The organism is Tabrizicola fusiformis (genome assembly GCF_013328815.1).
In the GTDB taxonomy this organism is placed as follows: Bacteria; Pseudomonadota; Alphaproteobacteria; order Rhodobacterales; family Rhodobacteraceae; genus Fuscibacter.
Genome location: NZ_JABUHN010000006.1, coordinates 222,155 through 276,758 on the forward strand (window position 1 = coordinate 222,155; position 54,604 = coordinate 276,758).

57 protein-coding genes (2 of these 57 cut by a window edge) are annotated in these 54,604 nt (G+C 66.0%); 26 read left to right on the top strand and 31 right to left on the bottom strand.

Going from position 1 to position 54,604, the window contains the following annotated elements; all coding sequences use genetic code 11:
* Positions 1 to 450 carry the 3' portion of an Lrp/AsnC family transcriptional regulator gene (locus HS053_RS11625; protein ID WP_174211408.1) on the top strand. Its footprint begins 3 nt before the window's first position, so only the last 450 of its 453 coding nucleotides appear in the window; its start codon lies off the left edge, out of view; the stop codon is at positions 448 to 450.
* Positions 451 to 481: 31 nt separating this feature from the next.
* Here HS053_RS11625 and HS053_RS11630 read toward each other — a convergent pair whose 3' ends face one another.
* Positions 482 to 1,195, bottom strand: coding sequence for a DUF1223 domain-containing protein (locus tag HS053_RS11630; protein WP_174211494.1), 714 nt, complete (start codon positions 1,193 to 1,195; stop codon positions 482 to 484).
* Positions 1,196 to 1,433: 238 nt separating this feature from the next.
* On the opposite strand from HS053_RS11630, the gene acnA reads away from it, so the two are divergent.
* Positions 1,434 to 4,121, top strand: coding sequence for an aconitate hydratase AcnA (gene acnA / locus HS053_RS11635; protein WP_174211409.1), 2,688 nt, complete (start codon positions 1,434 to 1,436; stop codon positions 4,119 to 4,121).
* A 365-nt stretch (positions 4,122 to 4,486) separates the two neighbouring features.
* On the opposite strand, the gene HS053_RS11640 is transcribed toward acnA, so the two are convergent.
* The 5 genes from HS053_RS11640 to ccmA are packed head-to-tail and all read right to left on the bottom strand — an operon-like array spanning position 4,487 to position 7,229.
* Positions 4,487 to 5,023, bottom strand: coding sequence for a DsbE family thiol:disulfide interchange protein (locus HS053_RS11640; protein WP_174211410.1), 537 nt, complete (start codon positions 5,021 to 5,023; stop codon positions 4,487 to 4,489).
* Positions 5,016 to 5,177, bottom strand: a complete 162-nt coding sequence (ccmD, locus tag HS053_RS11645; protein WP_174211411.1) for a heme exporter protein CcmD — start codon at positions 5,175 to 5,177, stop codon at positions 5,016 to 5,018. Before ccmD ends, HS053_RS11640 begins: the two co-directional genes overlap by 8 nt.
* Positions 5,174 to 5,902 carry a heme ABC transporter permease gene (locus HS053_RS11650; protein WP_174211412.1) on the bottom strand — a complete coding sequence of 243 codons (729 nt, stop codon included), beginning with the start codon at positions 5,900 to 5,902 and terminating at the stop codon, positions 5,174 to 5,176. The genes ccmD and HS053_RS11650 overlap by 4 nt, the downstream gene beginning before the upstream one ends.
* A 41-nt stretch (positions 5,903 to 5,943) precedes the next feature.
* The gene (gene ccmB, locus HS053_RS11655) at positions 5,944 to 6,600 is read right to left on the bottom strand and encodes a heme exporter protein CcmB (protein ID WP_174211413.1); all 657 of its coding nucleotides are present in this window, start codon (positions 6,598 to 6,600) and stop codon (positions 5,944 to 5,946) included.
* Entirely contained in the window at positions 6,597 to 7,229 is a 633-nt protein-coding gene (ccmA, locus tag HS053_RS11660) for a heme ABC exporter ATP-binding protein CcmA (RefSeq protein WP_174211414.1), read from the bottom strand. Before ccmA ends, ccmB begins: the two co-directional genes overlap by 4 nt.
* A 144-nt stretch (positions 7,230 to 7,373) precedes the next feature.
* On the opposite strand from ccmA, the gene HS053_RS11665 reads away from it, so the two are divergent.
* Positions 7,374 to 8,360 (top strand): aldo/keto reductase, encoded by a 987-nt coding sequence (locus HS053_RS11665; RefSeq protein WP_174211415.1) that lies wholly within the window; start codon positions 7,374 to 7,376, stop codon positions 8,358 to 8,360.
* 49 nt (positions 8,361 to 8,409) lie between these two features.
* Here the strand turns inward: HS053_RS11665 and HS053_RS11670 are convergent, their stop codons facing one another.
* From HS053_RS11670 to yajC, 4 genes are read right to left on the bottom strand one after another with little or no spacing between them, the layout of a single operon-like run.
* The gene (locus tag HS053_RS11670) at positions 8,410 to 8,766 is read right to left on the bottom strand and encodes an Mth938-like domain-containing protein (RefSeq protein ID WP_174211416.1); all 357 of its coding nucleotides are present in this window, start codon (positions 8,764 to 8,766) and stop codon (positions 8,410 to 8,412) included.
* A 3-nt stretch (positions 8,767 to 8,769) separates the two neighbouring features.
* The gene (secF, locus tag HS053_RS22330) at positions 8,770 to 9,747 is read right to left on the bottom strand and encodes a protein translocase subunit SecF (protein ID WP_241699830.1); all 978 of its coding nucleotides are present in this window, start codon (positions 9,745 to 9,747) and stop codon (positions 8,770 to 8,772) included.
* Positions 9,748 to 9,759: 12 nt separating this feature from the next.
* The gene (secD, locus tag HS053_RS22335) at positions 9,760 to 11,424 is read right to left on the bottom strand and encodes a protein translocase subunit SecD (RefSeq protein WP_241699831.1); all 1,665 of its coding nucleotides are present in this window, start codon (positions 11,422 to 11,424) and stop codon (positions 9,760 to 9,762) included.
* A 16-nt stretch (positions 11,425 to 11,440) separates the two neighbouring features.
* Positions 11,441 to 11,776 (bottom strand): preprotein translocase subunit YajC, encoded by a 336-nt coding sequence (yajC, locus tag HS053_RS11680; RefSeq protein ID WP_174211417.1) that lies wholly within the window; start codon positions 11,774 to 11,776, stop codon positions 11,441 to 11,443.
* Positions 11,777 to 12,036: 260 nt separating this feature from the next.
* Between yajC and HS053_RS11685 the strand changes: the two genes are divergently transcribed.
* Both HS053_RS11685 and HS053_RS11690 read left to right on the top strand, forming a co-directional pair.
* Positions 12,037 to 13,041 (top strand): glycosyltransferase family 2 protein, encoded by a 1,005-nt coding sequence (locus tag HS053_RS11685; protein WP_174211418.1) that lies wholly within the window; start codon positions 12,037 to 12,039, stop codon positions 13,039 to 13,041.
* Positions 13,038 to 14,066: a glycosyltransferase family 2 protein gene (locus HS053_RS11690; RefSeq protein ID WP_174211419.1), complete on the top strand. Its 1,029-nt coding sequence runs from the start codon at positions 13,038 to 13,040 to the stop codon at positions 14,064 to 14,066. The genes HS053_RS11685 and HS053_RS11690 overlap by 4 nt, the downstream gene beginning before the upstream one ends.
* Before the next feature lie 3 nt (positions 14,067 to 14,069).
* On the opposite strand, the gene HS053_RS11695 is transcribed toward HS053_RS11690, so the two are convergent.
* On the bottom strand, positions 14,070 to 14,951 hold the full coding sequence (locus HS053_RS11695; RefSeq protein WP_174211420.1) for a LysR substrate-binding domain-containing protein: 882 nt from the start codon (positions 14,949 to 14,951) through the stop codon (positions 14,070 to 14,072).
* 202 nt (positions 14,952 to 15,153) lie between these two features.
* Here HS053_RS11695 and HS053_RS11700 point away from each other — a divergent pair, with 202 nt between their 5' ends.
* From HS053_RS11700 to HS053_RS11710, 3 genes are all read left to right on the top strand, one after another.
* Positions 15,154 to 15,654, top strand: coding sequence for a hypothetical protein (locus HS053_RS11700; RefSeq protein ID WP_174211421.1), 501 nt, complete (start codon positions 15,154 to 15,156; stop codon positions 15,652 to 15,654).
* Positions 15,655 to 15,773: 119 nt separating this feature from the next.
* Entirely contained in the window at positions 15,774 to 17,066 is a 1,293-nt protein-coding gene (serS, locus tag HS053_RS11705) for a serine--tRNA ligase (protein ID WP_174211422.1), read from the top strand.
* A gap of 78 nt (positions 17,067 to 17,144) precedes the next feature.
* Entirely contained in the window at positions 17,145 to 17,834 is a 690-nt protein-coding gene (locus tag HS053_RS11710; RefSeq protein WP_174211423.1) for a hypothetical protein, read from the top strand.
* A 9-nt stretch (positions 17,835 to 17,843) separates the two neighbouring features.
* Here HS053_RS11710 and der read toward each other — a convergent pair whose 3' ends face one another.
* From der to HS053_RS11725, 3 genes are all read right to left on the bottom strand, one after another.
* The gene (gene der / locus HS053_RS11715; RefSeq protein WP_174211424.1) at positions 17,844 to 19,313 is read right to left on the bottom strand and encodes a ribosome biogenesis GTPase Der; all 1,470 of its coding nucleotides are present in this window, start codon (positions 19,311 to 19,313) and stop codon (positions 17,844 to 17,846) included.
* A 71-nt stretch (positions 19,314 to 19,384) separates the two neighbouring features.
* Positions 19,385 to 20,764, bottom strand: a complete 1,380-nt coding sequence (locus HS053_RS11720; RefSeq protein ID WP_174211425.1) for an outer membrane protein assembly factor BamB family protein — start codon at positions 20,762 to 20,764, stop codon at positions 19,385 to 19,387.
* A gap of 8 nt (positions 20,765 to 20,772) precedes the next feature.
* Positions 20,773 to 21,444 (bottom strand): hypothetical protein, encoded by a 672-nt coding sequence (locus HS053_RS11725; protein ID WP_174211426.1) that lies wholly within the window; start codon positions 21,442 to 21,444, stop codon positions 20,773 to 20,775.
* Between the two features lie 213 nt (positions 21,445 to 21,657).
* Between HS053_RS11725 and HS053_RS11730 the strand changes: the two genes are divergently transcribed.
* Complete coding sequence (locus HS053_RS11730; RefSeq protein ID WP_174211427.1) at positions 21,658 to 22,605, top strand: hypothetical protein; 948 nt, start codon at positions 21,658 to 21,660, stop codon at positions 22,603 to 22,605.
* Between the two features lie 2 nt (positions 22,606 to 22,607).
* Here the strand turns inward: HS053_RS11730 and HS053_RS11735 are convergent, their stop codons facing one another.
* Positions 22,608 to 23,387 carry an SDR family oxidoreductase gene (locus tag HS053_RS11735; protein WP_174211428.1) on the bottom strand — a complete coding sequence of 260 codons (780 nt, stop codon included), beginning with the start codon at positions 23,385 to 23,387 and terminating at the stop codon, positions 22,608 to 22,610.
* 136 nt (positions 23,388 to 23,523) lie between these two features.
* Between HS053_RS11735 and HS053_RS11740 the strand changes: the two genes are divergently transcribed.
* The 6 genes from HS053_RS11740 (at position 23,524) to HS053_RS11765 (ending at position 31,572) form a co-directional block, all read left to right on the top strand.
* Complete coding sequence (locus tag HS053_RS11740; protein WP_174211429.1) at positions 23,524 to 24,540, top strand: Hint domain-containing protein; 1,017 nt, start codon at positions 23,524 to 23,526, stop codon at positions 24,538 to 24,540.
* A 130-nt stretch (positions 24,541 to 24,670) separates the two neighbouring features.
* Positions 24,671 to 26,269, top strand: coding sequence for a peptide chain release factor 3 (locus HS053_RS11745; RefSeq protein WP_174211430.1), 1,599 nt, complete (start codon positions 24,671 to 24,673; stop codon positions 26,267 to 26,269).
* 63 nt (positions 26,270 to 26,332) lie between these two features.
* On the top strand, positions 26,333 to 27,226 hold the full coding sequence (locus tag HS053_RS11750; protein ID WP_241699832.1) for a DMT family transporter: 894 nt from the start codon (positions 26,333 to 26,335) through the stop codon (positions 27,224 to 27,226).
* 3 nt (positions 27,227 to 27,229) lie between these two features.
* A complete protein-coding gene (locus tag HS053_RS11755) occupies positions 27,230 to 27,838 on the top strand; it encodes a hypothetical protein (protein WP_174211431.1) in 609 nt (202 codons plus the stop codon).
* Positions 27,839 to 28,059: 221 nt separating this feature from the next.
* The gene (gene amaB / locus HS053_RS11760; protein WP_206677601.1) at positions 28,060 to 29,565 is read left to right on the top strand and encodes an L-piperidine-6-carboxylate dehydrogenase; all 1,506 of its coding nucleotides are present in this window, start codon (positions 28,060 to 28,062) and stop codon (positions 29,563 to 29,565) included.
* Positions 29,566 to 29,973: 408 nt separating this feature from the next.
* Positions 29,974 to 31,572, top strand: a complete 1,599-nt coding sequence (locus tag HS053_RS11765; protein ID WP_174211433.1) for a DEAD/DEAH box helicase — start codon at positions 29,974 to 29,976, stop codon at positions 31,570 to 31,572.
* A gap of 80 nt (positions 31,573 to 31,652) precedes the next feature.
* Here HS053_RS11765 and HS053_RS11770 read toward each other — a convergent pair whose 3' ends face one another.
* The 5 genes from HS053_RS11770 to HS053_RS11790 form a co-directional block, all read right to left on the bottom strand.
* Positions 31,653 to 32,627 carry an ABC transporter substrate-binding protein gene (locus tag HS053_RS11770; protein ID WP_174211434.1) on the bottom strand — a complete coding sequence of 325 codons (975 nt, stop codon included), beginning with the start codon at positions 32,625 to 32,627 and terminating at the stop codon, positions 31,653 to 31,655.
* A gap of 37 nt (positions 32,628 to 32,664) precedes the next feature.
* Positions 32,665 to 33,510, bottom strand: a complete 846-nt coding sequence (locus tag HS053_RS11775) for an ABC transporter permease (protein ID WP_174211435.1) — start codon at positions 33,508 to 33,510, stop codon at positions 32,665 to 32,667.
* The gene (locus HS053_RS11780) at positions 33,507 to 34,373 is read right to left on the bottom strand and encodes an ABC transporter permease (RefSeq protein ID WP_174211436.1); all 867 of its coding nucleotides are present in this window, start codon (positions 34,371 to 34,373) and stop codon (positions 33,507 to 33,509) included. Before HS053_RS11780 ends, HS053_RS11775 begins: the two co-directional genes overlap by 4 nt.
* Before the next feature lie 93 nt (positions 34,374 to 34,466).
* Positions 34,467 to 35,264 carry an ABC transporter ATP-binding protein gene (locus HS053_RS11785; protein WP_174211437.1) on the bottom strand — a complete coding sequence of 266 codons (798 nt, stop codon included), beginning with the start codon at positions 35,262 to 35,264 and terminating at the stop codon, positions 34,467 to 34,469.
* A gap of 7 nt (positions 35,265 to 35,271) precedes the next feature.
* Entirely contained in the window at positions 35,272 to 35,970 is a 699-nt protein-coding gene (locus tag HS053_RS11790; protein WP_174211438.1) for an SDR family oxidoreductase, read from the bottom strand.
* 65 nt (positions 35,971 to 36,035) lie between these two features.
* Here HS053_RS11790 and HS053_RS11795 point away from each other — a divergent pair, with 65 nt between their 5' ends.
* The 3 genes from HS053_RS11795 (at position 36,036) to HS053_RS11805 (ending at position 37,106) form a co-directional block, all read left to right on the top strand.
* On the top strand, positions 36,036 to 36,440 hold the full coding sequence (locus HS053_RS11795; RefSeq protein ID WP_174211439.1) for a cupin domain-containing protein: 405 nt from the start codon (positions 36,036 to 36,038) through the stop codon (positions 36,438 to 36,440).
* 111 nt (positions 36,441 to 36,551) lie between these two features.
* Complete coding sequence (locus HS053_RS11800; RefSeq protein WP_174211440.1) at positions 36,552 to 36,782, top strand: hypothetical protein; 231 nt, start codon at positions 36,552 to 36,554, stop codon at positions 36,780 to 36,782.
* Between the two features lie 168 nt (positions 36,783 to 36,950).
* Complete coding sequence (locus HS053_RS11805) at positions 36,951 to 37,106, top strand: hypothetical protein (protein WP_174211441.1); 156 nt, start codon at positions 36,951 to 36,953, stop codon at positions 37,104 to 37,106.
* Between the two features lie 23 nt (positions 37,107 to 37,129).
* On the opposite strand, the gene hydA is transcribed toward HS053_RS11805, so the two are convergent.
* The 3 genes from hydA to HS053_RS11820 all read right to left on the bottom strand — a co-directional run bounded on the left by hydA (position 37,130) and on the right by HS053_RS11820 (position 41,118).
* A complete protein-coding gene (gene hydA, locus HS053_RS11810) occupies positions 37,130 to 38,584 on the bottom strand; it encodes a dihydropyrimidinase (RefSeq protein ID WP_174211442.1) in 1,455 nt (484 codons plus the stop codon).
* 124 nt (positions 38,585 to 38,708) lie between these two features.
* Positions 38,709 to 39,866 carry a glycosyltransferase family 61 protein gene (locus tag HS053_RS11815; RefSeq protein WP_174211443.1) on the bottom strand — a complete coding sequence of 386 codons (1,158 nt, stop codon included), beginning with the start codon at positions 39,864 to 39,866 and terminating at the stop codon, positions 38,709 to 38,711.
* A 1-nt stretch (position 39,867) separates the two neighbouring features.
* Positions 39,868 to 41,118: a Zn-dependent hydrolase gene (locus tag HS053_RS11820; protein ID WP_174211444.1), complete on the bottom strand. Its 1,251-nt coding sequence runs from the start codon at positions 41,116 to 41,118 to the stop codon at positions 39,868 to 39,870.
* A gap of 130 nt (positions 41,119 to 41,248) precedes the next feature.
* On the opposite strand from HS053_RS11820, the gene HS053_RS11825 reads away from it, so the two are divergent.
* The 4 genes from HS053_RS11825 (at position 41,249) to HS053_RS11840 (ending at position 44,206) form a co-directional block, all read left to right on the top strand.
* Positions 41,249 to 41,881 (top strand): TetR/AcrR family transcriptional regulator, encoded by a 633-nt coding sequence (locus HS053_RS11825; protein WP_174211445.1) that lies wholly within the window; start codon positions 41,249 to 41,251, stop codon positions 41,879 to 41,881.
* Complete coding sequence (locus HS053_RS11830) at positions 41,821 to 42,996, top strand: esterase/lipase family protein (protein ID WP_174211446.1); 1,176 nt, start codon at positions 41,821 to 41,823, stop codon at positions 42,994 to 42,996. Before HS053_RS11825 ends, HS053_RS11830 begins: the two co-directional genes overlap by 61 nt.
* Before the next feature lie 21 nt (positions 42,997 to 43,017).
* Entirely contained in the window at positions 43,018 to 43,476 is a 459-nt protein-coding gene (locus HS053_RS11835) for a heme-degrading domain-containing protein (RefSeq protein WP_174211447.1), read from the top strand.
* 124 nt (positions 43,477 to 43,600) lie between these two features.
* A complete protein-coding gene (locus HS053_RS11840; protein ID WP_174211448.1) occupies positions 43,601 to 44,206 on the top strand; it encodes a TetR family transcriptional regulator C-terminal domain-containing protein in 606 nt (201 codons plus the stop codon).
* Between the two features lie 6 nt (positions 44,207 to 44,212).
* Here the strand turns inward: HS053_RS11840 and HS053_RS11845 are convergent, their stop codons facing one another.
* The 6 genes from HS053_RS11845 to HS053_RS11870 form a co-directional block, all read right to left on the bottom strand.
* Positions 44,213 to 44,656 (bottom strand): hypothetical protein, encoded by a 444-nt coding sequence (locus HS053_RS11845; protein WP_174211449.1) that lies wholly within the window; start codon positions 44,654 to 44,656, stop codon positions 44,213 to 44,215.
* Positions 44,657 to 44,808: 152 nt separating this feature from the next.
* Complete coding sequence (locus HS053_RS11850; RefSeq protein WP_174211450.1) at positions 44,809 to 45,216, bottom strand: hypothetical protein; 408 nt, start codon at positions 45,214 to 45,216, stop codon at positions 44,809 to 44,811.
* 108 nt (positions 45,217 to 45,324) lie between these two features.
* Entirely contained in the window at positions 45,325 to 45,879 is a 555-nt protein-coding gene (locus HS053_RS11855; RefSeq protein ID WP_174211451.1) for a sarcosine oxidase subunit gamma, read from the bottom strand.
* Entirely contained in the window at positions 45,872 to 48,844 is a 2,973-nt protein-coding gene (locus HS053_RS11860) for a sarcosine oxidase subunit alpha family protein (RefSeq protein ID WP_174211452.1), read from the bottom strand. Before HS053_RS11860 ends, HS053_RS11855 begins: the two co-directional genes overlap by 8 nt.
* Entirely contained in the window at positions 48,841 to 49,164 is a 324-nt protein-coding gene (locus tag HS053_RS11865; RefSeq protein WP_174211453.1) for a sarcosine oxidase subunit delta, read from the bottom strand. The genes HS053_RS11860 and HS053_RS11865 overlap by 4 nt, the downstream gene beginning before the upstream one ends.
* A 90-nt stretch (positions 49,165 to 49,254) precedes the next feature.
* Positions 49,255 to 50,502, bottom strand: coding sequence for a sarcosine oxidase subunit beta family protein (locus HS053_RS11870; protein WP_174211454.1), 1,248 nt, complete (start codon positions 50,500 to 50,502; stop codon positions 49,255 to 49,257).
* Between HS053_RS11870 and ccmI the strand changes: the two genes are divergently transcribed.
* From ccmI to HS053_RS11885, 3 genes are read left to right on the top strand one after another with little or no spacing between them, the layout of a single operon-like run.
* Positions 50,501 to 51,913, top strand: a complete 1,413-nt coding sequence (gene ccmI / locus HS053_RS11875) for a c-type cytochrome biogenesis protein CcmI (protein WP_241699833.1) — start codon at positions 50,501 to 50,503, stop codon at positions 51,911 to 51,913. The two genes, HS053_RS11870 and ccmI, sit on opposite strands and share 2 nt — an antisense overlap.
* Positions 51,910 to 52,389: a Holliday junction resolvase RuvX gene (ruvX, locus tag HS053_RS11880; RefSeq protein WP_174211455.1), complete on the top strand. Its 480-nt coding sequence runs from the start codon at positions 51,910 to 51,912 to the stop codon at positions 52,387 to 52,389. Before ccmI ends, ruvX begins: the two co-directional genes overlap by 4 nt.
* Positions 52,386 to 52,622, top strand: coding sequence for a DUF1289 domain-containing protein (locus HS053_RS11885; RefSeq protein ID WP_174211456.1), 237 nt, complete (start codon positions 52,386 to 52,388; stop codon positions 52,620 to 52,622). The genes ruvX and HS053_RS11885 overlap by 4 nt, the downstream gene beginning before the upstream one ends.
* Before the next feature lie 18 nt (positions 52,623 to 52,640).
* On the opposite strand, the gene HS053_RS11890 is transcribed toward HS053_RS11885, so the two are convergent.
* Positions 52,641 to 53,390, bottom strand: coding sequence for a hypothetical protein (locus tag HS053_RS11890; protein ID WP_174211457.1), 750 nt, complete (start codon positions 53,388 to 53,390; stop codon positions 52,641 to 52,643).
* Positions 53,384 to 54,202 (bottom strand): sulfite exporter TauE/SafE family protein, encoded by an 819-nt coding sequence (locus HS053_RS11895; RefSeq protein ID WP_174211458.1) that lies wholly within the window; start codon positions 54,200 to 54,202, stop codon positions 53,384 to 53,386. Before HS053_RS11895 ends, HS053_RS11890 begins: the two co-directional genes overlap by 7 nt.
* Positions 54,203 to 54,351: 149 nt before the next feature.
* Here HS053_RS11895 and HS053_RS11900 point away from each other — a divergent pair, with 149 nt between their 5' ends.
* Positions 54,352 to 54,604: the beginning of a multidrug effflux MFS transporter gene (locus HS053_RS11900; RefSeq protein WP_174211459.1), read on the top strand. Its footprint extends 944 nt past the window's final position; only the first 253 of its 1,197 coding nucleotides appear in the window; the start codon lies at positions 54,352 to 54,354; its stop codon lies off the right edge, out of view.

Sequence of the window (54,604 nt, forward strand, 5' to 3'; positions counted from 1 at the left end):
GCGAAGATGGATGCAATCAACGAACGGATATTGCAAGAGCTGTCACGCGACGGCCGCCAGCCCAATCTGGAACTGGCCGATCGGGTGGGTCTCTCGCCCTCTGCCTGCCTGCGCCGGGTGCAGGAGCTGGAGCGTTCGGGCGTGATCAAGGGCTACCGCGCCGTGCTGGACCCGGTGGCGCTGGGGGTGGGCTTTGTCGCCTATGTCACGGTGGGGCTGAACAGCCACACCAAGGCGGCGCAAGAGGCGTTCGAGCGCGCCGTGGCCCGCGCGCCGCAGGTGCGTGAGTGTCACAATGTGACCGGCACCATCGAATATCTGTTGCGGGTGGAGGTGGCCGACCTTGCCGCCTACAAACACTGGCACACCGAGGTTCTGGGCGTGCTGCCGCAGGTGCAGGCGATCACAACCTTTGTGGTGATGGGCAGCCCCAAGGACGACCGCGCGTAGGACGCGCGTAGGATGGGCAATATTGCCCATCTTACCGAAGGCGGGCCGCCGCGATGATGTCGGAGGGGCCTTCGTTTTGGAGGATCACCACCACGGGCGCGCTGCCCGCGGCGGGCACGGTCAGGGCCAGCGGCTCTTGCCCGGCCCATTCGCCGACGATCTGCCAATCGGTCACGATGTTGGAATAGGTCACGATCTGGCCGGCATTCTCGCCGCCGGCAATCTCGACCGTCTGCTGCGGCAGGTAGCGCACCAGTTGCACCCGCACCGGCGCGGGCAGCGGCTGTGCCGCCTGCGCGTCGATCCGCACCAGATCGCCTTCGCGGGTCAGGGTCAGCGCCACCCCCCCCTGACGCCCGGCGCCGCGCTGCACCGCGCTGGCGACCGCGGCCCCTTCGTTGCCGACCAGACGTTCGCCCCCGGCGACGATGATCTGCGGCGTATAGATCATCTTTTCGCCCGCCGCATGGGCATAGGCTTTCTGCCGTGCCGTAAAACGGGCATTGCCGAAAGTATCCTGCCAGCCGATGTAATCCCAGTAATCGACATGCAGCGACAGGGCGATCACCCCCGGCTGACGCACCAGCTCTTCCATCAGCGCATCGGCAGGCGGGCAAGAGGAACAGCCCTGCGAAGTGTAAAGTTCCACCACCACGCCGGGCTCCGAAACGCCCTCGGCCCCGGCAAGCTGGGGCGCGGTCAGACAAAACCCAAGGCCGCAGGCGGCACTGACAATCTGTCGCATCATGGCTTGGTTCCGTTCCCCGTCAGGCCCCTTCCTTCTACAAAAGCCCGAAGCGGCGCGCCAATCAAGGTTTTGCGAGGCGCCAAGGCCGGGCTTCTGCACCGGAAAGATCGAAAAGAGGGGCTGGCATTTCGGCATACAATTGCATACAATGCCACCCGACCCCTACGATTCCCTTGCGTCGTGCCGCCCTCTTCGGCATCAACCCCGCAAGGACGCCAGCCATGAGGAGGCCCGCATGACCGTCACCGTTGGACACGACAGCCAGAAGACCCGCAAGAGCCTGACTGCAGGCGGCCAGACCGTCTCCTATTATTCGATCCCCGCCGCTGAAGCCGCCGGTCTGGGCGAGTTCGCCAAGCTTCCCGCCGCTCTGAAAGTGGTGCTGGAAAACATGCTGCGGTTCGAGGATGGCAAGACCGTTTCGGTCGATGACATCCGCGCCTTTTCCGACTGGGGCAAGCTGGGTGGCAAGAACCCGCGCGAAATCGCCTATCGCCCGGCCCGCGTGCTGATGCAGGACTTCACCGGCGTTCCGGCGGTGGTGGACTTGGCCGCGATGCGCGACGGCATCCTTGGCCTTGGCGGCGACGCGCAGAAGATCAACCCGCTGAACCCGGTCGATCTGGTCATCGACCACTCGGTGATGATCGACGAATTCGGCACCCCCCGCGCCTTTCAGGCCAACGTGGACCGCGAATATGAGCGGAACATGGAGCGTTATGTCTTCCTGAAATGGGGGCAAAAGGCGTTCAACAACTTCCGCGTGGTGCCGCCGGGCACCGGCATCTGCCATCAGGTGAACCTTGAATATCTGGCCCAGACCGTCTGGACCGACACCGATCAAGACGGCAACCTTGTGGCCTACCCCGATACGCTGGTCGGCACCGACAGCCACACCACCATGGTCAACGGCCTTGCCGTTCTGGGCTGGGGCGTGGGCGGGATCGAGGCGGAAGCCGCGATGCTGGGCCAGCCGGTTTCCATGCTGATCCCCGAAGTCGTCGGCTTCAAGCTGACCGGCGAGATGATGGAAGGCACCACGGCGACCGACCTTGTGCTGAAGGTCGTGCAGATGCTGCGCAAGCATGGCGTGGTGAACAAGTTCGTCGAATTCTACGGCGAGGGTCTTGACCGCCTGCCGCTGGCCGACCGGGCGACCATCGCCAACATGGCGCCGGAATACGGCGCCACCTGCGGCTTCTTCCCGATCGACAATGAAACCCTGCGCTACCTGCGCGGCACCGGCCGCGATGAGGGCCGCATCGCGCTGGTCGAAGCCTATGCCAAGGCCAACGGCATGTGGCGGGATGAAGCCTACGATCCGGTCTACACCTCGACCCTGCATCTGGATATGGGCAGCATCGTTCCGGCGATCTCCGGCCCGAAGCGCCCGCAGGACTATCTGCCGCTGACCGATGCCAAAACCTCGTTCGCCAAGGAAATGGAAGCCAGCTTCAAGCGTCCGATGGGCGTCGAAGTCGCGGTTGAGGGCGAAGATTACACCATGTCCTCGGGCAAGGTGGTGATTGCCTCGATCACCTCCTGCACCAACACTTCGAACCCCTATGTGCTGATCGGGGCTGGCCTTGTGGCGCGCAAGGCCCGCGCCCTGGGTCTGAACCGCAAGCCCTGGGTGAAAACCTCGCTCGCCCCCGGCTCGCAGGTCGTGTCGGAATACCTGAACGCTGCGGGCTTGCAGGAAGACCTTGACGCCGTCGGCTTCAACCTGGTCGGCTATGGCTGCACCACCTGCATCGGCAACTCGGGCCCGCTGCAACCCGAGATTTCCAAGGCGATCAACGAGGGCGATCTGGTCGCCACCGCCGTCCTCTCGGGCAACCGCAACTTCGAAGGCCGCATCTCGCCCGACGTCCGCGCCAACTACCTCGCCTCGCCGCCCTTGGTCGTGGCCTATGCGCTGGCCGGCGACATGAACATCGACCTGACCAAGGAACCGCTCGGCACCTCGAAAGACGGCAAGCCGGTGTTCCTGAAAGACATCTGGCCGACCAACAAGGAAATCGCCGATCTGGTGAACGAAGTCGTCACCCGCGAAGCCTTCCTGAAAAAATACGCCGATGTGTTCAAGGGCGATGCCAAATGGCAGGCGGTCGAAACCACCGACTCTGAGACCTATGACTGGCCGCCGACCTCGACCTATATCCAGAACCCGCCCTATTTCAAAGGCATGGCCAAAACGCCGGGCACCATCGCCGATATCTCGGGCGCCCGGGTTCTGGCGCTTCTGGGCGACATGATCACCACCGACCACATCTCGCCCGCAGGTTCGTTCAAGCCCACCACTCCGGCGGGCAAGTATCTGACCGAGCGTCAGGTTCCGGTCTCCGAGTTCAACTCCTATGGCGCCCGTCGCGGCAACCATGAGGTGATGATGCGTGGCACCTTCGCCAATATCCGTATCAAGAACGAGATGCTGGACGGTGTCGAAGGCGGCTACACCAAGGGGCCGGACGGGGTGCAGACCTCGATCTTCGACGCCTCGATGGCCTATCAGCAACAGGGCACCCCGCTGGTGATCTTCGGCGGCATCGAATACGGCGCCGGGTCTTCGCGCGACTGGGCCGCCAAGGGCACAGCACTTCTGGGCGTCAAGGCGGTCATCGCCGAGTCGTTCGAGCGTATCCACCGCTCCAACCTCGTCGGCATGGGCGTGATCCCGTTCGAGTTCACCAATGGCGACACCCGCAAGTCGCTGGGCCTCAAGGGCGATGAAGTGGTCAGCATCGCGGGCCTCGCCGGCGATCTGAAGCCGCTGTCGCTGGTGCCCTGCACCATCACCTACGGCGACGGCACGGTGAAGACGATCCAGATCAAGTGCCGGATCGATACCGAAATCGAGATCGAATACGTCGAACACGGCGGCGTCCTGCATTACGTCCTGCGCAACCTCGCCGCCTCCTGATCCGGCAAGACCGGCAAACAAGGCCCGGAGGGAAACCTCCGGGCCTTTGTGCTTTGTTAACCCGCCGCGCGCATCCTGCCTTCAGGACAAGAGGAGACAGAAATGCGCCCCACCGCCAGAACCGAAACCCGGACCAGCCCGCTCTGGGCCGATCTCACCGCCATGGCGCTGCTGTCGGCCCTTGCGCTGGTGATTGCGGTCTTCTGACCTTCATCTTGGCCCAAATATCCTCGGGCGGCGGCGCCTGCAGGGCGCCGGTGGGGGGCAGACAGCCCCCCTGCCCGGCCCGCCACGGGCACGCCGACAACCTCCCGCGCCAAATTCCTTGCAAGGAATTTGCAAGTTTCTTGCAAGAAACTTGCGCCCTACTGCGCCGCCAGCGCCTTTTCCAGCTCGGGGCGGAAGCGTTGCTGGTAATCATCGCCCACCATCGGCCCGATGAAGCGATAGGCCACCGTGCCATCGCCGTTCAGGATGAAGGTCTCGGGCGGGGCGGTGACGCCCCAATCCAGCCTTGTCTTGCCGCGTGGATCGAACACCACGCCGGCAAAGGGATTGCCCGCCTCCCCCAGAAAGGCCAGCGCATCGGCCTCACGGTCCATCATGTTGACGCCGACCACATGCAGCCCTTCTTCGGACAGCGCCTTGAGCGTCGGATGCTCGGCCCGGCAGGGCGGGCACCAGCTTGCCCAGAAATTGACGATGGTCACCTTGCCGCCTGCCAGATCGGCCGAAGTCACCCCCGGAATGCCGGGCAGAACTCCGGTTCCCAAAGGCGGCGCCGGCTGACCGATGAAGGTCGAGGGCAGTTGGCCCACATTCTCGCGCCCCATGCCCCACCAGAACATCGCCGCCAGCGCCAGAAACAACAGCGGCGGCAGCGCCATCAAAATCCTACCCATGGTTCTTGCCCTGCCGTGCCTCAACCTCGCGCAACTGCCGCTTCACCTGCGCCCCCCGCCACAGCGACCAGCCCACCACCAGCACCAGAAGCGCGATCGTGGCCGCATAGGACCACAGCACCACGCCCGCATATTTCCCCAGCTCCGGCATCATGCCAGCCTCTCCCGCGCCATCAGCGCCGCCAGCCGCCGCGCCCGGATTTCGGTCCGGGTGCGCAGCAGTACCAGCGCCACGAACAACAGCACAAACCCCGCAATGCACAGCAGAAGCGGGAACCAGTAGACATCCGAGATGTTCTCTTCCTTATCCAGCGACAGCGTCGCCCCCTGATGCAGCCCCTGATTCCAGAACAGCACCGCATAGCGCGACAGGAAGGCAAATACTGATCCGACGATGCACAGCACCGAAGTCAGGTCAGCCGCGGTATCCGGGTTCTCTACCGCCGCCCAAAGCGCGATATAGCCCAGATAGAACAGCGACAGGATCAGAAAGGCCGTCAGCCGCGGATCCCAGGCCCACCAGGTGCCCCACATCGGCTGCCCCCAGATCGCCCCGGTGATCAGGCCGATCACCGTAAAGACCAGCCCCACCGGCGCCGCCGCCTTGGCCGAGAGCGCCGACACATGATGCCGCCGCACCAGCCAGATCAGCGAGGTGACCAGCATCATCGCCCAGGCCGAGGTGGCCATCATCGCCGCCGGCACATGCAGATAAATGATCTTGACCGTCGCGCCGAACTTGTCGGCGACCGGCGTGAAGAAAAAGCCCCAGACCAGCCCCGCCATCAGGCACAGCGCCGCCACCCCGCTGACCCAGGGCAAAAGCAGGCCCGAGGTCTGCATGAAGCGCTTGGGGTTGGCATATTCCCAGATCGACATGGCTCGTCCCACGGTTACGGCTCTTCCTACCACATCGGGCGCTAACGGAGGTTGACGCGGATTGCCGCAGCCGCCGCAAAGGGCAACAGCGCCAGCGACCCGGCGGTGATCCCGGCCAAAAGCGCCAGCGGCGTGCCCACCGACAGCCCCGCCGCCCCCCGTTTGACCACCTCGGCGCCAAAGATCAAGGTCGGGATATAGAGCGGCAGCACCAGAAGGCTCATCAACAGCCCGCCCCGTTTCAGCCCCACGGTCAGCGCCGCCCCGAAAGCGCCGATCACCGACAGCGCCGGGGTTCCCAGCGCCAGCGCCAGCACCAGCCACAGATAGCCCGGCCCCGGCAGGTTCAAAAGCAGCCCCAGCACCGGCGAAACCGCCACCAGCGGCAGCCCGGTGACCAGCCAATGCGCCAGAGCCTTGACCGCCGCCACCCCCTCCAACGGAATGGGCGAGGTGGCCAAGAGGTCCAGCGAGCCATCCTCGAAATCCAGCGCAAAGATCCGGTCCAGCGACAACAGGCAGGAGAGGAGCGCCCCCACCCACAGGATGCCCGGCGCGATCTTGGCCAGCGTTGCGGCCTCCGGCCCCACGCCCAAAGGCACGATCACCGCCACCAGCAGGAAAAACGCCAACCCCAGGCCAAAGCCCCCCCCGGCCCGCACCGCCAGCCGCAAATCCCGGATCAAGAGGCCGATCATGCAAAGGCCTCGTCAAAGGCGCCGCGCCGTCCGCCATCCTCGGGCGGGCGGGCCTTGAAGGGGGTCAGGTCCAGCATCCGCGCCGTGGCAAGGCCAAGGTCGATATGGGTGGCGATCAGCGCCGCGCCGCCCGCCGCCAGATGCCGTGCCACCGCCTGCGCGAAAAGCGCCACCGAGGCCGCATCCAGCGAGACCGTCGGCTCGTCCATCACCCAGACCGGACGCCCGGTGACCAAGAGCCGCGCCAGCCCCAGCCGCCGCTTCTGCCCCGCCGAAAGATTGGCCGCCCGCCGGTCGGCCAGCGCGCGCAGGTTCATCCGGTCAAGCGCCTCCGCAACCCGGTCCTGACCGAACACCCCGGCCCAGAACCCCAGATTCTCGTCCACCGTCAGCACCGCCTTCACCCCGTCGGCATGGGCGGCATAGGCCACCGCCTCGGGCGCCGCCACGACCTGCCCCGCCAGCGGCGGCTGCAACCCCGCCACCGTGCGCAAAAGCGTGGTCTTGCCGATGCCATTCGGCCCCCGCAGCACCAACGCCTCGCCCGGGGCAAGGGCAAAGCCCACCCCTTCCAGCACCGGCAGATCGCCGCGCGCCACAGCAAGATCTTTTACGGACAACAGCGTCATGCCCCAGCCCTACCCGATGCCCGCCGCCACGAAAAGGGCCATCGCCGCCCGCACGGTCTTGCCCTTCTCATCCTCTCCCGCCAAATATCCCGCGGGAGGTCCGGAGGGTGCGAAACTCTCCGGGGCCGGTAACAGGAGCGACAGATGCAGACCAATCCCTTCGGCCGCACCGGCCAGACCGTGACCCGCCTCGGCTTTGGCGCCTGGGCCATCGGCGGCACCTGGGGCGAAGTGACGCTGGACGAAGCCAAGGCCGCGCTGCACGCCGCGCTGGATGCCGGGGTCACCTTCATCGACACGGCGGATGTCTATGGCGACGGCCGGTCCGAACGAATCATCCGCGAGGTTCTGGCCGAACGCGGCGGCGTCCGCCCCTTCGTCGCCACCAAGGCCGGGCGGCGGCTGAACCCGCATGTGGCCAGCGCCTATACCGGCGCCGCGATCGAGGCGTTCATCGACCGCTCGCTGACCAATCTGGGGGTTGAGCGGCTGGACCTTGTGCAACTGCACTGCCCGCCCACCCCGGTCTACGACGATCCGGCGATGTTTGCCGCGCTGGATGCGATCAAGGCCAAGGGCAAGATTGCCGATTACGGCGTCTCGGTCGAAACCGTGGAAGAGGCGCGGCGGGCCATTCGCTGGCCCGGCGTGGTCTCGGTGCAGATCATCTACAACCTCTTCCGCCAGCGCCCCGCCGAAGTGTTTTTCCGCGAGGCCGAGGCGGCCAATGTCGCCGTCATCGCCCGGGTGCCGCTGGCCTCGGGGCTCCTGACCGGCAAGATGGCCCGCGACACCGCCTTTGCCGCCGATGACCACCGCAGTTTCAACCGCAACGGCGAAGCCTTCGACAAGGGCGAGACCTTCTCGGGCGTGCCCTATGACCTCGCGCTGGAAGCGGTCGAGGCGCTGCGCCCGCTGGTGCCGCAGGGGCAGGCCATGGCGGCCTTCGCGCTGCGCTGGATTCTGATGGACCCGGCGGTCAGCGTGGTGATCCCCGGCGCCAAATCCCCGGCGCAGGCGCGGGCCAATGCCGAAGCGGCCAATCTGCCGCCGCTGTCGTCCGAGGTGATGCAGGCTGCGCGGGAAGTTTATGACCGGCTGATCCGGCCCGAGGTGCATCACCTCTGGTGATGCCAAAAAACCTTCGAAGGATTTTGCAAATTTCTTCGAAGAAATTGCGTCAGACCACCGGAAGCAGGGCCGCCGCAATCCGGCGGCCCTCGCCCAGCAGAACGTTATAGGTGCGGCAGGCGGCGGGCGAATTCATCGGCTCCACTCCGATCCCTTCGGCCTCCAGCGCCTCGCGGAAGGCGCGGGGCACCGGGGCAATCTCGGCGCCAAGGCCCAGCAGCAGCACGTCGATCCGCCCTGCCATTGCCAGAGGCGTCGCCAGATCCTCAAGCCCGCCCCATGGCCCGGCATCCCATGGCGTGATCAGGCAGGCACCGCGCAGCACATGGGTGCCCAGCCGGAAGAACCCCGGGCCATAGCCCTCGATCGGCTGGGCAGAGCCATAGCTGATCTCGGTCAGGCGCATGGCTCAGGCGTCGATATTGGCGAATTCGTGGCTTGCGGGCTTGCCGCCCTTCGGCTTGTCGCTGCGGTCAAGGCCAAGGAACAACACGATATTCTTGGCGACATAAAGCGTCGAATAGGTGCCGATGATCACCCCGAACAGCATCGCAAAGACGAAGCCGCGGATCACATCGCCGCCGAAGACGATCAGCGCGATCAGTGACAGCATGGTGGTGGTCGCGGTCATGATGGTGCGGCTGAGGGTTTCATTCGCCGTCAGGTTCATCATCTCGCGCAGCGGCATGGTCTTGTACTTCGCCAAATTCTCGCGCAGCCGGTCAAAGATCACCACGGTGTCGTTGACCGAATAGCCCAGAATGGTCAGCAGCGCCGCCACGATGGTCAGATCGAATTTCAGCCCGAAGATGGCAAAAACCCCGACCGTCACCACGACGTCGTGGATCAGCGCCGCGACCGTGCCCACCGCGAACTGCCACTCGAAACGGATCCAGACATAGACCCAGATTCCCGCCGCGCCGGCCGCCACCGCCAATAGGGCCGACCAGATCAGCTCGGACGAGACCTTGGGCCCCACCGATTCCACCGAAGGAAAGGTGATCGCCGGGTCAACCGCCTTGAGCGCTGCCTCGATCACGCCGATGGTTTCCGGCGTGACTGCTTCGGCGCCTTCCTGGGCCTGGATGCGGATCATCGCCACATGTTGGTCGGCGCGGAAGCTTGGGTCAAACACCTCGGTGATCGAGACATCGCCCAGCTCGAGCGTTGACATCGCATCGCGGTAGACGCCGATGTCCACTGCCTGCGTGCTTTCGGTGCGGATCGTGGTGCCGCCCTTGAAGTCGATGCCGAAGTTCAGCCCAAGAATGGCCACCGCCAGAAGCGAGACCACCACCGCCAGCGCCGAGACGCCGAAGGTGATGAACTGAAGTTTGAAGAAGTCGATGTTGGTCTTTTCCGGGACCAGCCGCAGACGCCATGCCATGACGGTTACTCCTCAGACCACGATGTCCTTGGGACGGCGCCAGGCCATCCAGGTTTCGACGATGAAGCGGGTCACATAGACCGCGGTGAACATCGAGGTGATGATGCCGATCAGCAGCGTCACCGCAAAGCCCCGCACCGGGCCCGAGCCGATGAAGAACATGATCAGGCCGGTGATAACCGCCGTCACGTTCGAGTCCATGATGGCGGAGAAGGCCCGCTCGAAGCCAAGCTCGATGGAGCGGCCGGGCGATTTGCCTTCGCGCAGTTCCTCGCGGATGCGTTCGTAGATCAGCACGTTGGCATCCACCGCCATCCCCATGGTCAGCACGATCCCCGCGATCCCCGGCAGGGTGAGCGTGGCGCCGATGGTAGACAGGATGGCAATCAGCAACATCAGGTTGATGGTCAGCGCGATCACCGCCATGGTGCCGAACCAGCCGTAAGAGGCAATCATATAGGCCACGACCAGAACCATGCCGACCAAGGCGGCGGTCTTGCCGGCGTCGATCGAATCCTGCCCCAGTTCGGGGCCGATGGTGCGTTCTTCAAGGAAGGTCATCTTGGCGGGCAGCGCGCCCGCCCGCAGCAGAACCGCAAGGTTGGTCGAGCTTTCCACGGTGAAATTGCCGGTGATCTGGCCAGAACCGCCGGGAATGTGGCTCTGGATCACCGGGGCGGAAATCACCTGATCATCCAGCACGATGGCAAAGGGCTTGCCGATGTTTTCGGCGGTATAATCGCCGAACTTGCGCGCGCCGGTGGGGTTGAAACGGAAGTTGACCGAAGGTTTGCCGTTCTGGTCAAAGGCGGGCTGCGCATCGGTCAGCTCTTCGCCCGTCACCACGGCGGTATCTTCGATGATGTAGTAAAGCCCCTTCTCCTCCATGTCCGAAACCAGCCGCTGACGCGCGCCGGGCTGGGCGGCGGCATCGGTGGTGGAGCGGATCACGGCGTTGAAGGTCAGCTTGGCGGTGGTGCCGATCAGATCCTTGAGTTCGGCAGCCGAACCGATGCCCGGCACCTGAATGAGGATGCGGTCGGCGCCCTGCCGCTGAATCGTCGGTTCGCGGGTGCCCACCTCATCCACGCGGCGGCGGATGATTTCCAGCGATTGCTGCATGGTGCGGGTATCGGTCGCGGCGCGTTCGGCTTCGGACAGTTGCACGACCAGTTCGTCGCCCTCTGCCAGCACCTCGATATCGGTGGAACCGACCCCGGTCAGCGAAACCACTGGCTGCGCCAGCGCCTTGACCTTGGCCAAGGCGGCGGCCATGCCCTCGGGCTTGGAGATTGCCACCCGCAGCACGCCGGGCACCGAAGGCTGACGGCGGACCGAACCAACCTCGTCACGCAGGTCGCGCAGCGCGTCGCGCACCTCGGGCCAGAGCGCGTCGATCCGCTGGGCATAGACATCGCCCACCTGAACTTCGGCCAGAAGATGCGCCCCGCCCCGCAGGTCAAGGCCAAGGTTCATCAGTGCCGAGGGCAGGATTTCGGGCCAGAGCGCCAGATCGGCGCTTTGTTCCTCGGTGGCCACCCCAGCCGCCGCAATTTCCTTGGCGGCGTCATTGTGACGCTCGACATCGGTGTAAAAGGCATTCGGCAGCGCGGCAAGGGCACCCCAGCCGCACAGGACCAGAATGACAAGGCGCTTCCAGAGCGGCATCTGCTGCATGGTGGTGTTCCGGGGATCAGGCCGCGACGGCCGGTTCGGTCTTGTTCAGAACCTGAGAGATGGTGTGCTTCATCACCTTGACGCGCACGCCGTCGGCGATTTCAACCTCGACCGTGCCGTCTTCGTTGACCTTGTTGACCTTGCCGATGATGCCGCCGGCGGTCAGAACCTGATCCCCGCGGCGCAGCGCCTCGACCATGGCCTTGAGATCCTTCATCTTCTTCTGCTGCGGGCGGATCAGAAGGAAATACATGATCGCAAAGATCAGAACCAGCGGCATGAACGAGGCAAAGGCCGATCCGGCACCGGAAGCGGCACCTGCGGTCTGGGCGAAGGCGGGAGTGATGAACATGGGCAACCTCTCTGCGAGGGGGCCCTCTGGCCCCTGAATCCGGCGCGGACACTATAGGCGCTGCGCCGGATAGGCAAGGCACGGCGGCCCGGCCACGGGATTGCCCCCTGTCCTTACCGGCCAGATCACGCGGTTGTGCGCGTCCGTCTGGCCGGCAGGCGTGACTCGATTGCCCCACTTTGCAGCGATTGTCGCCGCCGGGGATGCAATGCGGCACGGCCCACGTTAATGTTTCATCAACATTAACAAGGATACGCCGGATGCCCCTGCCCGATGTCGTGCCCGATGCCTGTCTGATGACGGCGGTCAAGGACGAAGGCCCCGACCTGCTGGAATGGCTGGCGTGGCACCGGATGATCGGCTTTGGCCGTATCGTGGTCTGGTCCAACGATTGCAGCGACGGCTCGGACCTGATGCTGGACCGGCTGGCGGCCATGGGCTGGCTGACGCATCACCGCCATACCCCACCGGCGGGCCTGTCGGCGCAAGACAACGTGGCCCGTCTGGCGCTGCAAGACCCGCAACGCGCCGGGGCCAGTTGGGCGATGTGGCTGGATGCCGACGAGTTTCTAGTGGTGCATCCGGGGCGCGGCGGTCTGGCCGATCTTCTGGCCAATATGGGCCGGGCGGTGGGCATGGCGGTGAACTGGCGTGTGTTCGGCTCTTCGGGGTTCCGCCAGACCCAGCCGGGGCAACTGGCGGTGGACCGTTTCCGCCGCAGCGCCCCGCTTGAGGATACCTTTTCGCGCACGGTGAAAACGCTCTATCGCAACGGGCCGCAGATCGCCGCCCTGGGCATTCACCGCCCGCTCTGGCAGCCGGGGTCAGAGCCGCGGGTGCTGGGCAGCCGGGGCCGGCCGCTCAACAGCCGGTTCCTGTTCTCGCCCAAGAAGAACGGCCGCCCGCGCGACATGCTGGGACAGGGGCAGCAAGGCTGGAACCTGGCACAGGTCAACCATTATGCCGTCAAGGCGCTGGACCGGCTGGCGCTAAAACGGGGGCGCGGCAACGGGTTGATACCCGGGGCAACGGCAGACCGCTTTGGCGCCGATTATCTGGGCTGGTTCGACCGCAACGAAGAGGAAGACCACAGCGCCGCCCGCCACCTGCCCGCGCTGCGCGATGTCATGGCCGAGGCGCTGGATGATCGCCCGCTTGCCGCCCTCTGGCAGGCCACCGCCGCCCGGCAGGCCGCCCGTCTGGCCGAAGTGGGGGCATGGGTCACCCATCTGGCCGATCTGCAAGAGCTGCGGCAGGCGGGATGAGCGCGCATTGCCTGCTGTCGGCCGTCAAGAACGAGGGGCCCGACCTGCTGGAATGGCTGGCTTGGCACCGGATGATCGGTTTCGACCGCATCGTGATCTTTTCCAACGATTGCAGCGACGGCTCGGACGGGCTGCTCGACGCGCTGGAGGGCATCGGCTGGCTGACGCATCACCGCCACAGCCCGCCGCCCGGCGTGGCGCCACAGACATGGGCCGGCAATCTGGCCTTCACCTGCCCCGCGGTCCGCAAGGCCGATTGGGTGATGTGGCTGGATGCCGACGAATTTCTGCTGGTCCACAGCCCGACAGCCCGCGTGCAGGATCTGACCGGGATTCTGACGGCGCAAGGGGCGGCGGGCATGGCGGCAAGCTGGCGCATCTTCGGCGACAGCGGCCATGACCTCAGCCCGCCGGGGCTGGTGACCGAGAGTTTCACCCGCGCCGCCGGCCTCGCCTATGCGCAGCACCGCACGGTCAAGACGTTGTTCCGCATGGATGAACGGATCGAAAGCCTTTACATCCACCGCCCAGTCTGGAAGCCCAACCAGAAGGCGCCGCCGGTCCTGCTGCTCAACGGCGGCGGTGCGCCGCTGCCGGCAAGCTTTACCCATGGCCGCGCCCGCAATGGCGAGCCGGAATATGAACTGCCCGAGGGGATGGCGGCGCATGATCTGGCGCAGGTCAACCATTATGCCACCAAGGCGCTGGACCGGGTGGCGCTGAAACGACAGCGCGGCGACGGGATGCGCGCTGATGGCGCCAATGCAAGGCTGGGTGAGGTCTATCTCAACCGCTATAACCGCAACGAACGCGAAGACAGCCGCATCCTGCGCCATCTGCCCGCCCTGCGCGCCGTGATGGACACGGCGCTGTCGCACCCGCCGGTTGCGGCCGCGATGGCCACCTGCCGCGCCCTTTTTGGTGCCCGGCTGGCCGCCATGGCGGACACCGCCCGCCATCTGGCCGCCGACCGGCAGGGGCTGGCGCGGCGGCAGGCACGGCAGGTGGCCCGCGCGGCGGAGTGACCTTCAGGGCGCCATTTCGGTTGCGATCAGGTCCAGAAAGGCCCGCAGCGCGGCGCTGGCATGTTTGCGGTGCGGATAGACCAGATGCATCGGCAATTCCGGCAGGGTAAAGGGCGCCAGCACCGGCACCAGCGCCCCCGAAGCCAGATCGTCCTCGATCAGGAACTCGGGCAGGAAGGCGATGCCAAAGCCGTCCACCGCCGTCGCATGGATGATGTCGCCATTGTTGGCGGCAAAGGCCGGCTCGATCTTCTGGTGGTGGATTTCCTTGCCGCAGGAAAAGGGCCAGGACTGACCCCGGCGCAGATTGGTGTAATGCAGGATGCGGTGGCCCGTCAGATCAGCCGGGGTTTGCGGCGTGCCCATCCGCGCCAGATAGTCGGGCGCCGCCACGATATGCACCCGCGAGCCGCGCAGCCGTCGGGCGTAAAGGCTGGAATCCTCCAGCACGCCGCCGACCACCGCCACATCGAACCCTTCCTCGACCAGATTGCGGTGGCCGTCGTCCAGCACCACTTCAAGCATGACTTCGGGATATTCCCGCATGAAGCGGGTCAGCGCCGGTTGCAGCACGCGGCGGGTATAGGTGACGGGCGCCGTCAGCTTCAGATGGCCCACCGGCCGGTCGCCCTGCTGGCGCACCGCCTGATGCGCCGCCTCCAGATCGCCCAGAATGCCCTTGAGCCGCTGGTAATAATCGCTGCCCGCCCCCGTGGCCGAAACCGAGCGGGTCGAGCGGGTCAGAAGCCGCACGCCCAACAGCGCCTCAAGATCCGAGATGCGCTTGCTGGTCAGACTTTTCGACAGGCCCAGCCGCCGTGCCGCCGCCGAAAAGCTGCCTTCCTCGACCACGGCCACGAAACTCTGCATGACAGATATGTCCACTGACGCACACTCCCGATGCCCATACGCGCGAATTGTGCGTTCATACGGATGAAGTCAAGACTTCCGTCGCAAGAAGTGGTTCGATCCCATCGAACGATCCGTTCGGCAAAACGCGGCTTATGTCCGGGGCTTGTCAGGTCCATTTCCCTCTCATCCGGCGCAGGAAACCCGCCGAGAGTTGAAACCGAAAAGGACAAGAACAATGAACCGCTTTACTTTTGCCGCTGCCGCTCTGGCCCTTGGCACCTCTGCTCTGGCCGCCCATGCCGCCAGCCCCGCCGCCGAACAACTGGCCGCCAAGCTGGGCCTGAACGCCGATGCCTACAGCGTGACCGAACTGAACATCATCGACCAGGCGCTGCGCGACGGCGACGCCAACACCGTCAACCTCTATGTCAAGGGCGGCAACCGCGCGGCCCTGGCCGACAGCGTGACCCCGGGCAGCGCCCAGCTTGCCGCCAATCTGGGGCTTGATCCGGCGAAATACAGCCTGACCGAACTGTCGATCATCGACAGCGCCCGCAAGGCGAAGAATGCCGATGTGGCCGCCTTCTACACTTCGGGCCGCAACCGCGACATCCGCGGCGGCGTCGGCGAAGCGAGCGAGGGCAAGGCGCAACTGGCGGCCTCGTTGCGGGTGAATGCAGCGGATTATTCGCTGGCCGAACTGACCAGCCTGTATCTGGCCAGCGTGACGCCGTAATCGCCGTCCTCCCTCACGGACAAACGGGCGCCCGCTTTCGGGCGCCCGTTTGCGTCTGGTCTTTTCCCGGGCGGGCAAATGCGGCATAACGCCCGCGAAACCGAAGACCGGAGGCAATGATGCACGATATCCGCACGATCCGCGACAACCCCGCCGCCTTTGAGGCGGCTCTCTCGCGCCGCGGTCTGTCGGGCGTCGCCGCCGAGGTGCTGGCGATCGACGAAAGCCGCCGTGCCCGGATTCTGGCTGCCGAAACCGCACAAGCCGCGCAGAATGCCGCCTCGAAAGAGGTGGGCGCCGCCAAGGCCAGCGGCAATGAGGCCGAGTTTGAACGCCTGCGCGCCCTTGTGGCCGAGAAGAAGGCCGAGGTTGCCCGGCTGACCGCCGAAGCGGGCGATGAGGATGCGCGCCTGCGTGACCTTCTGATGACCATTCCGAACCTGCCGCTGGATCAGGTGCCCGATGGCCGCGACGAAGACGACAATGTGGAGATCCGCCGCTGGGGCAGCCCGCGCAACTTCGACTTCACCCCACGCGAACATTTCGACATCGCGGGCGTGAAACCGGGGATGGATTTCGAAACCGCAGCCAAGCTTTCTGGCAGCCGTTTCGTGGTGCTGAAAGGTGCCGTGATCCGCGTTCACCGCGCGCTGGCGCAGTTCATGCTGGACACCCATATCGAAGAGCATGGCCTGACCGAAACCTGGACCCCGGTTCTGGTCAAGGAAGAGGCGATGTATGGCACCAACCAACTGCCGAAATTCGCCGAAGACAGCTATCAGACCACGAACGGCTGGTGGCTGATCCCGACTTCGGAGGTCACCCTGACCAATTCGGTCGCGGGCGACGTGCTTGAGGCGGCGGCCCTGCCGATCCGCATGACGGCACATACCCAGTGCTTCCGCTCCGAAGCGGGGTCGGCGGGCAAGGACACTTCGGGAATGCTGCGCCAGCACCAGTTCGAAAAGGTCGAAATGGTGACGATCTGCACCCCCGAAACCGCGCTGGAAGAACATGAGCGGATGACGGTCTGTGCCGAGGCCATCCTGCAAAAGCTGGGCATCCCTTACCGGACCATCGTGCTTTGCACCGGAGACATGGGCTTTGGCGCGCAGAAGACCCATGATCTTGAGGCATGGCTGCCCGGCCAGAATAAATACCGCGAGATTTCCAGCGTCTCGACCTGCGGCCAGTTTCAGGCCCGCCGGATGAACGCCCGGTTCCGCCCTGCGGGCGGCGGCAAGCCGGAGTTCGTGGCCACGCTGAACGGCTCGGGCCTTGCGGTGGGCCGCTGCCTGATCGCGGTGCTGGAGAACGGGCAACAGGCCGACGGCTCGGTTGATCTGCCTGCGGTGCTGCACCCCTATCTGGGCGGCAAGACCCGGATTTCGGCGGCAGGCGTTCTGGAGTGATCGCCCGGGCCGGGGGCAGCAGCCCCCGGCCCCCCGCCCGCGACTGATCCGGCAAGCGTCGGTGCGCGTAGAAGGGGCATGAAAACCGCATTCCTTCTGTTGCTGGCCACTCTGGCCTTTGCCGTGGCGCCCTATCTTTCGGCGCCCTTCACCGGCTTTGATCCCGCAGCCTTTCCGGTGCAGATCGACCGACCGGCGGTGCAGCCTACCGGCTATGCCTTTGCCATCTGGGGGCTGATCTATCTGGGCCTGATCGGCAATGCCGCCTTTGGCCTGATCGCCCGGGCCGATCACCCGGACTGGCAGCGCCCGCGCCTGCCCCTGATCGCGGCGCTGGTTCTGGGCAGCGGCTGGATCGCGCTGGCGCTGTTTCAGCCGCTCGTGGCGACGGGGGTGATCCTGTTGATGGCGGCGGCTGCGGTTCTGGCCTTGCTCCGCGCGCGGCCAGCGCAGGATTTCTGGCTGCTGTCGGCGCCTTTGGCGCTGTTTGCCGGCTGGCTGACGGCGGCAAGCGCGGTTTCGGTCGGCGTGATGCTGGCGGGCTATGGCCTGTTGTCCAACAGTGCCGCGGCGCTGACAATGATCGCAGTGGCCCTTGCCGTTACCGGATGGGTGCAAGGCCAGACCCCGCGCCAGCCGCTTTACAGCGCCGCCGTGATCTGGGCGCTGACCGGCATCGCCGTGGCCAACGGCGGCACCCTGCCCCTTGTCACCGGCGCCGCCCTTGCCGCAGCTTTGGTGCTGGCGGTTCTGGCGCTGCGGCGCTGACCGGCCCTGCTATTCGCCCGTGTTCTTTTCCTTGTGCTTGCGCAGGCGCGAAGGCGTGTGGAACTTGCGTTCCTTCCACGGATTCTCATTGCCCTGGCTGCGGAAGAACAACCGGATCGGCGTGCCCGGCATGTCGAAATGTTCGCGCAAGCCGTTGACCAGATAGCGTTTATAGCTTTCCGGCAATTCCTCGGGGCGCGAGCATTTGATGACAAATCCCGGCGGCCGCGTCTTGGCTTGGGTGATATAGCGCAGCTTGATGCGGTGGCCGCCCGGCGCCGGCGGCGGGTGCGCCTCGGTCATCGCGCCCAGCCACGAGTTCAGCCGCGCCGTCGCCACCCGGCGGTTCCACACGTCATGCGCCTTGCGGATCGCATCATGCAGCCGGTCAAGACCGCGGCCGGTCTTGGCTGATACGGTGATCAGCGGCGCCCCGCGCAACTGCGGCAAGAGACGTTCGAACATCTCTTTCAGCTCGGCCAGCTTTTCCTGCTTTTCGTCTTCCAGATCCCATTTGTTCACCGCGACGACGACCGCCCGCCCCTCGGTCTCGGCGAAATCGGCGATGCGCAGATCCTGCACCTCAAACGGAATTTCCACGTCCAAAAGGACCACCACCACCTCGGCAAAGCGCACGGCGCGCAAGCCATCGGCCACTGACAGCTTTTCCAGCTTTTCGGTGACCTTGGCCTTCTTGCGCATCCCCGCAGTGTCGAAAATCCGCACCGGCGTTCCCATCCAGTCCGACCGGACCGAGATGGCGTCGCGGGTGATGCCCGCCTCGGGGCCGGTCAGCAGGCGGTCCTCGCCGATGATCTTGTTGATCAGCGTCGATTTTCCGGCATTGGGCCGCCCGATTACCGCGATTTGTAGCGGTTTTTTTGCGGTGGGCTTGTGCGCCTCTTCATCGGCCTCAAGCTCGGCTTCTTCCTCGGTGATGTCGAGGTCGGTTTCCGGCGTGTTCTCGGCCTCACGCGCCGCGAACTCCCCTTCCAGCGGCTTCAGCTCGCGGTAAAGGTCGTCCATCCCCTCGCCATGTTCGGCGGAAATGCGGATCGGCTCGCCCAGCCCCAGCGAATAGGCTTCCAGCGCACCGCTGTCGCCCGCCTTGCCCTCGGCCTTGTTCACCGCAAGGAAGACCCGGGCATTCTTCTTGCGCAGGATGTCGGCAAAAACCTCATCCGCCGCCGTGACACCGGCACGGCCGTCGATCACGAACAGGCAGGCATCGGCCATTTCCACCGCACGCTCGGTCAGGCGGCGCATCCGGCCCTGAAGGCTGTCGTCGGTGACATCTTCCAAGCCCGCCGTGTCGATCACGGTAAAGCGCAGATCGAACAGCTTGGCATCGCCCTCGCGCAGGTCGCGCGTCACGCCGGGCTGGTCATCGACCAGCGCCAGCTTGCGGCCCACCAGCCGGTTGAACAGGGTGGATTTGCCCACATTGGGGCGCCCCACGATGGCAAGGGTAAAGCTCATCTTCTCGATCCGTCACTTGGGCCTGCCCCCGGGCGGGGGAAGGCAAGCGCCCCCCTTACAGCGGAACGGGTCTAGCGGAAAGCGTGAATCTGCCCGTTGCCGCCCATCACCAGCAGCATCCCCCCCGCCAGCGCCGGGGCCGAAGCCGCGCCACCCGGAATTTCCGCGCCGCCGATCAGGCTGCCATCCACTGGGCTGAACAGCCGCAACTGCCCGTCCGACGACACCACCGCCAGCCGCCCACCCGCCAGAACCGGGCCGTAATGCGCGGTGATCGCCTTGTGGTTCTTGACCTTTTCCTTGTCGTAATAGGGCATGTCGGTGGCCCAGATCACGTCGCCCGTGGCGGCATCCATCCGCACCAGCCGCGCCTCGTCATTCACGACAAAGACCGAGCCGCCCACCACCAGAGGCGGGTTCATCGCGCCTTCGGTGGCGGTCCAGATCCGCTTGCCATCGGCGACACCAATCGCCACCGTCCGCCCCGAGGCGGAGCCGACATAGGCCACGCCGCCTGCAATCACCGGATCGCCCGTCACGTCGCCGACGCCGGCATAGGCGCGCCCGTTGCGTTGCCCGGCCACGGCGCCCAGCCATTGCCGCGCGCCATCTTCACGCGCAACCGCCATCACCTGACCCGAGGCGAAGGGAAGGATCACCGCATCGCCCGTCACCGCAGGCGCCGCCGGGCTGATCACACCCGAGCCGGAGCGCACGCCCGTCACCTGCCAACGGATCTTGCCATTGGCAGCGTCCAGCGCCGTGCCGGTGCCGTCGCGCGCCACGACATAAACCGTGCCACCCTCAACCGAGGGGGCGCCCGCCACCGGCCCATCCAGCCGCTGGCGCCATTTCACCGCGCCCGTGCCGGCGTCAAAGGCGATCACCTCGCCATAGGCGGTGCTGGCAAAAACGCTGCCACCCGCCGCCGCCAGCCCGCCGCCGACCACGTCGCTGCCGCTATCAAACTCGGGCAGCAGCGAGGCTTCCCATTGCAGGGCGCCGCCAAGGCCAAGGGCGACCACCCGCTTGCCCGCATCCATCGCAAAGACCCGGCCACCCGCCACCACCGGCGCCGCCGTCACCCGGGCGCGCTTGGCATTGCCCGCGCCGACCGAAGCCGACCAGACCCGCACCGGCGCCGCCGACAGCGCGCCATGCAGGCCGGTATGGGCGGCATTGCCGCCACGCTGCGGCCAGTCGGCATTGGCCTGTTGCCCCGGAAGCGAGATCGGCGCCGAACCATAGCCCGCCTTCGGATCGGCGGCGACCGGCGCAGGTTGCCCCTCGACCGCGACAGAATCTTCCAGCGGTGCGCGCACCGGGAAGCGCTCGCCCTCAAGGATCACGTCCTTTTCGCAACCGGCCAGAGCCGTGCCCGCCAGCAGCGCCGCGATCCCAAGCCTTTTCGACCAGTTGCCCAACAGGTGGCTCCCTTCCCGATCCGTCATTCGGCCTTTCAGCCCTGATCCTGCCCCGGCGTCTTCACCTCGGGCGGCGTGCCGCCCAGCGCGGTGATCACCTGACCCGCGCGTGCGCGCAGAGCCGAAGGCGCCTCCTGATCCTGCATCAGCGCGGCAAGGGCCGCAATCGCCTCGTCCTTCTTGCCTTCTTCGATCATGAGATAGGCAAGCTGCTCTTCGGCCAGCACACGCAGGGCACGGCCCGGTGCCGCAATACCGGCAAGCAGGCTGCGCCGCTCGGCCAGCGCCATGTCGCTGCCCGCCGCCAGAACACGGCGCAGCGCGGCGATGTCGCGGTAAAGCTGCGGCTGCGTCGAATCGGCCAGAAGGCTGTCGAGCGCCGCCAGCGTGCCCGCCTTGTCCTCGGTCGGGTCCGAGGCCAGCATCAGCGCCTTGAGCGCCGCCTGCCCGCCATCGGCCGGAACCGCCTCGATCGCGGCGCGGCGTTCGGCGGGACCGCCAAGGTCAAGCGCATCCAGAAGGCTGTCGCCAAAGGCTTCGGCCCGCGCCTCGGCCCGCGATTTCTGCCATTCGTTCCACGCGGCACCGCCCACGACCAGCGCCACGGCCAGAATGCCGATCCAGCCATATTTGCGGAAAGCCGCGAAAAGCCGGTCGCGGCGCACCTCTTCGGTGACCTCGTCGATGAAGCTGTCGGTATTGCTCAAAGCCGGCTCTCCATGTTTGCCCCTGTCTTACACGCGCGGGGCGCGCCTTGCCAAGCCCCGCACCAAGCGGCACCCGCCCGCCGCACCTTTTGCCGCCCTTGCCGCGGGTCAGGCATGGCGGCACAAGCCCCGTTCGCGCCATGATTGCACCGCAATTATATGGAATTAGACCGATTGTCTGCTTTTGCGGAACAACGCGCCGGAATTTGCCTGATGGACTTCGCACTGGTCACCAATCTCTTGCTGTTTCTGGGCGCCATGGGCGTCACCTTTGCGCTGGACAGCGGTGGCAGCAGCGATGACGACGATGAAAGCCGCGCCGACAGTGGTGCTGCGGACCAGAACGCAACGCATTTGCTGTCTGATGGCAGTCACCATGACGACGAAGACAGCCTTGCCGCCGACCGTGACAACCTTGCCTGGTTCCTGACCTCGGGCGAAGTGGTGTTCGATCAACTGCCCTCGAACAGTTTCGCCATGCTGCCGCCCCCCGAAGCGCCCTCCGAAGCACAGGCAGCAACGCCGGAACCGGACCCGGCCGACAAGGTGCCGGACGAAGATGCGGCGGCGCCAGAGGCCGTTGCCCCCGAGGATGACCTTGCCGAAGCCCTGCATGATCCGGCCGAAGACCTGGCTGCGGAACCGGCAGAGCCCGCCCCCGCCGCGACCAGCATCGAACTGGCCTATCTGCCCGCACTCGACCCCGACACCGGAGAGCCTCTGGTGCCCGAGCTGACAGTGCATCCGACCGAAGACGGCACGGGGTCGGTGGTCTGGCTGGACGGGCTGGAAGTGGCGCGGTTCGATGACCTGCCCGACCTGACCCCGGAACAGATCAGCCTTCTGCCCGAAGACCCGTCTGCAGAGGACAGCCCGGCACCGCATGACGCGGAGACGGCGACCGACCCCGACGAGGCCGCGACTGACGACCCGGTGCTGATCGAAGCCTTCACCCCCGGCGCCGAGCAGATCGAGATTGCCTATCAGCCCGCCACCGATGCCACGGGCGCGCCGCTGCCGCCCGACATCCGCGTGGAGCATACCCTTGAGGATGACGAACAGGCCGCACTGGTGTTGCTTGACGGCTATGTCGTCGCCCGGGTGGTGGGCAGCGGGGCGGCGCAGTTGCGCCCCGCCGATATCGTCGCAACCCCGCTCTGACCTCAGATCGTGGCGAGCGTGGCGCCCCCGTCCAGCAGGATGTTCTGGCCCACGATGAACCCGGCGTGAACCGAGCAAAGAAAGGCGCAGGCCGCCCCGAACTCTGCCGCCGTGCCATAGCGGCGGGCGGGGATCGTCGCCATCCGCTCGGCCCGCGCCGCGTCCATCGTGATGCCCTTGGCCTTGACCACCCCGCTGTCCAGCGAGGTGGCGCGATCGGTGTCATGGATACCGGGAAGCAGGTTGTTGATCGTCACCCCCTGCGGCGCCACCTGCCGGGCGGTGCCCGCGACAAAGCCGGTCAGCCCGGTGCGCGCCGCATTCGACAGGCCAAGCTGCGCGATGGGCGCCTTGACCGACTGGCTGGTGATGTTGACCACCCGGCCCCAGCCCCGCGCCATCATTCCCGGCATCAGCGCCTGCATCAGCGCGATGGGCGTCAGCATGTTGGCATCCAGCGCCTTGATGAAATCCTCGCGGCTCCAGTCGCTCCAGAGGCCGGGCGGCGGTCCGCCGGCATTGGTCACCAGAATGTCGGCCCCCGCCGCCTCGGCCAGAACCGCCGCACGCCCGGCCTCGGTGGCGATATCGCCCGCCACCGTCACCACCCGCACGCCATGGGCCGCGCGGATCGCCGCTGCCGTCGCCTCCAGCGCTTCGGTGCCACGCGCATTCAGCACAAGGTCCACCCCTGCCGCCGCCAGCGCCTCGGCGCAGCCGCGCCCCAGACCTTTCGAGCCCGCCGTCACCAGCGCCCGCTTGCCCCTGATCCCCAGATCCATCATCCCGCTCCTGTCCTGTGCCGGGCCAGACTAACAGCCGCGCGGCAGCCTTCTCAAGCCGCCGCGGCACGGAAATTCCCCTTGAGGGACCACCGCCTTTTGCCTAACTGAGAGGCAGAGGATGCCAGGAAACCCGATGCCGCAGAACGCCCTTCCCGCAGACAGCCGCCCGGATCAGGCCTGTCAGGTGCTGGCGGCGGGTGATCTGTTCGTCAGCCTCGGCGTCAATCAGGGCGATGGCCTGGGCGGCCCCGATGAGGTCTGCCCCGGCGACCTTTACCAGATCGACCCCGGCCACCAACCGCTGCGCCTTGTGGTGCAGCAGGGCACGGGGGGGCAGCAGGTCGGCCCCGGCAGCGCCATCGGCACCCCCGGCCAGTCCATCGGACTTGAGGCCCGCTATGATCTGATGGGCGACAGCGGCGAACGGGTAGAGCTGTTGCTCCTGTCGCTCGGCACCGCGCGGGTGGTGCTGCCGCTGTCGCCGATGGCCGTCGGCACCGATTACACCTTGGTCAAGGTCGAGGCCGCGCCCGAGGCCGCCGGGCTGGCCGATCTCCTCTGCGTCTCGTTCCTGCGTGGCACGATGATCACGCTGGCCACCGGCGCCCAGCGCGCCATCGAGGATCTGCGCCCCGGCGACCGCGTGCTGACGCGCGACCATGGCGGCCAGCCGCTGCGCTGGGTCGGCAAGGCCACCCTCAAGGCCGTCGGCCCCTTTGCGCCGGTGGTGATTGCCAAAGGAACGCTGGGCAATGCCGGTGACCTGATCGTCAGCCAGCATCACCGCATGTTCCTCTATCAGCGCGAGCGGGTGGCGGGGCTGCCCACCTCGGAAATCCTCGTGCAGGCCCGCCATCTGGTGGATGGCGAGAACATCTTCATCCGCGAGGGCGGCTTTGCCGACTACTTCAGTCTGGTCTTCGACCGGCATGAAATCATCTATGCCGAAGGCGTCCCTGCCGAAAGCCTGATGGTCAACGAAACCACGGTGAACCGCCTGCCGCCCGAGTTTTCCGAAGAGGTCCGCGCCCGCTTTCCCGGCCTGTCGCAGAACCAGCATTTCGGCACCGAAGCCGGCCGCGCCTTTCTCGAAGCCCTCGGCCCCGATGCGCTGTTCCAGAAACCGCGGCGCAAACCCGAAAAGCCCTGACCTCATCCTCTCTCGGTAAATATCCTCGGGGGTGAATGCGCGGCACGCGCAGAGGGGGCAGACGGCCCCCTGCCCCTTCGGCCGCAACGCCCCCGTGGACGGCTGGCGCGTTTTGGGCTAATCGGCGGCCATGCTGGACAATCGCCCCACCCTTCCGCCCGAAATCGCCCGCCGCCGGACCTTTGCGATCATCTCGCACCCCGACGCCGGCAAGACCACGCTGACCGAAAAGTTCCTGCTGTTCGGCGGCGCCATCCAGATGGCCGGACAGGTCCGTGCCAAGGGTGAGGCGCGGCGCACCCGGTCAGACTTCATGAAGATCGAGGCGGACCGCGGGATTTCGGTCTCGGCCTCGGCCATGAGTTTTGACTTCCGCCATTACCGCTTCAATCTGGTGGACACCCCCGGCCACAGTGACTTTTCCGAAGACACCTACCGCACGCTGACGGCGGTGGATGCCGCGATCATGGTGATCGACGGGGCGAAAGGCGTGGAAAGCCAGACCCGCAAGCTGTTTGAGGTCTGCCGGTTGCGCGACCTGCCGATCCTGACCTTCTGCAACAAGATGGACCGCGAAAGCCGCGACACCTTCGACATCATCGACGAGATTCAGGAGAATCTGGCGATCGACGTCACCCCGGCAAGCTGGCCCATCGGCATGGGGCGCGAGTTCATCGGCGCCTATGATCTGTTGCACGACCGGCTGGAGATCATGGACCGCGCCGACCGCAACAAGGTGGCGGAATCGATCCAGATTTCGGGGCTGGACGATCCGAAACTGGCCGACCACGTTCCCGCCGACCTGCTGGCCAAGTTCCGCGAAGAGATTGAAATGGCGCGCGAGCTTTTGCCCGCCTTCAACCGCCAGTCGGTGCTGGAAGGCCATATGACGCCGATCTGGTTCGGCTCGGCCATCAATTCCTTTGGCGTCAAGGAGCTGATGGACGGCATGGGCGAATTCGGCCCCGAACCGCAGCCGCAGAAGGCCGCCGAGCGTCAGATTTCTGCCGAAGAGACGCCGGTGACCGGCTTTGTCTTCAAGGTGCAGGCCAATATGGATGCCAAGCACCGCGACCGCGTGGCCTTTGTCCGCCTTGCCTCGGGCCATTTTGAACGCGGCATGAAGCTGCTGCACGTCCGGTCCAAGAAACCCATGGCGATTGCCAACCCGGTGATGTTCCTCGCCGCCGACCGCGAACTGGCGGAAGAGGCTTGGGCGGGCGACATCATCGGCATTCCGAACCACGGGCAGTTGCGCATCGGTGACGCGCTGACCGAAGGGGAGGCGCTGCATTTCACCGGGATTCCGTCCTTTGCGCCGGAACTCCTGTCCGGCGTGCGGGCGCTGGACCCGATGAAGGCCAAGCATCTGGAAAAGGCGCTGATGCAATTCGCCGAAGAAGGCGCGGCCAAGGTGTTCAAGCCGATGATCGGTTCCGGCTTTATCGTCGGCGTCGTCGGCCAGTTGCAGTTTGAGGTTCTGGCCAGCCGGATCGAGCAGGAATATTCCCTGCCGGTGCGGTTCGAGCCGTCGAACTTTACCTCGGCCCGCTGGGTCAACGGACCCAAGGCCGAGATGGAAAAGTTCGTCAACGTCAACAAGGGCCACATCGCCATCGACAATGACGGCGACACGGTTTTCCTGACGCGGCTGAAATGGGACATCGACCGGATCGAACGCGACTACCCCGAGCTGCGGCTGACCGCGACCAAGGAGATGATGGTTTGAACCATCGACGGGATGGGCAGATTGCCCATCCTACATGACCCCGGATATCCCGTCAGGCCATCCATGCCCCTGCCCCTTCACGAACTTGCCGCCCTTGGCACGGCCACCTGCTGGGCGATGACCGGCATCCTTGCCACCGATGCGGTGCGGGTGCTGGGGGCGTTTCATTTCAACCTTTACCGGCAGGTGTTCGTAGCGCTGCTGCTTGGGCTGATCGTCTGGGCGGGCGGCAGCTTTGCCGGGCTGGACCCAGCGACGGTTCTGGTGCTCGCGGTCTCGGGCGTGGTCGGCATCCTTCTGGGCGATACGTTCAACTTTGCCGCCGTGGCGCGGCTTGGCCCGCGCCGGGCGGGCGCGGTTTTTGCCACCAACGCGCCGATGGCGGCCATTCTGGGTTGGGCCTTGCTGGGCGAAACCCTGTCGCTGCAGGCCGTGGCGGGCATCGCGCTGACCGCGCTTGGCGTGGCGGTGGCCATCCTTGGCCGCCCGCGCGCCGATGCCCACAGGTTCGAGCAGACGCGCGGCACGCTGGCCATTGGCCTGATGTTCGGTCTGGGCGCCGCGCTGGGTCAGGCGACGGGCAGCCTGATCGCGCGGCCGGTGATGGTGGCGGGGATCGACCCCTGGCTCGCCTCGCTGATCCGGGTCGGGGCTTCGGGGCTGGCGATGGGGCTTCTGGCGGCCACGCCGCTGGCGCCGCGCGCCGAAGGCACGGCCAGCCTGCGGGTGCTGGCGCTGACTGCGATAACCGCGGTGATCGGCCTGCTTCTGGGCATGACGCTGTTTCTTTACGCACTGGAAGGGTCAAAAACCGGGATCATCGCCACGCTTTCCGCCACCTCGCCGGTGATGATCCTGCCGCTTCTGTGGCTGCGCACCGGGCAACGGCCCACGCTGATCAGCCTGACCGGCGCGCTGCTGGCGGTGGCGGGGCTGGCCTTGATCTTCCTGAGGTAGCTCATGCCGCGGCAGAACCGGGTGCAGCCCGATGGCCAGATCATCGCCCACCCTGCGCGGGGCCTGTTCATGGGCAATCGCGGCATCCTGCATGACGATGCCGGGCAACTTGGCCGGGCGCGCTGGCGGCATCCGCATTGGATCACCTGCCTGACGGCGTTCAAAGGGCGCCAAAGGCCGCTGATGGCGCCGGGACGCTATACCGAGCTGTTCTTTCTGGATGAGGCAGTGGCCGCTGCCGCCGGGCACCGCCCCTGCGCCGAATGCCGCCGCGCCGATTGGCTGCGGTTCCGTGACCGCTGGGCAAGCCTGTTCGGCGCCGCAGATGCCGCCAGTATCGACCGCGCGCTGCACAAGGCCCGCCTGATGCCCGACCGCCAGCAACGCCGCCACATGGCCGCCGCCGAAACCCTGCCCGAAGGCGCCTTTGTGATCTGGCAAGACCGCCCGCATCTGGTGACGACCCGCGGCCTGCATCCGCACCGCCCGGCGGGCTATGGCCCGCCCCGGCCCCGTCCGCAGGGAATGCTGGAGGTGCTAACGCCGGCGCCGCTGGTGGCCGTGATGGCCGCAGGCTGGCGCCCCTTGCTGCATCCTTCGGCAGAGGCGTGATTTCCGGCCAGGACGGGGGAAAATTTTCACATCCTGCAGCTTGCCCTTGCGCAATGGCAGAAGATGGCGATTTGCCGGATGATGCCAGTCATTTCACCCACAGCTTGCAACACTTCGCCTGAAATTCGGCCCTTCTGACGGATCGGGCGGCAAATCCCCCCTCTTGCCGGGCGATCCCAGCCGGTCTTACTGCGGAAAACCCCCGCAAGATGAGGCCCCCGATGTCGCTGAAATCCGAAACCCTTGCGCTTCTGTCCCGGCTGGGCGTCACCTTGACCGAAGGTTCGATGCCCGCCCGCAGCCCGATCACCGGCGAGGTGCTGGCCAGCCTGCCCGAAGCGGGCCGGGCCGGGGCAGAGGCCGCCATCGCCGCCGCCGCCCGCGCCTTCCGCGACTGGCGCGTCGTGCCTGCGCCCAAGCGTGGCGAGCTGGTCCGCCTCTGGGCCGAAGAGCTGCGCAACCACAAGGCCGATCTGGGCCGTCTGGTGTCGATCGAGGTCGGCAAGGTCACCTCGGAAGGTCAGGGCGAAGTGCAGGAGATGATCGACATCTGCGATTTCGCCGTCGGCCTCTCGCGGCAGCTTTACGGCTATACCATCGCTTCGGAACGCCCCAGCCACCGGATGATGGAAACCTGGCATCCGATTGGCGTCGTGGGCGTGATTTCCGCCTTCAACTTCCCGGTGGCGGTCTGGTCGTGGAACACGGCGCTGGCGCTGGTCTGCGGCAATGCGGTGGTCTGGAAACCGTCGGAAAAGGCGCCGCTCTCGGCTCTTGCGGCGCAGGCGATGCTGGACCGGGCGATTGCCCGCTTCAACGCCGAAGGCGGCGCGGCCCCGGCCGGGCTGGCAACGCTGGTCGTCGGGGCCCGCGCGGCGGGCGAGGCGCTGGTGGACAGTCCGGCGGTGGCGCTGGTTTCCGCCACCGGCTCGACCCGGATGGGGCGCGAGGTGGGGCCCAAGGTGGCCGCCCGCTTTGGCCGCTCGCTGCTGGAACTTGGCGGCAACAATGCCGCCATCGTCACCCCCTCGGCCGATCTGGACCTGACGTTGCGCGGCGTGGCCTTTGCCGCGATGGGCACCGCCGGGCAGCGTTGCACCACGCTGCGCCGCCTTTTCCTGCATGAAAGCCTCTATGACGCCTTCCTGCCGCGGCTGAAGGCCGCCTATGCCAGTGTCACCGTCGGCAATCCGCTGGAGCAGGGCGTGCTGGTCGGCCCGCTGATTGACGCGGGCGCAGGTGCCGCGATGCAGGCCGCACTTGAGGCGGCCCGGGCGGCAGGCGGCACCGTGCATGGCGGTCAGCCGGTAGACGGCCCGGGCGGCAGCTATGCCCGCCCCGCGCTGGTCGAGATGCCAGAACAATGCGGCCCGGTGCTGCACGAATGCTTTGCGCCCATCCTTTATGTGATGAAATACAAGAACTTCGATGATGTTCTTGAGGCGCATAATGCCGTGCCGCAGGGTCTGTCTTCGTCGATCTTCACCAATGACCTGCGCGAAGCCGAAGCCTTTCTTTCGGCGCGCGGTTCCGATTGCGGCATTGCCAATGTGAACATCGGCCCCTCGGGCGCCGAGATCGGCGGCGCTTTCGGCGGGGAAAAGGAAACCGGCGGCGGCCGCGAAAGCGGCTCGGATGCGTGGAAAGCCTATATGCGGCGGGCCACCAACACCATCAACTATGGCACCACACTGCCGCTGGCGCAGGGCGTGACCTTCGATCTCTGAAAAGGGTTCTCGCGCAGAATGAAGGGCCGCCGTCCAAACCGGACGGCGGCCCTTTCGCCATGAAAAAGGCCGTCGTCTGGGGAAGACGACGGCCGGGTCTTGGGGCAAATGCGCCTGGGCCGAAGCCCTGCGGGGGATCTATGACAAAGGCAAATGGCTTGGGGCAATGTCTGCTTTCAATCACAGGCAACCACGAACCGTTCACTGTCATCACAGTACTCTTTTGCGCAAATCCGGCAAAGTCAGGAATTCCCGACCCCGGCCCTGCCCGATGCCCCTTGCTTGACCCCGCAGCACTTTTCCGTTATCCGCGCGACAGGGCGAGAACGCCCCATGACGCCGGGGCGCCCGGTAAGATCGCGTCCCACCCCTAATTTGCGGGCCGATCCCGCATCACCCAGGACGCTGATGACCAAATTCTCTGACCTTGCGCTGGACCCCCGCGTGCTTCAGGCCGTGGCGGAAGCCGGATATGAAACCCCCACCCCGATTCAGGCGCAGGCGATCCCGCCCGCCCTGCAGGGGCGCGACGTGCTGGGCATTGCTCAGACCGGCACCGGCAAAACCGCCAGCTTTACCCTGCCGATGATCACCCTTCTGGGACAGGGCCGCGCCCGCGCCCGGATGCCGCGCAGCCTTGTGCTCGCACCGACCCGCGAACTGGCGGCACAGGTGGCGGAAAACTTCGACGTTTACGCCAAGCACACCAAGCTGACCAAGGCGCTCTTGATCGGTGGCGTTTCCTTTGGCGAGCAGGACAAGCTGATCGACCGCGGCGTCGATGTGCTGATCGCCACGCCCGGCCGGCTGCTTGACCATTTCGAGCGCGGCAAGCTTCTGTTGACCGGCGTGCAGATCATGGTGGTCGATGAGGCCGACCGGATGCTGGACATGGGCTTCATCCCCGATATCGAGCGGATTTTCCAGATGACGCCGCCCGCGCGGCAGACCCTGTTCTTCAGCGCCACCATGGCGCCCGAGATCGAGCGGATCACCAAGACCTTCCTCAAATCGCCCGAAAAGATCGAAGTGGCGCGTCAGGCCACCGCCTCGACCACGATCGAGCAGAAGCTCTTCCAGTTCACGCCCAGCCGCAAGGACCGCTCTTTCACCGAAAAGCGCGCCGCGCTGCGGGCGCTGATCCGGGCCGAGGGCGAGGCTTGCACCAATGCCATCATCTTCTGCAACCGCAAGATGGATGTCGATGTGGTGGCCAAGTCGCTGAAATCGCACGGGCTGAATGCCGCGCCGATCCATGGCGACCTTGACCAGAGCGTGCGGACCAAGACGCTGGATTCGTTCCGCGACGGCTCACTGCACCTGCTGGTCGCTTCGGATGTGGCGGCCCGGGGCCTTGATATTCCCGCCGTCAGCCATGTCTTCAACTTCGACCTGCCGTCGCATCCCGAAGATTACGTCCACCGCATCGGCCGCACCGGCCGCGCCGGGCGTCTGGGCAAGGCTTATTCCATCGGCGTGCCGGCGGATGCCAAATATCTGGCGGCGATCGAAAGCCTGATCAAACTGGAAATCCCGCGCGGCGACTTGCCCGAAGGCGCGCTGGACGATGCCTCGGACCGCCCCGAGCGTCCACGCGAAGACCGCAGCTCCTCGTCGCGCAGCCGCAGCCGCGGCCGGAGCGACAGCCGCCCGCCGCGCGAAGAGGCACCGGTGGCCAAGCCTGTCGTCGAGGCTGCCGCCCCGACCGAGGCAGAGCCGGTGGAGACCGAACGCGCGCCCCGCCCCGCGCCGCAGCGCGAACGCTATGCCGAACGCAGCGCGGAGCGCAGCAGCGACCGCGCGGCAGAGCGTGCAACGGAGCGTGCCCCTGCGGACCGCCCCACGGGGGACCGCCGCAGCGACCGCCGCGACCAAAGCCGGGGCGGCCCGCGCGACGACGCCCGCGTTGTCGGCATGGGCGACCATGTGCCGGACTTCATCCTGCGCAGCTTCCGCCTGACCGCCACCCCGGTCGAGGATGAGGCCGAAGCCAGCGCCGAAAGCTGACCCCACCCACCGCGAAAGCAAAAGGCCGCACCCGAAGGTGCGGCCTTTGTCGTTTTCAGGCAATGCCTTGCGACGCGTTCTTATTGCAGGGCCTTGTCGGTGATGACATGGGTCCAGGCGCCTTCCGGGGCCTTGGTGATCACCGGGTCCGAACCGCCCGACATCAGCGCCGCAACGGTGCGGTCATAGTCGGCGGGGTCCAGCGCGCCATTCGAACCGGCGGTCAGCTTGGCAATCTCGCCCATCATCCGCTTCTGATGCGCTTCGGTCTGGGCGCCGGTGGCGTCATTCTCCAGCACGATCATCGCAGCTTCGTCCGAATTGGCTTCGGCGTATTTCCAGCCCTTCATCGAGGCCCGCACGAACCGCACCATCTTGTCTTCAAAGGCCGGGTCCGCCAGCTTGTCTTCCATCACATAAAGACCGTCTTCCAGCGTCGCCACGCCTTCGTCTTCATATTTGAAGACCACCAGATCCTCGGGCTTCACGCCGGCGTCGATCACCTGCCAGTATTCGTTATAGGTCATGGTCGAAACGCAGGCGGCCTGCTTTTGCAGCAGCGGGTCCACGTTGAAGCCCTGCTTCAGCACGGTGACATCGGTGCCGTCGGTCTTGAGACCCAGCTTGTTCATCCAGTTCAGGAACGGATATTCATTGCCGCCGAACCAGACGCCCAGCGTCTTGCCCTTGAAATCGGCCGGGGTCGCCACGCCGGATTCCTTGAGGCAGGTCAGCATCATGCCCGAGGATTTGAACGGCTGCGCGATGTTGACCAGCGCCAGACCCTTTTCGCGGGCGGCCAGCGCCGAGGGCATCCAGTCCACCACCACATCGGCGCCGCCCCCGGCGATCACCTGCGTCGGCGCCACATCGGGGCCGCCCGGCAGGATGGTGACGTTCAGGCCCTCTTCTTCATAAAAGCCTTTGGCCGCCGCCACATAGTAACCCGCGAACTGGGCTTGGGTGACCCATTTCAGTTGCAGCGTCACATCGTCCGCCGCCTGCGCGCTGCCTGCCATTGCCGCCAGAAGCGCGCCGGTAAGGAACTTCTTCATTTCAACCTCCAAGTTGTGGCCCGCTCTCGGGGCCTTGTTAATGCCGTTGCGACGGGTGCCAGAAGGTCACCCCCCGTTCGATCAGCGCGACCAGCCCGTAAAAGGCCGATCCCGCCAGCGCCGCCACCGCGATCTCGGCCCAGACCATGTCCAGACCCAGCCGCCCCACTTCGGCGGTGATGCGGAACCCCATGCCCACGATCGGGCTGCCGAAGAACTCTGCCACGATGGCGCCGATCAGCGCCAGAGTCGTTGCGATCTTCAGCCCATTGAAGACGAAGGGCATCGCGGCGGGCAGCCGCAATTTGAGCAGCGTCTGCAGATAGCTGGCGCTATAGGTCGCCATCAGGTCGCGCTGCATCCGGTCGGTGGCGGCCAGCCCCGCCACCGTGTTCACCAGCACCGGGAAGAACACCATGACGACGACGACCGCCGCCTTCGACTGCCAGTCAAACCCGAACCACATCACCAGAATCGGCGCGATGCCGACGATGGGCAGGGCAGCGACGAAATTGCCCACCGGCAAAAGCCCGCGTTGAAGGAACGGGCTGCGGTCGATCAGCACCGCCGTCAGGAAGGCCGCCGAACAGCCAAGGATATAGCCCGAGAGCGCGCCCTTGACGAAGGTCTGCCGGAAATCGGCCCAAAGCGTTGGCAGGCTCACCGCAATCCGCGCACCGATAGCCGAAGGCGGCGGCAGGATCACCCCCGGCACATTCAGCCCGCGCACCAACCCCTCCCAGACCACCAGCAGCGTGATGCCAAAGATCGCCGGAACCAGCAGCCGCCCGGCGCGGCTCTGCACAACGGGCGATTGCGACAGGCCGACATTCAATGCCCAAGCCCCGGCCCAGAACATCAAGGACAGGATCACCAGCGTCATCGCACCATCCCCATCCGCCGCAGCACCCGGCCCTCGATCACGCCGACCGCCATCACCAGCACCGCCGCCACCAGCGCCGCGGCAAAGAGCGCCGCCCAGATCTGCACCGTCTGACCGTAATAGCTGCCCGACAACAGCCGCGCACCCAAGCCTGCCACCGCCCCCGTCGGCAACTCGCCCACAATGGCCCCCACCAACGAGGCTGCAATCCCCACCTTGAGCGAGGTGAAAAGATAGGGCATCGAGGACGGCAGCCGCAGCTTCCAGAAGGTTTCCCGCTTGCTCGCGCCATAGGTGGCCAACAGGTCAAGCTGCATCTGGTCGGGGCTGCGCAGCCCCTTCACCATGCCCACCAGAACCGGGAAGAATGACAGAAAGGCCGAGATGATCGCCTTGGGGATCAGCCCTTGCACCCCGATGGAGTTGAGAACCACAATGATCATAGGCGCGATGGCCAGAATGGGAATCGTCTGGCTGGCAATCGCCCAGGGCATCACCGACAGGTCCATCGCCCGGTTGTGGATGATCCCCACCGCCAGCAGAATGCCCAAGCCTGTCCCCATGGCAAAGCCCAAGAGCGTCGCCGAAATCGTCACCCAGCCGTGGTAAACCAGACTGCGCTTGGAACTCACCGCCATGCCGAAGGTCGATTTGACCAGCTCCGTCACCACCTGATGCGGCGTGGGCAACACCGGCCGCTCCTGATCCATCGTCTCGCCCAGCAACTGGCCAAAACCCGGCGCTGGCGCCCCCGCCCGCTCGGCCTGATCATAGACCCAAGGCGCATTCAGCCGCACCGCCGCCGCATACCACAGCGCCACGATGATCAGAACGACCGTCACGACCGGAAGAATGCTCCTCATGCCCCTTCCCCCTTCATCTTGGCCGAAATATCCTCGCGGGGAGGCCGAAGGCCGTGGGGGGCAGACAGCCCCCCGGCGCGGCGGATCAGGGGCTCAGTCATCGGCATGGCCCGCCCGCAGCCCTTCGCGCACGCGGTGGGCGATTTCGATGAATTCGCGGCTGTCACGGATGTCCAGCGGGCGCTCCTTCGGCAAAGGGCTGTCGATGACATCGGTGATCCGGCCCGGGCGCGGGCTCATCACCACGATCTTGGTCGAAAGATACACCGCTTCGGGGATGGAATGGGTCACGAAGCCGATGGTCTTGCCGGTGCGCGCCCAAAGCTTCAGCACCTCTTCATTCAGCCGGTCGCGGACGATTTCATCCAGCGCGCCAAAGGGTTCGTCCATCAGAAGGATATCGGCGTCAAAGGCCAGCGCGCGGGCGATGCTCGCCCGTTGCTGCATCCCGCCCGACAATTGCCAGGGGAATTTCTTGCCAAAGCCCGCCAGTTCCACCAGATCCAGCACCCGCGCCACGCGCTCGTCCTGCTCGGCCCGGGAAAATCCCATAATCTCGAGCGGCAGCTTGATGTTGCCCGCGATGGTGCGCCACGGGTAAAGCCCCGCCGCCTGAAACACATAGCCATAGGCCCGCTTGCGCCGCGCCTCATCCGGGCTCATCCCGTTCACCGTCAGCGTGCCGCCGGTCGGATGCTCCAGTGCCGCAATGGACCGCAGGAAGGTGGTTTTGCCGCAGCCCGACGGCCCGATGAAGGAAACGAAATCGCCCTTGTTGATGGTCAGATTCACATCTTTCAGGGCGTGAACCGGGCCGTCGCTGGTCTGAAACACCAGATTGAGGCCCTTGGCCTCGATCACCGGCGCGGAAATGTTCAGGTTGTCTTTCATGCGCCCCTCAGATTGACCGTGTCACGCCGCCATCGACCCGCAGGTTCTGGCCGGTGATATATCCCGCCCCGTCCGAGGCCAGAAAGGCCACCGTCCGGCCAATCTCCTCCACCGTGCCATAGCGCCCCATCGGAACCGAGGCGGCGCGGGCGTCGGTCTTGGGCAGACTGTCGATCCAGCCGGGCAGAACGTTGTTCATGCGGATGTTTTCGGCAGCATAGCGGTCGGCAAAGATCTTGGTAAAGGCCGCCAGCCCCGAGCGCGCCATGGCCGAGGTCGGGAACATCTCCGACGGCTCAAAGGCCCATGCCGTGGAAATGTTGATGATCGCCCCGCCGCCCTGCGCCTGCATGATCGGCGTCAAAAGGCGAGTGGGCCGCACCACGTTCAGGAAATAGACCTCCAGCCCCTTGTGCCAGTCTTCATCGGTGATCTCCAGAATGGGCGCGCGCGGCCCGTGCCCGGCGCTGTTTACCAGAACGTCGATCCGGCCCCATTTCGCCATCGCGGCATCGACCAGCCGCTGAAGGTCGGGCACCGACTGGTTCGAGCCGGTCACCCCCACGCCGCCCAGTTCCGCCGCCAGCGCCTCGCCCTTGCCCGAGGACGACAGGATGCCCACGGCAAAGCCATCCGCCGCCAGCGCCCGCGCCGCGCCTGCACCCATGCCGCTGCCCCCGGCGGTGATCAGTGCCACTTTCGTCATATCGAATCTCCTGCCGCAGCGCGGCCATCTGCTATGCTCGGGCGATCCGCAATAAGGAGATGCCCATGCCCGACTGTATCAAACTGCGCCCCAGCTCTGCCCAGACCTATACCGGCAAGCAGGGCTTCTCCTATTTCGAAGGCATCGCCCGCGAGACGGCCGGTTCGCAGGCCATCTGCATGCATCTGCTGACCATCCCGCCCGGCGGCCGCGCCAAGGCGCACAAACACGCCACCCACGAAACCGCCATCTACATGACCGAAGGTGTGACGGTGATGTATTGGGGCGAGCGTCTGGAAAACCGGATTGAGGTTTCGGCGGGCGATCTCCTCTACATCCCCGCCGACACGCCTCATCTGCCCTTCAACCCCGGCCCCGGCTCGGCCTCTGCCGTCATCGCCCGCACCGATCCGCATGAACAGGAAAGCGTGGTGCTGCTGCCGGAGTTGGAGGGGTTGGTGCCCGAATAGCCGCCCGCTGTTATTTCGCGCTGTCACATCCCGGTCGCATGGCCGTCGCGTGACGGCCCCACACTCGGCCCTGCCCGCCAAGGGCAAACCCAACAGCCGAGGAGCCCCCCCATGACCGATCTCAAGACCCGCGCCGAAGACGCCATCGCCACCGTGAGCGAAGCCGCCGAGACCGCACTGGAAACCCTGCGCGATGTCGCCACCTCTGCGCTGGACCAGCTGACCGGCGAAACCGCCGAGGATGGGGCGGAAGAAGCCGAAGAGGCGCTCGACGAAGACGAAGATGAGTCGGCTGAAGACGAGACCGACGAAGACGGCGACACCGAACACAGCGCCGACTGAGGCCATCCCTCCCCCCCCGCCGCGCCCTGTTGTGGGCGCGGCACCTGTCCGTATCCGCGCCACCGTCCGGCGCCGGAAGCCGGGCGCAGTCCGCCCGCCGCTGTCATTCAGCCGTTGCAGGACCGGGCGAAGCTCCCGGTCGATTCCCCCCGTTGCAGGAGCGTGCCGATGCCCATGACCACCGCCTTTGCGCCCACCGCCGCCGACCTGTCCGAGTTCTATTTCGACCCGGTCGGCGCCGCCCATGCCGATGACGACAGCCGCCCGGCTCCGGTCGCTGCTGCCACGCCGCAACCCGCCGCCCAAGAGGCGGAACCGGCCTGACGCAGAAAGCGGGCGGCGGGTCATCACACACCCGTCGCCGGAATGCCAGACCGGACCACCGGGCGCGGCGCGGTCAGGTCTTTCCACGCCGTCAGCGCCCGGTTGACCGCCGGGCGCGCCTCGCGCCCCACGAACTGGCCCCAGCCTTCCTGTGCCGCCACCTTGCCCTCGGTCACCGCCACGCGGCCCCGGGTCAGAGTGAATCGCGGCAGGCCCTTCACCGCCTGCCCTTCAAAGACGTTGTAGTCGATGGCCGACTGCTGGCTGCCTGCCGAAATGGTTTTTTCCGCCGCCGGGTCCCAGACCACCAGATCGGCATCCGCCCCCACCAGAACCGCGCCCTTCTTGGGGTAAAGGTTCAGGATCTTGGCGATATTCGTCGAGGTGACCGCCACGAACTCATTCGGGGTCAGCCGCCCGGTGTTCACCCCATGGGTCCAGAGCATCGGCAGCCGGTCCTCCAGCCCGCCGGTGCCATTGGGGATCTGCGCGAAAGATTTCAGCCCGAAGCGTTTCTGCTCGGTGGTAAAGGCGCAATGGTCGGTCGCCACGCAAGAAAGCGACCCCGATTGCAGCCCGGCCCAGAGGCTGGCCTGATGCGCCTTGTTGCGGAAGGGCGGCGACATCACCCGGCGCGCGGCATGATCCCAGTCGGGGTGGAAATACTCGCTTTCATCCAGCGTCAGATGCTGGATCAGCGGCTCCCCCCAGACCCGCTTGCCCGCCTGACGCGCCCGGCGGATGGCCTCATGGGCATCCTCGCAAGAGGTATGGACCACATACAAAGGCACCCCGGCCATATCGGCGATCATGATGGCCCGGTTCGTCGCCTCCCCCTCCACCTGCGGCGGGCGGGAATAGGCATGGGCCTCGGGGCCCACGTTGCCCTCGGCAATCAGCTTGGCGGTCAGTTCGGCCACCACATCGCCGTTTTCGGCATGAACCATGGCCAGCCCGCCCAAGTCCCCCACCCGGCGGAACGACGAGAACAGCTCGTCATCATTCACCATCAACGCGCCCTTATAGGCCATGAAATGCTTGAAGCTGGTGATCCCGGCCTTGACCGAGGCTTCCATGTCATCAAAGACCTTCTGCCCCCACCAAGTCACCGCCATGTGGAAGCTGTAGTCGCAATGCGCCCGGCCCGATTTGTTGTGCCACATCTGCGCGGCATCCATCAGCCCCTGCCCCTGCCCCGGCAGCACGAAATCGACAACCATCGTCGTGCCGCCCGCCAGCGCAGCGCGGGTGCCGGATTCGAAATCATCGGCCGAATAGGTGCCCATGAAGGGCATTTCCAGATGGGTATGCGGATCAATCCCGCCCGGCATGATGTAGCAGCCGGCCGCATCCAGAACCCTGTCCCCCGCAAGGTTCGGCCCGATGGCGGTGATCACCCCACCCTCCACCAGAACATCCGCGACATAGCTCAGATCGGCAGTGACGACCGTGCCGCCCTTGATGACCGTGCTGCTCATGACTCCGCTCCCCTATTCATCTTGGCTCAAATATCCCGGGGGCGCCGATTGGTGCGCCATTGGTTCGAGAACCAATCGGCGCGGGGCTGGCCCCCGCTCCGCCACAGGCCGCAAGCGGGACGCGTCATGCCGCGTCCCTTTCCTCGTCGCCGTCATCCTCGGGCAGGTCTTCCACCGCCATCGGGCGCAGGCGTTGTTCAGTCTCTGCCGCCAGACGCGCCACGGCTTCGGCGCGGGCTTCGGGCGTCAGGTCGGGCCAGTCGGGGGTGTCTTCGGCAAGGAAGCCCCCGGCCACCAGCCCGGCGCGCAGCGCGGGGCGGGACGGCTCCAGATAGATGAAGTTCGCATTGCGGGTTTTCTTCGGCGCATGGACCGACACAATCTCGGTCAGCCGCAGCGGCGCCTTGCCCAGAAACCAGCGCAGAGAGTCGCAGATATGACCGAAGGTCGGGCTGCGGCGGCGCTGGATTACTGCGACATTGCAGCCCGTCGGCGCGGCAAAGGACAAGAGGTGCAATGGGCTGCCCTCGGTTGCCACCACATGGGTGGCGGCGCGGAACATTGCGACCTGACGGGCGAGTTTGAACTCTTCGGGCCGGATCACCTCATATCCGGCGGCGGCGAAGAGCGCCTCCAGCCCCTCTTCATCCAGCACGCGGCCCCGCCGCGCAGGCTGGCCGGTGCGGGTGATATAGAAGCGCCGCCCCGCGCCCTCGGGCGTCCCCTGTGCCAGACGGTCGCGCAGGAAGGCCCGCGCCTCGGGGCGGCCATTCAGCAACTCGCCCGAGCCAAGCCCCTGTTCGGCCAGCAAAAGCCGCTCGGCCCGCGCGGGCGCCTCAAGCACCAGAACCGGCGGCAGGCCCAGAAGTTCGGCCAGTTGCGCGAAGGCTTTCTGCACATGCCGCACCTTGTCGAAGGGCCGGGCGAAGAACACCACGCCCGCCACCTCTTGCCCTGCCAATTCCGTCTCGGCCAGCGCCCAAAGCCGCCCGGTCGCCTCACACAGCATATGGCCGAAATGGCCCGAGATCACGCCCCCGAAGAGCCACAGCCCCGCCAGCTCCTGCACCGGCGCCGCACCTTCGGGCGCGCAGGTCACGGGCACCGTGGCAGAGCCGCCAAAACACAGGCTGTCCTCGACAAACCCCGCATCCGCGAAGGCGCCGCAGGGCTGCGGGCGCTCCGGCCCCATGGGTGGCACCAGAACCGCGCCCTCGACAATCCGCCACCGCCCGGCAAGCGGCGTGGTGGGATCAAGCGGCAGGGCGCGGGGCTGCGACATGTCAGGCAACGACTTCGGCGGTTTCCAGCACGGCATGGAACAACACATCGGTTCCCGCCGCCGCCCATTCCGGGGTGATCTTTTCCGCCTCGTTATGGCTGAGGCCGTCCACACAGGGGCACATGATCATCACCGTCGGCGCCACCCGGTTGATCCAGCAGGCATCGTGCCCGGCGCCCGAGACGATATCCATATGCGACAGGCCCAGCCGCTCGGCACTGCCGCGCACGGTCTTCACCAGCGTGGGGTCAAAGGTCACCGGGTCGAAATGGCCGACCTCTTCAATGGCGCAGCCAAGGCCCAGTTCGCGCGCCACCGCATGGGCGGCGCGGATTACCTCGGCCTTCATGGCGTCCAGCTTGCCCTGTTCGGGGCTGCGGATGTCCACGGTAAACACCACCTTGCCCGGGATCACATTGCGCGAATTGGGGAAGACCTTGACCTGCCCCACCGCGCCCACCGCGTTGGGCTGATGCGCCATGGCGATCTGATGCACCCGTTCGGTGATGCGCGCCATGCCAAGCCCCGCGTTGACCCGCATGTTCATGGGCGTGGAGCCGGTATGGGCATCCTTGCCGGTCAGGGTAATCTCCAGCCACCACAGGCCCTGCCCATGGGTAACCACGCCGATATCCTTGCCCTCGGCCTCCAGAATCGGGCCCTGCTCGATATGCAGTTCGAACATGGCGTGCATCTTGCGGGCACCTGTCACCTCATCCCCGACCCAGCCGATGCGGGCCAGTTCGGCCCCGAACGCCAGCCCGTCAAGGTCGCGGCGGCCTTTGGCGTAATCCTCGGTATGGATACCGGCAAAGACGCCCGAGGCGAGCATGGCCGGCGCAAAGCGGGCGCCTTCCTCATTCGTCCAGTTGGTCACCACGATGGGATGGCGGGTCTTGATCCCGGCATCGTTCATCGCCCGCACCACTTCCAGCGCGCCGAGAACCCCCAGCACGCCGTCATATTTGCCGCCCGTCGGCTGGGTATCCAGATGGCTGCCCATATAGACCGGCAGCGCCGCCGGATCGGTGCCGGGCCGGGTGAAGAACATATTGCCCATGGTATCGACGCCCATGGTCATCCCCGCCGCCTCGCACCAGCCCTTGAACAGGTGGCGGCCCTCATTGTCGGCATCGGTCAGGGTCTGCCGGTTGCAGCCCCCGGCAATGCCCGGACCGATCAGCGCCATCTCTTCGAGACTGTCCCAAAGACGTGCGGAATTGATGCGGAGGTTTTCCCCGGGCGCGGCCATCGTCGTTCTCCCTGATGCCGGCGGGGTCTTGAAAGCCCCTTGCGGCGAATCTTTTCCTGACCGTATGGTCAAGTGAAGCGCACCACAACCTGACCATACGGTCAACACAAATCTTGCCCGGAAAGGACGCATGGCCGAACCCGCCCGCCCCCTTCGCCGCAACGAGATTCGTCAGCAGAATGAAACGCTCATTTTGCAGGCGGCCGAAACGGTCTTTGCCGAGGCGGGCTTTGGCGGCGCCACGATGCAGTTGATCGCCGATATGGCGGGACTGCCCAAGGCCAACCTGCATTACTATTTCGCCACCAAGGAAGACCTTTACCGCCGGGTGGTGCAGAACATCTTTGAAATCTGGCTGCATGCGGCGGATTGCTTTGACAATGCCGCCGGCCCGGTCGAGGCGATCGGCGCCTATGTCGAGGCCAAGATGGAAATTTCGCGCCGCCACCCCAACGGCTCCAAGGTCTGGGCGTCCGAGGTGATGCATGGCGCGCCGGTGATCCAGGACTATCTGGAAACCACGCTGCGCGACTGGACGGCGGGCCGCGCCGCGCTGATCCAGAACTGGATCGACGAAGGCAAAATGGCCCCGGTGGACCCGCAGCATCTGCTTTACATGCTCTGGGCCACGACACAGCATTACGCCGATTTCGGCCATCAGATCGAAACGCTGAACGGCGGCAGGCCGTTGAGCGATGCCGAATGGCGCGCGGCGACAGACAGCGTGAAGGCCATCCTGCTGCGCGGGATCGGCGCCGCCTGATGCAGGGCGAAGGCGCGCCCGGCCCGCAGGACGCGCCGGGCGCTCTGGTGCTGATGATCCATGGCACATGGGGCGGGGCGGCCCCCTTTCTCGACGCAGGCTCGGCTCTGGCGAAACAGGTGCAGGCCGCCATCGGCCCGGGCGGTGAGTTGCGCCGTTTCGGCTGGTCGGGGCAGAACCGGATGTCCGCGCGGATTGCCGCCGCCGAAGAGTTGCAGCGCGTCATTCTTGCCGAACCGGCGCGCGACATCACGCTGCTGGCGCACAGCCACGGCGGCTTTGTCGCACTGAAGGCGCTGGAAGATCCGGCGGCCGCCGCAAGGGTGGGCCGGGTGGTGCTGATGGCCGCGCCCTTCCTGCATTTTGAAGGCTCTCCGCAGCATCACCTGCTGGACGCTTTCGTGAATTTCCTTGCCGTTGCTGTGCTTTGCATGATTTTCTCGCATGGCATGGCACTTTGGCTGGATGTCAGCGCCTGGATCGACACGATCGGGGCCTTTGGCGCCCTTGTCGGGGCGGCCGCCAACCAGACCCTGCCGCTGGCCGCGGCCGAAGAGAATGCCAAGCGGCTGAATCTGGCGCCGGTGCCGGGGCCGCGGCTCTTGATCCTGCGGCATCCGGGGGATGAGGTGGGCGCGCTGTTCGGGGCGGCTTCGCTCTTGCGGCTGATCCTGTCGCTGATCGGCTCGCTGCCGCTGCGGCTGGCGCCGGCCCTGATGATCGGGGCCTATCTGGCGTTTCTGGCCGTGATGTTCCTGAACCTTGGCTATCTTGCGGTCGATTTCCGCTGGATGATCGGGCTGACCCTGTTGCTCTATCTCCTGTTCAAGGCGATTTCACTGGCCGATTGGGCGGCGCGGATGGTGTTCGGCATCGATCTGCCGCGGCTGACGCGCGGGCTTTCGGTTCATGCCGACAGCGTGCCCTTTTCGGGCACCTTCCGCTTTCAACTCTCCAGCCAGCAACGCAACACCGGCCTGCCGCCCCCCATGACCGAGGTCACGGTCGCCACGGCCAACCGCCTGTTGCGCCGCACCCGCTTTATCCATCAGACGATCTACGAAGACCCCGACATCCTTGCGGGCATCGTGGCCTTCCTGCAAGACAGGGACTGAGGCACAGGGAGGAAGACCGGAATGGATGAAATCAGCACCCTAAAGGCCGAGGCCGCCGAATTGGTGCTGCCCGCCTTTGACGAGGCGGCGGCGCTGGATCTGGGCGCGCGGCTGGTGGCGCTGGCCCGCGCCGGGGCCTTGCCGGTGGTGATCGACATTCGCACGCCCGACCGCACGCTGTTTCACGCTGCCCTGCCCGGCTCGGCCCCGCTGAACGACCTCTGGGCCCGGCGCAAAAGTGCGACGGCGCTCGTCTATCAGCAAAGCTCGCTGCTGGTCGGGCTGATGCTGCGCGCCAAGGGCGACACGCTGGCGCAGAACGGGCTGGACCCGGCGGATCATGCCGACCATGGCGGCGCGGTGCCGATCCGTGTTGCGGGCACCGGCGTTGTGGCGGTGGCGACCGTTTCGGGCCTGCCCTCGCGCGAGGATCACGCGCTGGTGGTGCAGGCGCTGCGCGCCATGCGGACGCAAGGCTGATCCGGGGCGCGCGCCCGAAAATTCTTCGCCGAAGAATTTTCTGCCGCCCGCACCTGCCCCTTGCCGTTTGCAACCTGCCCGGCTTTCGGCCAATCTGCCCCGCCAGAGGCAGCAAGACGGACCCATGACCAAACCCCGCACCCGCATTCAGGCCCGCAACTCGGCCACCATTCTTGACGCGGCGCTTGACGTGTTTTCGCAGCACGGCTTTCGCGGTGCCACGCTGGACCAGATCGCCGAGGTGGCGGGGCTGTCCAAGCCGAACCTGCTGTATTACTTCCCCTCGAAAGAGGCGGTGCATGGCGCGCTCTTGTCGCGGCTGCTGACGACCTGGCTCGACCCCTTGCGCGCGATGAACCCCGAAGGGGAGCCGGTGGCAGAAATCCTGGGCTATGTTCGGCGCAAACTGCAATTGTCGCGCGATTTCCCCCGCGAAAGCCGGCTATTCGCCAATGAGATCCTGCAAGGCGCGCCGCGGATCCTGCCCGCCATCGAGGGCGAGCTGAAGGCGCTGGTCGATGCCCGCAGCCTGCTTCTGACCCGCTGGATGGATGAGGGGCGCATTGCCCGCCTGCCGCCGCATCATCTGATCTTCTCGATCTGGGCCCTGACGCAGCATTATGCCGATTTCGATGTGCAGGTCCGTGCCGTCCTTGGCCCCGACCATGACCCTTTCGCCGAGGCGGAAGGGTTTTTGGAGGTGCTGTTCACGCGGCTGCTCGCGCCCTGAGGCCGCTCATTTGCCGGTGGAGCAGACGACATCGGCGCGGAATTCCCGCAGGTTGTTCATATATTGCCCCGCTGTCAGCGAAACCAGCGTGCCGCCGCCGCCTTCGCGCACCGTCAGGCGCTGCGTCAGCTCATTGGCGGTGGTGGGGCTGTAGGACAGTTTCGGATCGCGCGGCAGCGATTTGACGCGCCACAGGATCGTCAGCCGGATATCGTTGAAAGTCTCGATCTTGCCCTTGATCGGCCCGTTGGTGACCTTGGCCGTCAGATCGTCGCGTATTTCGGCAATGCCGCTGTCGGTATCCAGTTCAACCTTGATCCGGCTTGGCTGAAAATAGCTGTTCATCCGCGCGCCGACCTTGCAATCAAGCTGGATCACGGTGGCCTGCGCCGGTGTATCCCCCGCAATCGCCATCCACAGGCCGACAAGCCCGCCGAACCTTGCCATCATCACGCCCACCCCTTGCACTTGCCCCGAATCCCCCGTTTCCGAAGACTGGCAGGACGGCGCGCATTTTCAAGCCTGTGCTGCTCGCAAGGGGGCGGCGCGCATGACTTTTCAGGCGAAGTGCCACGCGGCGCGGCTCATACCCTGCCCGCCGGTCATTTGGCGATCTTGCATGTCCCGGTCGAGGTGTAGTGGTTGGTATATCCCAGCGCCTGCGCCGAAATCGTCGCCGCACCATCCGCCTTTTGCCGGGTCAGCCGGTATTTCACGGTGGCATTGGTTCCGACATGGGTGACCTTGAGCTTCCAGGCATAGCTGATCTTGGTCTTGCTGTCGGCGACCACCTCGGCCGTGAGGGGTCTGCGGCCGTTGTAATTGTTGATCAGCGGGTCAAGGACAAGCGCGGTGCTTTCGCCCTTCTTGTGTTCGATGAAAACATCCGAAGCGATGAACCCGCCATCCGCAGCCTTCACCGCAATCTTGCAGTGATGAACCTCGGCCAAGGCGGGCTGCGCCAAAAGGGCCGCACCAGACAGCGCGCCCAGAATCCATCCGTAGTTCATCGCAATCCCCCTGCCTGAGAACACCAGAACGGGGGGAGCCGGAAAACAGATCGACCCACCCGCCCCCGAGGGGGAGAGTGGGTCAGCTCTGTCGGCCCTGTCAACAGATCAGGCGTGCAACTCGCTGCCCGGCATGGCCGAATGGGTCAGGAGCCCCATCACATAGCCCGCGACCGAGCGGAAACAGACCAGCGTAAAGCCGCCGTCCTGCGCCCAGACCGCCGCCGCCACCTGTGCCGCACGCGACCGGCGGAGTTCGCCGGGTTCCAGCGTGGCAAAGTCCACCGGCATCAGCTTGGCCAGCACCTGCGTTGCCTTGTCGCCTTCCACCCGGAACACCGCCCGCGCGTCCGAGACATCCGCGGCAAGGTGGTGTGCCCCCGCCAGCGCCCCGGCAATCGCCGCCAGCGCCGCCGCCACCTGATCATAGGGCAGCACCAGCAGATATTCGTCCGGGCTCATCCAGCCCGCCGCGCGATCCCCGTTGATCACCACGCGGCGCGCGGCCGGAACAGCGCAGCCGGTGGCCGCACTGATGGCCGCGGCCAGCCCCGCCGCATCGGGCTTGGCCCGCAGCGTGATCATGCCAAGGGGGCCGATTTCGCGGATACTGGCAAAACCGTCATAGCTTGCGCCCGAAAGCGCCGAAATCGGATCAGCCATTCCCCTTCTCCCCTTCCTTGTCATAGAACACCGGATCACAGACCCGGGCCTGCACCGTGCCGCCGCCCATCTTGGTGAACTCGACCACCTCGCCGATCCGGTCCAGACCGCCGCGGATCAGGCCCATGGCAATGCCCTTGCCCAAAGTCGGGCTGTGATAGGTCGAGGTGACGCGGCCTTGGGTGTTGCGCTGGCCGTTGGGGTTGTGCCCCGCAGCCGGGATATAGGCGCCGTCGGGAATGACGGACCCGTCCAGCGTTTCAAACCCCGCCAGTTTCCAGCGGTCGGCCCGGGCGAGATAAACCCGCTCCTGCCCGCGCTTGCCCAGATAATCCGCCTTCTTCTTGGAAATCGCCCAGCCGAGGTTGAGGTCTTGCGGAATCACCGTGCCATCGGTTTCATCGCCGATCATGATGAAGCCCTTTTCGGCGCGCATGACGTGCATCGCCTCGGTGCCATAGGGCTGCACCCCGAACTCGGCCCCCGCCGCGATCAGCGCCTGCCAGAGGGCAAGGCCATGGCTGGCCGGAACCGCGATTTCATAGCTGAGTTCGCCCGAGAAGCTGATGCGATGCACCCGTGCCGGAAGCCCGCCCAGATGGCCCTCGACAAAGGCCATGAAAGGCAGCGCCTCTTTCGAGACATCCATGCCGCCCAGCTTTTCCAGCACTTTGCGGGCATTGGGGCCCGCCACGGCGATCTGGGCATATTGCTCGGTCACATTGGCGGTATAGACCTGCCAATCCCACCATTCGCATTGCAGCCAGTCCTCCATCCAGCCATGGATCCGGTCCGCCCCGCCCGAGGTGGTGTGGCAAAGCCAGCTATCCTCGGTCAGACGCACGACCACGCCGTCATCCGACAGGAAGCCCTGCTCGTTGCACATCAGGCCATAGCGGCACTTGCCCACCGGCAGGGTGGACATGACATTGGTGTAAAGCATGTCGAGGAAGCGGCCCGCATCCGGCCCCTTGACGATGATCTTGCCCAGGGTCGAGGCGTCCAGCATCCCCACCGCCTTGCGGGTGTTGAGGATTTCGCGGTGGACCGCCTGTTCATGGCTTTCGCCCGCCTTCGGGTAGCAATAGGGCCGCCGCCAGAGGCCGACCGGCTCCATATAGGCGCCCTGCGCTTCGTGCCAGGCGTGGATCGGGCTGCGGCGCAGCGGCTGGAATATCTCGTCGCGGGCTTCGCCAGCCAGCGCGCCGAGCGTGACGGGCGTATAGGGCGGGCGGAAAGTGGTGGTGCCGACCTGCGGAATACCTTCATTCAGCGACTGAGCAAGCACGGCAAGGCCGTTGATATTGCTGAGCTTCCCCTGATCCGTCGCCATGCCCAGCGTGGTATAGCGCTTGGTGTGTTCGACGCTCGTATACCCCTCGCGCGCCGCAAGCTGCACGTCCGAGACCTTCACGTCGTTCTGATAATCCAGCCACATCTTCATCTTGAGCGCCGGACCGGCGCCCTGCGGCATGATCCAGACCGGCTCCATCGCGGCCTCTTCCACCGCTTCGGCCTTAGCCTCGCCGCCCATCTGGGCCGCGACATCGGCCAGCGCCGCCGCCGCCGTCAGCGCGCCATTGGCGGCGCCGACCACGGTGACCATGGCCGAACCGTCATGGTTGGTCGGCGGGCGCTTGGGGTCGGGGCGGAAATGCGCCTGCGCCTCGTCCCAGATCAGTTTGCCGCCGCAATGGCTCCACAGATGCACCACCGGCGACCAGCCGCCCGACATGGCAACCGCGTCGCAACCGATTTCGTCCAGCACGGCCCCTTCACCGGCCTGCAGGCCGATGGCAACGCCAGTCACCCGTTTGCCGCCCTTGACCTTGACCACGGCCCGGCCCGCTTCAACCCGGATGCCCATGGCACGCGCCTTGGCGGGCAGCGCGCCCGTCACCGATGCGCGGGCGTCGATGATCGCCGGAACCTCAAGCCCCGCCTCTTTCAGCGCAATCGCCGTGCGGTAAGCGTCGTCATTGTTGGTGACAACCACCGTGCGGTCACCCGGCGAGACAGCAAAATTCACCGTATAGTCGCGCACGGCCCCGGCCAGCATCACGCCCGGCAGATCATTGCCCGCAAAGGACAGGGGCCGCTCCAAGGCGCCGGTGGCCGCAATGATCCGCCCGGTGCGGATGCGCCAGAGCCGGTGCTTCGGCCTCCCGTCGCCGGGGGTGTGGTCGGCCACCTTCTCATCCGCCAGCACATAGCCGTGGTCATAGACCCCGGCGGCCTTGCAGCGGTTGCGGATCGTGACATTCTGCATTTCGCCAAGGGCTTGCAGCGCGTCCTTCACCCAAGCCTCGGCAGGTTTTCCGTCGATCACATCGCCGTCCACCGGCGCGCGGCCGCCCCAATGGGCGGTCTGTTCCAGCAGGATCACCCGGGCACCCGAGCGCCCCGCAACCAGCGCGGCCTGCAAGCCCGCAATGCCGCCGCCCACGACCAGCAGATCGCAGAAGGCATAGGCTTGTTCGTAACGATCGGCATCACGGTCCTTCGGGGCTTTGCCCAGACCGGCGGATTGCCGGATGATCGGCTCGAACACATGTTTCCACGCGGCGCGCGGATGGATGAAGGTCTTGTAATAGAAGCCCGCAGGCAGGAAACGGGCGACATAGTTGTTCGCCACGCCCACATCGAATTCAAGGCTCGGCCAGTGGTTCTGGCTGGCGGCCTCAAGCCCGGCGAAAAGCTCGGTCGTAGTGGTCCGCTGGTTCGGCTCCAGACGGCTGCCGGAACCAAGGTTGACCAGCGCATTCGGCTCTTCCGCACCGCTGGCGACAATGCCGCGCGGGCGGTGATATTTGAAGCTGCGCCCGACCAGCATCTGGTCATTGGCCAGAAGGGCCGCCGCCAGCGTATCACCGGCAAAGCCGGTCATACGCTTGCCGTTGAAGGAGAAGCCTTGGGTCTTGGTGCGGTCGATCAGACGACCGCCTTTGGCAAGCCGGGTGCTCATTTGTAACCACTCCAGTCGGGGCGCTTGGCCTTGATCTTCGCCACAAGGTCGGCGGGCGGTTCAGAGGATTGCGCGGGATAGGTGCCGAACACCTCCAGCGTGGCAGTGCAGCGGGCGGCGAGGAACCACTTGCCGCAGCCATAGGCATGGCGCCAGCGTTCAAAATGCACGCCTTTGGGGTTCTTGCGGGCGAACATATAGTCGTTGAACTCGTCATCCGACGAGCCGGGGCCGAAGCGCTTCAGATGCGCCTCATAGCCCGGCGAAAGCTCGGTTTCCTCGGCTTTGACGCCGCAGTAGGGGCATTCAAGGATGAGCATGGAAGCGCTCCATTTCCGCGGCCGCGCCGCAAAAGTTTTCGAAAACTTTTGCAAATTTCTTCGAAGAAATTTGCGTGGTGATTGCGGACATCAATGCGCCACCCCTGCCGCGACGCTTTCGTCGATGAACTGGCCTTCGCGGAAGCGCCACATGTTGAAATCGGCGGCCAGCGGCCCCGGCTCGCCGCGCGCCATCAGGTCGGCCATCGCCCAGCCGGAACCCGGAATGGCCTTGAAGCCGCCCGTGCCCCAGCCGCAGTTGATGAAGCAATTGCCCAAGGGGGTTTTCGAGATGATCGGCGAACGGTCGCCCGTCATGTCAACGATGCCGCCCCATTGCCGCAGCATCTTGAGGCGGCTGATCATCGGGAAGGTTTCGACCAGCGCCCGCAGGGTTTCCTCGATATGGTGGAAAGAGCCGCGCTGGGTGAAGTTGTTGAAGCCGTCGGTGCCGCCGCCGATCACCATTTCGCCCTTGTCGGACTGGCTCATATAGCCATGCACGGTGTTGGCCATCACCACCACATCCATGCAGGGCTTGATCGGTTCCGAGACCAGCGCCTGCAAGGCAACGGCCTCGATCGGCAGGCGGAAGCCCGCCATGTCGGCGACCTGGCCCGAATGGCCCGCCACCACGATGCCCAGCTTCTTGGTGCCGATATAGCCCTTGGTGGTCTCGACCCCCTTCACCACCCCGTTTTCCGAGCGGACGCCCGTCACTTCGCACTGCTGGATAATGTCCATCCCCATCGCCGAGCAGGCGCGGGCATAGCCCCAGGCCACCGCATCATGCCGCGCCGTGCCGCCGCGCGCCTGATAAAGCGCGCCGAGGATCGGATAACGCGGCCCGTCGATGTTGATGATCGGCACCAACTCCTTGACGCGGGCCGGGCTGATCCATTCCGTCGCCACGCCTTGCAGCGTGTTGGCGTGAACGGTGCGCAGATAGCCGCGCACCTCATGATGGGTCTGCGCCAGCATCAGAAGGCCGCGGGGGCTGAACATCACGTTGTAGTTCAGATCCTGGCTCAGATCCTCGTAAAGTTTCAGCGCCTTGTCATAGATCGCCGCCGAAGGGTCTTGCAGGTAGTTTGACCGGATGATGGTGGTATTGCGCCCGGTGTTGCCGCCGCCCAGCCAGCCCTTTTCGATGATCGCCACATTGCGGATGCCGTGGTTCTTGCCAAGGTAATAGGCGGTGGCAAGGCCATGCCCCCCGGCGCCGATGATGATGGCGTCATATTCCTTTTTCGGCTGCGGGGCGGCCCAGGCGCGTTCCCATCCCAGATGGTAGGACATCGCCTCACGCGCGATGGCAAAGACCGAATAGCGTTTCATGGGCGTCCCTCCGAGGGCGGTGGATGGCGGCGATGGGCCGATGATCGTTTGTGATCCGGGGCCGACCATCCGCCGCCTTCGTCAGCGGCACAATCGGGAAAATTGCGACATCATGTCGGTTCTGCCGCAGGTGCTGCGGCTGCGGCGCCGCGGCCCCTTTTGCCCGTGCCGCAAAAGCCCTATGTCAGCGGCGCAGAGATGGGGTGCGGCGATGGAGAATTTCGGCTTCTGGGCGGTGGCGGGCGGCCTTGTGGTGGCGGTGGCCGCCCTGATGCTGCGCGCCCTGTCGCGCCCGCCCGAGGGGCAGGCGGCGCATCCCGACCTCAAGGTCTACCGCGATCAGTTGGCGGAAGTGGAGCGCGACCTTGCGCGCGGCGTGATCGGCGCCGATGAGGCCGCACGGCTGCGGGTCGAGGTGTCGCGCCGGCTGCTGGAGGCCGACCGCGCGCTGCAAGGCGCAGCAGCGGCGCGTGCCCTGCCCCTGCTGCCGGTGGCGGGGGTGGTGGCGGTGCTGCTGGCGGGGGGGGCCGGGATTTACTGGCATCTTGGCGCGCCCGGATATCCAGACATGCCGCTTGCGGCGCGGCTGGCGGCTTCGGACACGCTCTACCGCACCCGCCCTTCCCAGGCCGAGGCAGAGGCGCAGGCCCCTGCGCCGGCGCCGGTCACGCCGGATGCCCAGTTCGCCGATCTGATGGAGAAGCTGCGGGCTGCGGTTGCCGCCCGGCCCGACGACCTGCGCGGGCTGGAATTGCTTGCGCGCAACGAGGCGCTTTTGGGCCGCAACATCGAGGCCGCCCGCGCGCAGGAGCATCTGGTGGCCCTGCTGGGTGATCAGGCGACGGTCGAACAGCATCTGACGGCGCTGGAATATCTGGTGGTGGCGGCAGGCGGCTATGTCTCGCCACAGGCCGAGGCGCATCTGACCCGGGTGCTGACGACCGATCCGCGCAACAAGCTGGCGCGGTATTATGCCGGGCTGATGTTCGCGCAGGTGGGCCGCCCCGACCGCACTTTTGAATTCTGGGAACCCCTTCTGGCCGAAGGCCCGGCCGATGCGCCCTGGATCGCCCCGATCCGCGCCGCGCTGCCTGATGTGGCCGAACGGGCCGGGCTGCGCTACACCCCGCCTGATGCCAAGGGCCCCGATGCCGCTGCCGTGGCTGCGGCCGGGGAGATGAGCGCCGAAGACCGTCAGGCGATGATCGAAGGCATGGTGGCGCAGCTTGAGGGGCGGCTGATGTCCGATGGCGGGCCGGAAGAGGAATGGCAGAAGCTTTTCAACGCGCTGTCGGTGCTGGGCCAGCCCGAGCGGGTGGCGGCGGCGCTGAAGGCGGCGGAAACCGCCTTTGCCGCCGATCCGGCGGCGCTGGAGCGGTTGCGCGCTGCGGCGGGGGCGGCTGCGCCATGATCTGCACCGAACTGGCCGATTTCGCCGCCCTTCTGCCACCTGGTCGGGCGATCTTCGGGCTGGACCTTGGCGACAAGACGATCGGTATTGCCACCTCGGACCTGCGCCGTTCGGTCGCCACGCCCATCACCATCATCCGCCGGGTGAAATTCACTTTGGATGCCGCCGAGCTTCTGCGGCTGGCGGAAGAGCGGCAGGTGGCGGGGCTGATCCTTGGCCTGCCCCTGAACATGGATGGCAGCGAGGGGCCACGGGTGCAATCGACCCGCGCCTTTGCCCGCAATCTGGAACGGCTGACCCCCCTGCCCATCACCTTCTGGGACGAGCGTCTGTCCACCGTCGCCGCCGAACGCGCGCTGTTAGAGGCGGATACGTCACGCAAGCGTCGCAGGGAGGTGATTGATCAGGTCGCCGCGGGATATATCCTGCAAGGGGCGCTGGACCGGCTGGCGTATCTGGGCAGGGGGTCGGAATGAACGACGAGATCTGGAAACGCGCCGAGATCGAAAGCCCCTGCGTCAAGATCTGCGTCGTGCATCCCGAGGCCCGCATCTGCATCGGCTGTCTGCGCCGCATCGACGAAATCGGCGGCTGGTCACGGATGAGCGCGGAGGAGCGGCGGGCGGTGATGGCCGAACTGCCGGGGCGGGCCGGGCTTTTGAAGCAACGGCGCGGCGGGCGCATGGGGCGGATCGCACCGCAGGGCTGATCCTGCAGCTGGCGCGCCTCAGGGCCGGGTCAGCCAGCTTGCCACATCGGGCAGTTGCGGGCGGAAATAGGCGATGATCCGGCCTTCGGGCGCGGCCTGCGCACCTGCCGCCCAGGGCGCCACGCCATGCAGCGTCAGCCGGTGCATCAGCATCGCCTCGCCCGGGCGGGCCGGAAGCGCGACCCGGCGGCAGGTCTGGAACACCTCGCGCCGGGCTGCGGCATAGGCGGCGGTCACATCCACATTGCCCCAGCTTTCGGGCGAATGCGGCGTCAGCGCCTGCCGCAGCGCCGCGCGCAAAATCTCATGGCTGCCTTCCCAGACCACCAGCGGGCTGGCGCCGGGGTCCGCTTGGGTCAATGGCAGGCCCAGAATCCAGCCATGCGGTTCCTTGACCATCCGCTGCCGGTCGGCTCCGACGGGCAGCAGCCCGTCCAGATGCGCGGCATCGCGGTTGAGCCGAAAGCGGAAGGCAGGTTCAGACTCATCGGGCGACGGCTGCGGATAACCGGGATGGGTGGTGGAAAGCTGCGCCCGGTGCAGCGGTTCGGGCGGCAGGCCCAGCACCTCCCACGGCAGGGGCACCCCTGCAACAGTCCCGGCGGCATCATTCGGCAACAGGTCCAGCCCCACCGCCCAAGTGCCGCCACAGCGCAGCGGCTGATCCGTGGTCACCAGCGCCTGTTGCGCAAGGGGCAGCGCCGCCGCGGCCCAGCGGGCAATCGCCGGATCGGGGCCGATCCGACGCCAGCCCGGCACGCCTACCATCCGAAGACCTTGCGCAACATGTTCAGCGCCACCAGCGTCAGGAAGATCGCAAAGGCGCGTTTCAGCGGCTTGGGGTTCATCGCATGGGCCAGCCGCACGCCCAGAGGCGTGGTCACCAGCGTTGAGCCGATCACGATCAGAAAGGCCGGAATGCTGACGGCCCCGATGGTATAGGGCGGGGCATCGGCCACATCCAGCAGCAGAAAGCCCAGCACTGCCGGAACCGCAATCAGCACGCCAAAGCCAGAGGCGGTGCCGACCGCCCGGTGGATCGGCATGTTGTAAAGTGTCATCAGCGGCACGCCGAAAGTGCCGCCGCCAATGCCCATCAGCGCCGAAAAGAAGCCGACCGCGCCGGAAAGCCCCCCTGCCCCGACCGGCCCCGGCATCGCCTGCCCCAGCCGCCAGCTGTCGCGGCCAAAGGCCATGTAAAGCCCGGCAAGCCCGGCCAGCCCGCCGAACACCGCCTGCAACACCACCGATTTCACCTGCGCCGCCACCAGCACCCCCAGCGCCGCGCCGATCACCAGCCCCGGCCCCCAACGGCGCAGCACGCCCCAATCCAGCGCGCCCTTGCGGTTGTGCCCGGCGCCCGAGCGGATCGAGGTGACCACGATCGTCGCCAGCGAGGTGGCAACGCAGATCTGCATCAGATGGTCGCCGCCATATCCCAGCGCCTGAAAGGCATAAAAGAAGGCGGGCACCAAAACGATGCCGCCACCTACCCCCAGCAAACCGCCGATCACCCCGGCCACCGCGCCGATCACCACCAGAAGCGCCGCCAGCGGCAAAAGGGTTGCAAGTTCGGGCATGGGCGGTCTCCGGCTTGTGCTTTGCAACAGGCATAACCCGCCACATGGGCAAGGGCCAGAGCCGGGAACAGCCGGGCTTGCGCCGCTGCGGCGAAATGCCTAGTTTGCGGCTCGGCTTTCCTCCTTTTCCTTTAGAGGCTCCTCCTCCGATGTCCGAACGTTTGTTGCGCCCCGCGCTTGTGCTGGGGCTTCTTTCCTGCATTGGCCCCTTTGCCATCGACATGTTCCTGCCCGCGATGCCGCAGATCGCGGCGGCGCTGAACACCGGCGTGGCCGAAATGCAATGGACCATCACCGCCTATTTCATCGCCTTCGGCCTTGCCCAACTGGCCTATGGCCCCTGGGCCGATCAGGCCGGGCGCAAGCCGCCGCTTTATGCGGGGATCGGGATTTTCGCCATCG

Coding starts and splice junctions, on each gene's coding strand:
- HS053_RS11630 (WP_174211494.1), bottom strand. CDS start 1,195: ATGCGACAGATTGTCAGTGCCGCCTGCGGCCTTGGGTTTTGTCTGACC.
- acnA (WP_174211409.1), top strand. CDS start 1,434: ATGACCGTCACCGTTGGACACGACAGCCAGAAGACCCGCAAGAGCCTG.
- HS053_RS11640 (WP_174211410.1), bottom strand. CDS start 5,023: ATGGGTAGGATTTTGATGGCGCTGCCGCCGCTGTTGTTTCTGGCGCTG.
- ccmD (WP_174211411.1), bottom strand. CDS start 5,177: ATGATGCCGGAGCTGGGGAAATATGCGGGCGTGGTGCTGTGGTCCTAT.
- HS053_RS11650 (WP_174211412.1), bottom strand. CDS start 5,902: ATGTCGATCTGGGAATATGCCAACCCCAAGCGCTTCATGCAGACCTCG.
- ccmB (WP_174211413.1), bottom strand. CDS start 6,600: ATGATCGGCCTCTTGATCCGGGATTTGCGGCTGGCGGTGCGGGCCGGG.
- ccmA (WP_174211414.1), bottom strand. CDS start 7,229: ATGACGCTGTTGTCCGTAAAAGATCTTGCTGTGGCGCGCGGCGATCTG.
- HS053_RS11665 (WP_174211415.1), top strand. CDS start 7,374: ATGCAGACCAATCCCTTCGGCCGCACCGGCCAGACCGTGACCCGCCTC.
- HS053_RS11670 (WP_174211416.1), bottom strand. CDS start 8,766: ATGCGCCTGACCGAGATCAGCTATGGCTCTGCCCAGCCGATCGAGGGC.
- secF (WP_241699830.1), bottom strand. CDS start 9,747: ATGGCATGGCGTCTGCGGCTGGTCCCGGAAAAGACCAACATCGACTTC.
- secD (WP_241699831.1), bottom strand. CDS start 11,424: ATGCAGCAGATGCCGCTCTGGAAGCGCCTTGTCATTCTGGTCCTGTGC.
- yajC (WP_174211417.1), bottom strand. CDS start 11,776: ATGTTCATCACTCCCGCCTTCGCCCAGACCGCAGGTGCCGCTTCCGGT.
- HS053_RS11685 (WP_174211418.1), top strand. CDS start 12,037: ATGCCCCTGCCCGATGTCGTGCCCGATGCCTGTCTGATGACGGCGGTC.
- HS053_RS11690 (WP_174211419.1), top strand. CDS start 13,038: ATGAGCGCGCATTGCCTGCTGTCGGCCGTCAAGAACGAGGGGCCCGAC.
- HS053_RS11700 (WP_174211421.1), top strand. CDS start 15,154: ATGAACCGCTTTACTTTTGCCGCTGCCGCTCTGGCCCTTGGCACCTCT.
- serS (WP_174211422.1), top strand. CDS start 15,774: ATGCACGATATCCGCACGATCCGCGACAACCCCGCCGCCTTTGAGGCG.
- HS053_RS11710 (WP_174211423.1), top strand. CDS start 17,145: ATGAAAACCGCATTCCTTCTGTTGCTGGCCACTCTGGCCTTTGCCGTG.
- der (WP_174211424.1), bottom strand. CDS start 19,313: ATGAGCTTTACCCTTGCCATCGTGGGGCGCCCCAATGTGGGCAAATCC.
- HS053_RS11720 (WP_174211425.1), bottom strand. CDS start 20,764: ATGACGGATCGGGAAGGGAGCCACCTGTTGGGCAACTGGTCGAAAAGG.
- HS053_RS11730 (WP_174211427.1), top strand. CDS start 21,658: ATGGACTTCGCACTGGTCACCAATCTCTTGCTGTTTCTGGGCGCCATG.
- HS053_RS11735 (WP_174211428.1), bottom strand. CDS start 23,387: ATGGATCTGGGGATCAGGGGCAAGCGGGCGCTGGTGACGGCGGGCTCG.
- HS053_RS11740 (WP_174211429.1), top strand. CDS start 23,524: ATGCCGCAGAACGCCCTTCCCGCAGACAGCCGCCCGGATCAGGCCTGT.
- HS053_RS11745 (WP_174211430.1), top strand. CDS start 24,671: ATGCTGGACAATCGCCCCACCCTTCCGCCCGAAATCGCCCGCCGCCGG.
- HS053_RS11750 (WP_241699832.1), top strand. CDS start 26,333: ATGCCCCTGCCCCTTCACGAACTTGCCGCCCTTGGCACGGCCACCTGC.
- HS053_RS11755 (WP_174211431.1), top strand. CDS start 27,230: ATGCCGCGGCAGAACCGGGTGCAGCCCGATGGCCAGATCATCGCCCAC.
- amaB (WP_206677601.1), top strand. CDS start 28,060: ATGTCGCTGAAATCCGAAACCCTTGCGCTTCTGTCCCGGCTGGGCGTC.
- HS053_RS11765 (WP_174211433.1), top strand. CDS start 29,974: ATGACCAAATTCTCTGACCTTGCGCTGGACCCCCGCGTGCTTCAGGCC.
- HS053_RS11770 (WP_174211434.1), bottom strand. CDS start 32,627: ATGAAGAAGTTCCTTACCGGCGCGCTTCTGGCGGCAATGGCAGGCAGC.
- HS053_RS11775 (WP_174211435.1), bottom strand. CDS start 33,510: ATGACGCTGGTGATCCTGTCCTTGATGTTCTGGGCCGGGGCTTGGGCA.
- HS053_RS11780 (WP_174211436.1), bottom strand. CDS start 34,373: ATGAGGAGCATTCTTCCGGTCGTGACGGTCGTTCTGATCATCGTGGCG.
- HS053_RS11785 (WP_174211437.1), bottom strand. CDS start 35,264: ATGAAAGACAACCTGAACATTTCCGCGCCGGTGATCGAGGCCAAGGGC.
- HS053_RS11790 (WP_174211438.1), bottom strand. CDS start 35,970: ATGACGAAAGTGGCACTGATCACCGCCGGGGGCAGCGGCATGGGTGCA.
- HS053_RS11795 (WP_174211439.1), top strand. CDS start 36,036: ATGCCCGACTGTATCAAACTGCGCCCCAGCTCTGCCCAGACCTATACC.
- HS053_RS11800 (WP_174211440.1), top strand. CDS start 36,552: ATGACCGATCTCAAGACCCGCGCCGAAGACGCCATCGCCACCGTGAGC.
- HS053_RS11805 (WP_174211441.1), top strand. CDS start 36,951: ATGCCCATGACCACCGCCTTTGCGCCCACCGCCGCCGACCTGTCCGAG.
- hydA (WP_174211442.1), bottom strand. CDS start 38,584: ATGAGCAGCACGGTCATCAAGGGCGGCACGGTCGTCACTGCCGATCTG.
- HS053_RS11815 (WP_174211443.1), bottom strand. CDS start 39,866: ATGTCGCAGCCCCGCGCCCTGCCGCTTGATCCCACCACGCCGCTTGCC.
- HS053_RS11820 (WP_174211444.1), bottom strand. CDS start 41,118: ATGGCCGCGCCCGGGGAAAACCTCCGCATCAATTCCGCACGTCTTTGG.
- HS053_RS11825 (WP_174211445.1), top strand. CDS start 41,249: ATGGCCGAACCCGCCCGCCCCCTTCGCCGCAACGAGATTCGTCAGCAG.
- HS053_RS11830 (WP_174211446.1), top strand. CDS start 41,821: ATGGCGCGCGGCGACAGACAGCGTGAAGGCCATCCTGCTGCGCGGGAT.
- HS053_RS11835 (WP_174211447.1), top strand. CDS start 43,018: ATGGATGAAATCAGCACCCTAAAGGCCGAGGCCGCCGAATTGGTGCTG.
- HS053_RS11840 (WP_174211448.1), top strand. CDS start 43,601: ATGACCAAACCCCGCACCCGCATTCAGGCCCGCAACTCGGCCACCATT.
- HS053_RS11845 (WP_174211449.1), bottom strand. CDS start 44,656: ATGATGGCAAGGTTCGGCGGGCTTGTCGGCCTGTGGATGGCGATTGCG.
- HS053_RS11850 (WP_174211450.1), bottom strand. CDS start 45,216: ATGAACTACGGATGGATTCTGGGCGCGCTGTCTGGTGCGGCCCTTTTG.
- HS053_RS11855 (WP_174211451.1), bottom strand. CDS start 45,879: ATGGCTGATCCGATTTCGGCGCTTTCGGGCGCAAGCTATGACGGTTTT.
- HS053_RS11860 (WP_174211452.1), bottom strand. CDS start 48,844: ATGAGCACCCGGCTTGCCAAAGGCGGTCGTCTGATCGACCGCACCAAG.
- HS053_RS11865 (WP_174211453.1), bottom strand. CDS start 49,164: ATGCTCATCCTTGAATGCCCCTACTGCGGCGTCAAAGCCGAGGAAACC.
- ccmI (WP_241699833.1), top strand. CDS start 50,501: ATGGGCGTCCCTCCGAGGGCGGTGGATGGCGGCGATGGGCCGATGATC.
- HS053_RS11870 (WP_174211454.1), bottom strand. CDS start 50,502: ATGAAACGCTATTCGGTCTTTGCCATCGCGCGTGAGGCGATGTCCTAC.
- ruvX (WP_174211455.1), top strand. CDS start 51,910: ATGATCTGCACCGAACTGGCCGATTTCGCCGCCCTTCTGCCACCTGGT.
- HS053_RS11885 (WP_174211456.1), top strand. CDS start 52,386: ATGAACGACGAGATCTGGAAACGCGCCGAGATCGAAAGCCCCTGCGTC.
- HS053_RS11890 (WP_174211457.1), bottom strand. CDS start 53,390: ATGGTAGGCGTGCCGGGCTGGCGTCGGATCGGCCCCGATCCGGCGATT.
- HS053_RS11895 (WP_174211458.1), bottom strand. CDS start 54,202: ATGCCCGAACTTGCAACCCTTTTGCCGCTGGCGGCGCTTCTGGTGGTG.